Here is a 57,671-nt window from a genome sequence, read left to right on the forward strand (position 1 = left end):
GTCACCATCCGCACCGGAGGTGGCGGCGCGGTGAAGCGGCCGACGCCCCACGCGCACCCACGATCGGGATCCGGCCGGCGTCCGCCTCGGCGGTCAGCTTCTGCACCGTCCGGGCCCGGTCGGTGTGGTCGACCTCGATCACCACCGGCGGGCCGTCCGGGCGGGCACACGCCACGTCCAGGACGGAGTGCCGCTGCTGCATCGGCGGCGGCAGCGGCACCACGCTTGGCGCGCGCCGGTAGACCCGCCAGCCCCGCGCCTGCCCCCACCGGGCCACCGCGTCGATGATCCGCGCGGTCACGTCGTCGGTGTCCAGGTCGACGAAGGTCACCTCGGCCAGCCACCGGCCCAGGTCGGCGGCCAGCCGCTCACCCTGCGCCGCAACGTCCACCGGCGCAGGATAACGCCTCAGCCGAGGGCGGCCACCGTCACTGCGAGGTGCCGGGAGAGCCAGGCGGTGGTGGCCGTACGCGCCGTCTCGGCGTTGTCGCGGGCCAGGAAGTCGTGCCCCTCGCCGGTGAGCACGAGGTGCCCGTGCGGGACGTCCCGCGCGGCCAGGGCCTGCGCCACCTGGGCCGACTCACCGGCCGGCACGTTCGTGTCGTTGGCGCCGTGGATCAGCAGCACCGGCACGTCGAGCTGGTCGATGCGGGTCATCGGCGACAGGTCCCGCAGCAGGTCGGCGTCGCGCACCGGGTCGCCGTACTTGCTGACGGCGGCGGCGGCGATCCACGGCTCGGTGTTGGCGTAGAACGTGCGGAAGTCGGAGATGCCGCACTCGGCCACCCCCGCGGCGAACAGGCCGGGGAAGTTCACCAGCACCGCGAGGACCAGGTAGCCGCCGTAGGAGCGGCCCAGACAGCCGAGCCGGCCCGGAATCGCGACACCGGTGTCGACCAGGTGGTCGGCGCACGCCGCCACGTCCGCGATGGCCCCGTACCGGCCGGCGAGGTTGTCGGCGGCGACGAAGGTGCGGCCGAAGCCGGACGAACCGCGCACGTTTGGCGCGAACACCGCGACGCCCTGCGCCACGAGGGCCTGGAACAGCGGGTTGTAGCCGGGACGCTCCTGCGCCTCGGGGCCGCCGTGCAGGCTGATCGCCGTCGGCCAGGGGCCCGGACCGGGCGGGCGGTAGAGCCAGCCGGACAGCGGCAACCCGTCGCGGGCGCGCAGGTCGACGAGCTGCGGGGCGACACCGCTGTCGCCCGTACGCGCGGCGCCGGTGTCCGGCCGCAGCGGCCGGGGCGTCCCGGTCGCCGGATCGACAAGCCAGACCTCCCGGGGCTGCACGGGCCCCTGCGCGGTGAGGCAGAGCAGGTCGGCGTCGGCGGCGAAGACGGCGCCGTCGAGCACCTCCCCCGGTGCGGTTACGGCCCGCTGCACGCCACTGGCGAGGTCGAGCAGGCTCAGCTCGCTGCGCCCGCCGTAGGTGTTCCACAGCAGCGCGACGCGTCGCCGATCGACGCTGGGCGCGACGTGCTCCAGCTCGGCGTCCGGACGGCCGGCGAGGCGCGTCGGCGTCGGCATCGACGCCGGGCGCGTGAGGTCGACGCGTACCAGCGCGGCCAGCTCCGAGAACGCGTCGGTACGCGCCAGCACGCTCGTCCCGTCGGGGCCGAACCAGCCCTGGTCGGTGCTGCCCCGGCCGGTGTCCGGCAGCAGGCGTACCCGGTCGCCGGTGGCCACGTCCAGCAGCTCCAGCCAGCGGGCGTTGCGCGGACCGCGCCGCAGCAGGGCCGACCCGCCGTCCGGGCTGACGTCCAGGAGGGTGAGCAGGTCGCCCTCGGCGAGCACCCGCCGGTGCCCGGTGTCGGCGTCGACGAGCACGGCGGTGCCCCGCTCGGCGGTCTCGGTGACCGCCATCAGCGCGCCGCCGGGCAGCCAACCGGACAGGGCCGCGCTGCGCCGGCCGAACCCGGCGACCTGGCGGCGCTGCGTGCCGTCCGGGCGCAGCACCCACAGCTCGGTGCGGGGAGCGCCACCGGGCGCGACGACGCAGGCCAGCCACTGCCCGTCCGGGGACCAGCTCACCGCCAGCACCGGTTCGTCGCCGCTGGGCAGCGCGACGGCCTCGGCGGCGTCGACGTCGCGCACCCAGACGGCCGGGGTGCCGGCCCGGTCGGAGAGGTACGCCACCCGTCGGCCGTCCGGCGACGGCGCGGGCGCGAAGTCCTCGCCGGCCGGCAGCGGCGGCACCGGCCGGTGCGCGGTCAGGTGCGCCAGGAGGGTGGTGCGCGGCGCTTGCGTCCGTACGCTCATCTAAACCCCGATCCGCTGCAACCAGAGCTCCAGCAGCCCGAGCTGCCAGAGCGCGTTGGAGCCCAACGTGGTCCGCCGGGCGTTCGGCGCGTCCAGCAACTCCTCCAGGTAGTCCTTGCGGAACAGGCCGCGCTCGCGCGCCGGGCGCGCGGTCAGCGCGTCCCGCACGTCGTCGAGCAGCGGACCGGACAGGTGCCGGATGGCGGGCACCGGGAAGTAGCCCTTCGGCCTGTCGATCACCTCGTCGGGCACGATGCCCCGACTCGCGGCCTTCAGCACGCCCTTGCCGCCCTGGGCCAGCTTGAGCGCCGGTGGGCAGGCGGCGGCCAGCTCGACGACCTCGTGGTCGAGGAACGGCACCCGGGCCTCCAACCCCCACGCCATCGTCATGTTGTCGACCCGTTTGACCGGATCGTCGACGAGCATCACCAGGCTGTCCTGGCGCAGCGCCGCGTCGAGCGCGGTGTCCGCGCCCGGCGCGCCGAAGTGGGCGGTGACGAACTCCAGGCTCGCGTCGTGGTCGAGCATCCACTCGGGCGCCAGGTGCCCGGCGAGCGCGTCGTGCCGACGATCGAAGAACACCCGGGCGTACGCCTCGACGGCGTCCGCGCGTGCGACGTTCGCCATCGGCGGGTACCAGTCGTAGCCGGCGAAGATCTCGTCGGCGCCCTGGCCGGACTGCACCACGGTGATGCGCTGCGACACCTCCTCGGAGAGCAGGTGGAACGCGACGCAGTCGTGGCTGACCATCGGCTCGCTCATCGCCGCGATGGCCTCGTGCACCGCCGGCACGAACCGGGCCGCGCCGATGCGGATCTGGTGGTGGTCGGTGCCGTACTCGCGGGCCACCAGGTCGGAGTAGTGGAACTCGTCGCCGCTCTCCCCCGCCGCCGCCTCGAAGCCGATGCTGAAGGTGGCCAGCCCGGTCTGACCCTGCTCGGCGAGCAGGGCGACGATCAGGCTGGAGTCGAGCCCCCCGGAGAGCAGCACGCCCACCGGCACGTCGGCGACCATCCGGCGGCGTACGGCGGTCCGCAGCGCCGCCATGATCCGTTCCTGCCACTCGTCGGCGGACATGGCCGGCGCGGCGGCGCGGGTGAACTCCGGCCGCCAGTACACGGTGTCGGTGCTGCGGCCGTCGGCGGTGACGACCCGCACGGTGGCCGGGGGCAGCTTGCGGACGCCCGCCAGGATGGTGCGCGGCGGCGGCACCACCGAGTGGAAGCTCATGTAGTGGTGCAGCGCCACCGGGTCGAGGTCGGTGTCCACGTCACCGGCGGCGAGCAGCGCCGGGAGGGTCGACGCGAAGCGGATCCGGCCCGGCGTCTCGGCCAGGTAGAGCGGCTTGATGCCGAGCCGGTCGCGCGCCAGCACCAGCGTGTGCGTGGCCAGCTCCACCAGGGCGAACGCGAACATCCCGTAGAAGCGCTCGACGCAGGCGGTCCCCCACCTGTGGTACGCCTTGAGGATCACCTCCGTGTCGGAGGTGGACCGGAAGGAGTAACCGGCGGCGGTCAGCTCGTCGCGCAGCTCCCGGTAGTTGTAGATGCAGCCGTTGAAGACCAGGGCGAGGCCCAGCTCGGGATCGACCATCGGCTGCGCGCCGGTGTCGGACAGGTCGATGATGCGCAGCCGGCGGTGCACAAGCGCCGCCGGGCCGTGCTGCCAGCTCCCCTCACCGTCCGGGCCACGGGAGGACAGGACGGGGAGCATCCGCTCCAACGCCGCCAGGTCCGGTGGCGCCCCGTCGAGGCGGAACTCGCCTCCGATACCGCACATGGCACACACCTCTCATCGGCTCGGTCCGCTCGGGCCGCTGACCGGTCCAGGCTTGGCGGACCGGGTTGCGTCCCGATGACATCTGCGTCAAGCGTGAGTTACACCGGGGGCTGACCGGCTCCACCGAGCAGCCAGGTGTCCTTCGACCCACCGCCCCGCGACGAGTTGACGATCATGCTGCCGGCCGGCGCGACCCGGGTCAGCGCCACCGGCGCCACCTCCGCAGTCTCGCCGAGGAACACGAACGCCCGCAGGTCAACGTGGCGCGGCGCGAGGGCCGTACCGTCGAAGACCGGGTGGGTGGTCAGCGCGACCACCTCCTGGGCGATCCACCGGTGCGGCGCGGCGAGGATCTGCTCCCGGACGGCGTCCAACTCCTCCGCCTCGGCGCGCGGGCCGATCACCACCCGGTCCCCGCCGTACCCGTCGACCGGCTTGAGCACCAGCTCGTCGAGCCGGCCCAGCACCTCGGCGCGGTGCTCGGGCAGCCCGCACAGGTACGTCGGCACGTCGCCGAGCAGCGCCTTCTCCCCCAGGTAGTACTCGATGAGCCGGGGCACGTACGCGTACAGCGCCTTGTCGTCGCCCACGCCGTTGCCCAGCGCGTTGGCAAGCGTGAGCCGCCCGGCGTGCACCGCCGCCAGCAGCGGCCAGCCCAGCGGCACGCCGTCGGCCCCCGGGGCGTGCAGCAACGCATCCTCGTCCATCCGCAGGTAGAGCACGTCGACCTGGCTGCGGCGTCCCTCCCGGACCAGGTGGACGCGCCCGTCGGACACCAGCAGGTCGCCGCTCTCGGTGAGCGGCACGCCCATCTCGTCGGCGAGCAGCCGGTGCTCGAACCAGGCCGGGTCGCCCGGGCCGCTGCTGAGCACCACCACCGCGGGGTCGTCGGCGGCGGCGGGCGCGGCGGCGAGCAGCGCCCGGTGCAGCATCGCGGGTGTCTCGTCGGCGGGCAGCAGGTCGTCGGGCACCGGCAGCTCGGGCAGCACCGCCCGGGTGAGCCGGTGGTTCTGCACGGCATAGCCGATGCCCGAGGGCACCCGCAGGTTGTCCTCCAGCACGTACCAGCCGCCGTCCGGGTCGCGGACGAGATCGGTTCCGGACACCTGTGCGCGTGTGCCGCGCCGGCCCATCAGCGCTCCGGTGGGGCGCAGCCCCGGCGAGGACTCCACCACCCAGGCCGGCACGACCCCGTCGGCCACGACCGCCCGGTCGGCGTACACGTCACGCAGGAACGCGTCGAGCGCGCGGGCGCGCTGCACCAGGCCGGTCCGCAGCGCCCGCCAGTCGTCGGCAGGCACGACCCGGGGCACCAGGTCGACCGGGAAGAGCCGGGTGCTTGCCTCACCGGCCACGCTGAAGGTCACGCCCCGGGCGCGCTGCTCCTCGTCCCGGTCGTGCTCGCGTTGGCGCAGGCCCGCGGCGCCGAGGGTGCGCAGGGCGGCGAGCAGCGGACGGAACGCCGGCTCCGGCCCCTCCGGGCCGAAGACCTCGTCGCCGGCGTCGGCGTACGTGGACAGCGCGGGCGGCGGCGACGTACCGGGCAGAGGCGTACGCACCCGGCCCCGGGTCTCGTCGAGCAGCAGGTCGACCACGTCGGCCAGCCGGCCCCGCCGCTCGTACGCCCGCCGCTGCCGTGCCGCGGAGCTGCCGCGTTCCAGCGCGTACCGGGTCAGCTCGCGGACCTGTTCCCAGTCACCTGTCGCCTCCAACTGCGGGCGCAGGTCGGTCACCAGGCGGCGCACCGCCTCGGCGGCCGGCACCGGCCGGGCCGAGCGGGGCAGGTCGAGCAGGTCGCCCTCCAGCCCGGAGCGGGCGGCCCGCCACACTGCGGCGCGCAGCACCGGCGGCCGGACGGCGGTGCGCTCGACGCCGGCCCGCAGGGCCGCGACCTCCCGGCGCACCAGCGCCCGGAACAGCCCGGTGAGCAGGACGATGGTCTCCACGTCGGCGTTGGCGTCGGTGACGCGCAGCTCCACGGTGGGGACGTGCGCCGACGGCCGGACATCGAAGTAGATCATGGCAGGATCGGTGATGGTCTCCGAGGAGATCAGCTCGGCGACCAGCGCCTCATGGTCGGCGGCGCTCGTCACCTCGCCCGGGTCACCGGCCGTGGGCCAGCGCTGCCAGACCAGCGACCGGACGCTGGCGTAGCCGCTGTCCTGACCCATCCAGTACGGCGAGCTGGTGGACAGGGCGAGCAGCACCGGCAGCCACGGCTGGACCCGCCTGGTCACGGCCACCGCCAGGTCCCGGTCGGAGACGCCGACGTGCACCTGCGCGCCGCAGATCAACTGCTCCCGGGCGAGCATCTGGTACTCGTCGAGCATCCGACGGTAGCGCGAGGTGGGCGTGACGCTCGGGTCGCCGTCGGCGCGCAGCGGCACCGTGCCGGCCGCCACGATGCCCAGCCCGGCCCGGTCGGCGACCTGGACCGCCGACTGGCGCAACCGGGTCAGCTCGGCGCGGATCTCGTCCAGGGTGCGGCAGACCGCGGTGTTGGTCTCCACCACGCTGCGGTGCAGCTCGGCGGTGAACGAGGTGGCCGGCAGCCGGTCGAGCAGCTCCCCGGCCCGGGGCACCAGCTCCCGGGTGTGCAGGTCGACGACGTGGAACTCCTCCTCCACGCCGATGGTGGCGAGGTCTGCCGGATCGTCGTGCAGCGCCGTCGCCAGGGCGGGACGGGGCGTGGGCGCCGCCCGGCCGTTGCCGGAACGGTCCACCGGCCCGTCGAACGTCGCCGCGTTCGTGGTGTTGTCGACCATGGTCACCCCGGTTCGCGTGTCGGTGGTCTCGACTGTCCGACGAGCGTTCCCAGGCTTAGTACCGGGGGTGTTTCCGGCGCGTTAAGGTGACGCACCGTTCTGTCCCGGCATCGCCCAGCGACGATCGGCACCGCTGATCCCCTTCGGACACCGGTATCCCGACCGAGGCAGAATCGACGGACCTGATCGAGACGATCATCGGAGAGATGCGGCATGACCGATCTGAGTGATGTGACCCAGGGGCCGATCGGCGACCAGGACGTCCGGATCGTGCCCGCCAACGAGGCGTCCCGGGAAGATCTCCAGGACGTTTTCGGCACGGCCGACGCGGGCCGCTGCCAGTGTCAGTGGTTCAAGGTCCGAGGCTGGCTGTGGCAGGCGTCCACACAGGAGGAGCGGACCGCCGCATCCCGCGAGCAGACCCGCTGTGGTGAGCCGGACGCCACGGACACCAGCGGACTGGTCGCGTACCTCGACGACCAGCCGGTGGGGTGGGTGGCGGTCGAGCCGCGCACGGCGTACCCCAAGCTGCGCAACCAGCGGGTGCCCTGGCTCGGCCGCGACGAGGACAAGGACGACGACGCCGTCTGGGCGGTAACCTGCCTGGTGGTCCGCAAGGGCTACCGGGGCCGCGGGCTGACCTACCCCCTGGCCCGCGCCGCGGTGGGCTTCGCGCGGGCGCGTGGCGCCCGGGCGCTGGAGGCGTACCCGATGCTCGCCGAGGGCGGCAAGCAGATCACCTGGGGCGAGGCGCACGTCGGGGTTCGGCAGGTCTTCGAGGAGGCCGGGTTCACCGAGGTCAGCCACCCCACGCTGCGTCGGGTGGTCATGCGGATCGACTTCGCGGCCGACACGTCCCGGCCGCCCGTGCCGAGGTCACGCTGACCGGACCCGGCTACCGGCTCGGGGTTTGTGCGTACTCGATGGTCGCGGCGACCGGTGCTCGGTGCGGGTGGCGACGAGGTGCGGGCTACTCTGCCGTTTCCTGGCTCAGCTGGCTCAAGGCCGACGGTCCCCACCTTGTCGGGTCGTCGCCGGGCGGCACCATCGCCAGGGCCTGCCAGAGCAGGAGGATGGTCAACCAGCCCGCCTCGGCCGGGGTCAGCGGACGCTCGGACTGGTAGCTGGTGAGGAATTCCGCGCGAACGTCGGCCGACACCGGCCCCCAGTTGTGGTAGCGGGTGCCGAGCAGGACCGCCGCGCGGGCCAGCTCGACGATTCGGTGATCATGCTGGGCCTCCTCGAAGTCGAGGATCGCGGCGACCTCGCCGCGGGCCCACAGGATGTTGGCGGAGCGGAAATCGAAATGGACGAGTTGGCGGGGAAGCCGGTCGGGCGGCGCGCTGGCGACCAACCCGCGCAGTGTGTCACGAGCGGCCATCGGCAGATGGTCGGCGCGGGAGTCGAGCCAGTCGGTGACCCGGGCCGTCAACGGCGTCAACGCGACGGCGGGGGCGAGAAGCTGATCGGCGTCCGGGTATGCGGCCAGCGCGTCCTGCAATCGGGCGAGTATGACTCCGGCCGCCCGCACCTGGTTGAGATCAGCGGTGTCGAGGAGGTCGCCCACGATCTCGCGCTGCAGGCCCATCGAGACACCGCCGACCTCGACCTGAAGGCCGCCTTCTCGTGTGGGAACCGGTGGCGAAACCGGCAGCCCTCGGCCGTGGAGCCAGCTCGTGAGACGCGCCGTCTCCATCAGACGCGGAAAACGCTCGAGCACTACCGACCATTTCGCGAGCAGTCGGCCGGACGGCGTGCCGACCCAAGCTATCGCGTTGCCCCCGCTCATGACGATTCGCTCGCAGGTGTCGATGCGAACGCCCCAGTGCTCCTTCAGCATCGCGGCGACCCAGCGGCCGGCCGACTCCGCATCGCCAAAGCCGAACCGATCGTCGAGCGCGTGACGTGGGTCGTCCGGCTCCCACAGCATCTCTAACATCGGCGCCCGCGATTCGACCATTGTCGTATCCCATCACAGGGCCAGCGGATGCCGCTCCGAGGACCGCGCCTGGGTGGTCGAAACGGGATCGGCGACATCGGGGTGTCCGGGCCAGCGGGACACCCCGACATCGGCGATCTGGAGTTGATCAAGCGCGGCCGGGTTACCTCATGTTCGCGACCACGAACGGCGCGTGGCCGTGCAGGTAGTTGTTCCACCCGCCGGTCACCGGCGCGCCAGGGTTGAGCAGGTTCGTGGTGTCGGTGCCGACGTCGAGCTTCCAGGCGGTCCAGGAGATGCCGTTCGCCCTCATCCAGTCGATCCAGGACTGCGCCTCCGGCAGACAGGCCCGGCCGTCGAGGCCGCCGTCGGCGTTGCTGGCGCCCCACTCGGTGACGAACAGCGCCAGGCCGGCCCGGATCGCCGCGTCACCCTTGGCGCGCAGGGACGCGCCGTGGGTGCACGAGTAGAAGTGCAGCGTGTACATGAGGTTGGTGCCGGAGACGGGGCTGGCCGCCGCGACGTCCACGTCCTGCGACCACGTCGGCGTCCCGAGCACGACGATGTTGTCCGGGTCGACGGCGCGGATCGCGGACACGACCGCCTGGTGGTACGGCTTGATGACGCCGGTCCAGCTGAACTGCAACGGCTCGTTCCACGTCTCCCAGATGACGTTGGGCAGGTGACCGTAGCGGCGTGCCAGGTCACCGAAGAACGCCACCGCCTGGGACTGGTTGTTCTGCGCCTCGTGCGCGTGCCAGTCGACGATCACGTACACCCCGGCGGTGACCGCGTTGTTGATGATGGTCTCCACCTGCGCCCGCGCCCTGCCCGGGTCACTCAGGTACGCCCCGGCGGGCTCCACGCCCATCGCCGCGCGGATCACCTGGAGGTTCCAGTTGTCGCGCATCCAGGTCAGCGCGGACAGGTTCTCGGCGTAGGGAGCGGTCTCCCAGTTGAGCCACATGCTGCTGACGCCGCGCAGCTGCACCCGCGCGCCGGACCTGTCGCACATCGTCGTGCCGCAGACCCGTAGCTGCCCGTACCGCTGCACAGGCGTGCCGGTCGTCGGCGGCGGAGTCGTGGGGGGCGGCGTCGTCGGCGGCGGGGTCGTGGGCGGCGGGGTCGTGGGCGTCGTGCCGCCGGTGCAGGACACGCCGGCGCCGTTGACTGTGCAGTTCACCGGAGTGCCGGAGCCGTTGACCAGGAAGCCGAACGACGTCGACGCGCCGGCGCCGAGTGCGCCGTTCCACGACACGTTGCTGAACGTGTAGTGGCTGCCGGAGGTCACCTGCTGGGCGTTCCACGACTGGCTGATGCTCGTGCCGGCCGGCAGGTCGAACTCGACCCGCCAACCGTTGATCGGCGCGGAGGTGTCGTTGGTGACCGTGACCTGGCCCTGATAGCCACTGCCCCAGCTGTTCGTCACGGAGAACGCGGCAGTTGCCGCGCTGGCCGGCGTGGCGATCATCGCCACCGTGCCGGCGAGCAGGCCGGCGACGGCCAGCGACGTGACAAGTCTCAGTGTGCGCATGCGGAACCCGCTTCGGATCGACGGTGATGGTCTGCGGCGGGGCGGCGCCTGCACGCACAGTATCGATCAACGACGATGCCATGCAAGCCGGAGCGGGCGGATGCGCGCCGGTCGGCAGGTCACCCCCGCCGCCGGCCCCAACGGCGCGAACCGGTCGCGCCCCCCGACCCACCCTTCGCCCGGGCCAGCATCTCGGCCGCCACCCGCAGCTTCTGGGCGGGCTCCTCGGCGGCCGGGCCCAGCGTCTCCACGAAGCGGTTGCCCATGCCCAGGACCATGGCCGCCCGGTCGAGGTCGCCGATCAGGATCAGGCACTGGGCGTACACCCCGTAGGTGTTGGCCATCTCCCAGAAGGTCAGCGGACGCGCCAGGTCGAGCAGCCCCTGCCGCAGCTCGCAGGCCCGCGACGCCGCCAGCGCCGCCTCCTGGGCGCCGTCGCCCGACGACGGCCGGGTGAGGTGCCGGTGCAGCAGCGCCGTCGCCTGGTTGTGGTAGGCCGTGCCCATCGCCTCCCGGGTGCGGGGCCCGGCGGACGGCGGATTCCCGGCGGAGGTCAGGCCCATCGTCACGGCCCGTTCCAGCAGGTCCCGCCGCGTGGCGGGCTGACCGGCGGCGAACGAGACCTCGGCCAGGTCCACCAGGGCGGTGATCAGCTCGGCGAGGGCGTCGTCCCGGGGCGAGGCCGCCACGTTCCCGCCCTGGGCCGCCACGGCGTCGTACACCCGCTCGAAGACGACCACCGCCTCACCGCCGGGAGCCGTCCCGTCGGCGGCCCTGCCCATCGCGGACAGGAGCATGCTGTGCCGCCACAGCGCCCGGGCCAACTGCTGCTGATCCTGCAGGGCCGCACCCGGACCCCGCACGGCCTCCCGGTACGCCTCGATCACCCGGACCCACAACCGGTCGGCCTCCGCCCAGGTGCCCTGTCGCGTCGCGCGCTCCCGCGCCTGCTCGAACAACCGTCGCCGCTCGTCCGGTCCCATCGTCCGCACCGCCCTTCGTGGTAGCCCCCAGCGACGCCACCGCACCAGGCAGCGAACATCGTCGATTCTAGGCCCGCCCGATGGTCACCACTCGCGCCCAGGCCGGCGGCGTTTGCGGCACCTCGTCCACTTCCTCGTTCCAGGACGTGCGGCGTCGGGGAAACAGGCCGACGACCGTCCGGGAGGCCGGACGGGCGGTCGGCCAGGGCGTCTGCCCGTCGGTCAGCGCCACGATGACGTCCGGGCAGGGCCGTGCCCGCAGCGCGCGGGCGAAGCCCGTGCGCAGATCCGTGCCGCCACCGCCGATCAGTGGGATCTCCCCCGCGCGGCACAGGGAGTGCACGATCTGGGGCGCCGCGTCGCACGGCAACACGCTCACCAGGTCGCGCCGCCCGCCGACGGCTCGGCAGATCGCCGCCACCTCGAGCAGCGCGCTGCCCAACTCGGCGTCGCTGACCGACCCGGACGTGTCGACGATGACGCAGACCGTCGGAGGTCGGCGCCGCAGGCTGGGCAGGATCACACCGGGCAGGCTCGCGGACCGCCGGGACGGCCGGCCGTAGGTGTGGTCCGCGCCGACCCCGGCGGCCACCGCCGCCGAGCGGATCGCCGCACCCAGCAGGTCCCGCCACGGTTGCGGGGGATGGAACGCCTCCTCCGCCCACCGCCGCCACCCCAGGGGTACGGACCCCGGGTGCCCGGTGATGCCCTCCGCCACCCGGAACCGGACCGCGTCGCGCTCCTGCTCGCTGAGGCCGTGCGCGCCGTCCGGTCCCAGGTCCCACTCCCGCGCCAGCCCGTCCGCGCCGCTGCCGCAGTCCAACCAGACCAGATCCTGGGTACGCGGGCCGAGCCCGAACTGACGCAGGTAGTCCTCCATCAGCTCTCCCGGGTTGAGGCCCAACGACGCCGGCTCGACGGCACCCTCGGGCGTCGCCAGCCCGTCACCGAAGATGTCGTCGTTGATCTCGCAGTCCGCGGCGATGTTCATCCGCAGGCGCTCCCCCGGGCCGCTCAGCCCTCGTTCCCGAGCGACCCGGTCGCCCCGTCCGTGGTGGTCGCGCAGCAGGTGCGACACCTCGTGCACCCACACCCCGGCCAGTTCCTCCACCGGGGTGCGGTCCACGAACGTCGGCGAGACGTAGCAACGCCAGTGCCGGTCCACGGCCATCGTCGGCACCTGCCGGGACGCCACCGGATGCAGGGCGAACAACGCCGTCGCCAGGTAGGGCCGGACGCGGGCGGCGTGCAGTCGGGCCGCGTACAGCTTGTCGGCGTCCAGTGTCGTCGCGTTCGGGGCGTTCACCGTCGCACCCCGGCGGCGGCCGCGACGCGGGCCGTCGCCTGGTCGGCCCGCCGGGACAGCGACACCGCCCCGCCGAGGCGCTCGATCGTGTCGGGGACGTCCCAGTCCTCCCGGCGCAGGGTGGCGAGGTTGGTCGCGGGAACCACGACCAGATCCGGCGCTCCGGTGTCCACGGCCCGGGCCAGCAGAGCCCATGCCGCGTCCCACCGCGACCGCTCCGGGCGGTTGCGGACCGCCGCCACGACGGCGTCCAGCACCGCCTGGCGCAGATCGCCCCGTTCGGGCAGGACGGCCGTCGCCGGGTCGGCCAGCAGGTCCTCCGGGTCGGGCAGGTCCATCCGGTCCATGCTGGCCAGCAGCTCCAGCCCTGGGCCGTCGCCCACGGTGCCCCGCACCAGCGTGGACAGCACCTCGCGGGAGACGCCGGCCGCGGTCGCGAAGGCGGTCAACCGCAGTGCCATCTCCCAGCTACGGGGCGACGGCCACGGCCCGCCCCGGGCGGCATCGGTGGTGGGCAGCCGGTGCACGAGATCCGGGCGGACCGCCAGCAGGCCGCAAACCGCGCGGCGGGCGAAGGCGACGGCCTCCGGCAACAGCTCCGGGTCGAGGCGGGGCAGCGCCGCCCGAGGCCACGTGCCGCCCAGTCCACGGACGACGACCTCGTGATCGTGGATCCACCGAAGGTGGACGAAGCGGTTGGCCAGCGGCGGGCTCAGCTCCCAGCCGTCGGCCGCCGACGACCGGGGATTGGCGGCGGCGACGATCCGTACGCCGGGCGGCAGCCGCAGGGCACCGACGCGCCGCTCCAGCACGAGGCGCAACAGGGCAGCCTGAACGGCCGGCGGGGCGGTGGACAACTCGTCGAGGAACAGCAGCCCTCGACCGGCCCGGACCAGGCGCACGGCCCAGTCCGGTGGGGCCATCGGGACGCCCTGGTTCGCGGGGTCGGCGCCGATGATCGGCAGCCCCGAGAAGTCGGACGGTTCATGGACGCTGGCGACGACTGTGGTCAGTGGCAGGTCCAGGGTGGTGGCCAGGTGGGTCAGGGCGGCCGTCTTGCCGATGCCGGGCTCACCCCAGAGGAGTACGGGCAGGTCGGCCGCCACGGTCAGGGTCAGGGCTGCCAGCTGGGTGTCGGGGCGCGGTTCGGTGGTGGTCGCGCCGAGCAGAGCGAGCAGGTCGCCGGCGACGTCGAGCTGAGGACTGGTTGCAGGCATGGTCATCACCGTTGGGTTCGTGGCGGGTGAAGTGGGGGGTCCGCGATCAGCGGTTTGTCGCGTGCCGCGAGCGCTGGCGTCGCGCACCTGAGCGGCGAGGTTCCGGCGCGGTGGGGCCCCGCTCGGCCCCGATCAGGCCGGCCCGGAACAGGCCGTGGGTTATCCGCCGCTGCGCGGCGGTTTCGAGTTCGTCACGCAGGGACCCGTCGCGCAGAAGCGCTTTGGGGCCGAGCAACGCCTCGACGGTGGCCAGCGCGCCGGCGGCGTCCCCGTGGTCCAGGCGGGCCCGCACGTCGGGCAGGCAATCGGGCTGTCGATGCGCCTCGTCGATCGCCCGCAGACAGGGCAGCGGGGTCCCGGTGAGCGCGGCCAGCAATTCCTCCCGGCGGATCTCGGCCGGGTCGTGGTCCAGTGCGGCGAGCACGCCCCCGACCAGGCCGATGCGATGAAGGGCGCCTCGGCACGGCACCAGGCGCGGCAGTTCGGCGCGCTTCGGTGCGGTGGGGCCGGTCGACACCGGATGCTCAGGCACGAGCGCCGACGCGACCAGCGGGTGCAGCCGGTCGGCCTCGACCAGCCCGGCCCGCAGCAGCGCCAGATCGGGCAGCACCCAGGTCGCCGCGTCGGGCAGCACCGGCAACCCTGGCCCGCCCGATTGGGAGACACGTGCCGAAGGCGACTCGTCGTGCCCGGCCGGGGCCACCTCAAGGACCAGCCGACGTCCGCCGCCGAGTCGCACGGTGACAGCTCCGCCGGTACGCCCTTCGGCACGGAGCAGAAGCGCCGCCTCAGCCACCCATCGGTCCGTCGCGTGCCCGGACGCCCGCGCCGCCCCTCCCCACTCGTCGGGGACGACCGAGGCTGGGGTGTCCCACGGCAGCCGGTCCGCACCGGATCGAGTCCGCAGCTCACCGGCCCGACGCGCGTCCCACAGGTGACGATGCAGGTCGAGCCGGAATCGCCGGTCGGGGTGAGGATGCGCGCCGGACCCGCGGCGCGACCCGTCCCACAACCCGAGGCTGATCCGCTGCCCGGCGTCGGCCCAGGCCGGCGGAGTCCGGGCAACCAGGTGCACCGGGCCGCCGCCGGGCCGCTCCGGGTCGTACCGGGAGAGCGAGACGATCAGGCCCGGACGCAGCAGACCGTCGGGAGCGACCCTCGGCAGATGCCAGCGCAGCAGGTCCGGGGCCAGCTGACGGAGGTCGGCGCGGACCCGTGCCGCCAGCTCCCGACCGTGGCGGCCGGCGAGCGCGCGCAGGTTGATGTCGGCATCGACACGCGCTGCGGCGCACGCCCCGGCCCAGTCACCGACCCGGCGGCGAGCGGTCGCGCGCTCGATCATGGACGGCGGAACGGCGAACTCGCGCACGCTCTGCCAGAAGGACAGTCGAGAATCCGCATTCGCGGCCCGGGAGTGCATCAGCACTCACCGTTCGCGGATCGGACCCCCAATCTGAAAAGAGAGGAAGTGATCATCGCGGCGGAGCATACCGCCGGGACGCCGGCTCCGCCAGAGCCTTCGCGCCGTCTCAGCGGTGGGACCTGTCGGGACGAGGCGCGCAGGCGGGCGAAGTCGTCCGCGAGACAGTCGAGATATCGCGAGTACTCCATGCCGGACAGCTCAGCACACCGCACCGACAACCACCCGGTCCCGCGCCCACGCCGGTCTCCGCCGCGTACGGCCGGGGCCGGACCGTGCGGGCCGGCCCCCGAGGCGTTCAGGCCGCCGGGCGTACGCGGTAGGCAAGGTGCGTGACGCCGTCGCCCTCGACGACGCGGAACGGGCCGTCGAGCTGCAGTGGCGCGATCGTCAGGCCGGCGAAGAACGGAATGCCGGCGCCGAGCACGACCGGGACGAGGTCGACGTGCACCTCGTCGAGCAGGCCGGCCTCGGCGACCTGGGCCGCGATGGTGCCACCGTTGACGCCGACCTCCTTGTCACCGGCGAGCGCCTTCGCCCGGTCGATGGCGCTGGCGATGCCGTCGGTGACGAAGACGAAGGAGTCGCTCTCCGGCTCCCAGCCCTCCGGCACGGTGTGCGTGACGACCACGACGGGCACGTCCATCGGGTGCCGGCCGCCCCAACCGTTGGTCATGTCGAACAGCCGCCGGCCGACGACAAGCGCCCCGGTGCGCGCGTTGAGGTCCCGCAGGTGCTGCGCGCTCGCTGCGGACGTCCGGAACGTCATCTCGGGGTTGGCCGTCGGCGTCTCGACATCGCCGCTGCCGTACCACCGGAAGAGGTGCTCGAAGCCGCCGTGGGAGGCGTCCGCGATGTAGCCGTCCAACGACATCGTCGCCCCGGTCGTCACCTTCGTCATCGGTCCACTCCTTGGTGTGTCGGTGTCAGCCTGCCGGTGGGGCCGGTCGTGCCCGGCCCTCACCCCACGGTCGAAGCAGGCAATGCCGTCCTCGACACGGCCGCCGAACTTTTTTCGGCCACGTCCGGACCGCCGCCGGTCAGCCCCGGTCGAGCTGCACGCCTCGGTGGATGTGGTCACCCTCCGGTGCGGTGACGACTGTTCAACGGATCTGGGCGGCGACGGCGACGGCGGCGACTGTCGCCCCGGTGTCGTTGAGGTGCAGGGAGTCGACGTCGGCGTACGCCAGTCGCAGGGCGTCCCGGTCGGTGGGATCGGCGAGGATCCGGTCGAGGTCGACCACGGCGTCGTACTCGCCGCTGGTGCGGATCCAGCGGTTCACCTCGTCGCGTACCGCCTCTTTCTCCTGGGTGTAGCCGTACGAGCCCTTGAAGGGCGGCAGCGTGGCGCCGACGACGGTGACCCGGTGGGCCCGGGCGGCGCGGATCAGCGCCCGGTGGCCGTCGATGAGCTGTCCGGCGGTCACCACCGGCGAGGCCCCGCAGCCGAAGTCGGGGTAGCCGCCACCGTCGATGTCGTTGATGCCGATCAGAACGACCACCGACCGGACGCCCGGCTGCCCGAGCACATCGTGGTGGAACCGGCCGACGCCTCGCTCGCCGAAGCACTGTGAGTCGGCAAGCAGTTTGTTGCCGCCGATGCCGGCGTTGGCGACCGCCAGGGGGCGGCCGGTGGCGACCAGCCGCTCGGCCAACTGGTCGGGGTAGCGGTTGTCGGCGCCGGGGGTGGAGCCGTAGCCGTCGGTGTGCGAGTCGCCGAACGTCACCACCGTGCCCAGGGTGTGCGGTGATCCGGCGACGTCCACGCCGGCCAGGTGGTACCGGGACTGGCTGGTCTCGCCGGCGAACGCCGCCGCGCGGTGGTCGAAGCGGTGATCGCCCGCCGCGCGGTACGAGGTGGTGAGCCCGTCCTGGTGGTAGGTCGCCGGGCCGGTGGGGCCGGCGAAGTACAGCGTGACGGTCAACGACTCCAATGCCCGGACCGGCAGGAACACCGGGTCGGAGGTGGTCTCGGCGCCGATGGGCACGCTCGTCGAGCGCCGCTGGTCGAAGGTGACCGGTCGCAGGGTGCCGGGCCGCACCGCCGCGCCGACGGAGCTGCGGCCCACGGTGGCGCCGGTCAGCCGCAACGGTTGGCTGCCGTAGCGGTTGGACACCCGGATCCGGATGCGGGAGCCGGCCGCGGTGACCCGGACGACCTGCCGGACCGACTCGTCGGCGAAGCCGGGGACGGACCAGTTCGGGCCGAGCCAGTCGCTGCTCGGCACGGGGTGGTGGTGGGCGACCGACCAGGCCGCCGACCAGCCGCCCGGCCCGTCGGGTCCGGTGGGCGCGGCGCTCGCCGGGGTGGCCGACGCCAGCAGGAACAGGGCGGTGAGGACGGGAAGGAGGCGACCTGTCGACATCGACACGGGACTGTCCTTTCGGGAACGGGTGGGTGGACCCTCGGGGCCGTCCGCGACGGCCGACCGATGTGGTTCACCCTGCGCCGACCGCCTTACCGTTTCTTTACGGCCGGCCGGCCGGCCGACCCACCGCCACCGTCGGGGCCTCGTGCGGCAGGTCAGGGGCCGTATCCTGGCCGCCATGCGGTTCGGGGTGCTGGGTCCGTTGACGGTGTGGACCACGCACGGCGCCGTGGTCGCCGTCCCGGGGTTGAAGGTCCGGACCCTGCTCGCCTCGTTGCTGCTGCACGAGGGGCAACCGGTGCCGGCGGATCGGCTGATCGACCACCTGTGGGGTGACGCCCCGCCGACGAATGCCGCCGGCGCGCTGTCGGCCAAGGTGTCCCAGCTGCGCCGGGTGCTGGCCGAGGCCGAGCCCGGCGGTCGGGAGCTGGTGCGGTCACCGCCGCCCGGCTACCGGATCCTGGTCGGCCCCGACGAGGTGGACGCCTGCCACTTCCAGCGCCTGGTGTCGGATGCACGCGGTGTTCAGGACGTACGCGCGCGCGTCGCGCTCTTCTCGGCGGCGCTGACGCTGTGGCGGGGGCCCGCGTTCGCCGACTTCCGCGACGAACCGTTCGCCGCCGCCGCGGTCGCCGGTCTGGAGGAGCAACGGCTCTCCGCCCTGGAGGACTGTCTCGACGACCGGCTGGCGCTGGGCGAGCACGCGAGCGTCGTCGGTGACCTCGGCGACCTGCTGGTCCGGGAGCCGCTGCGCGAACGTGCGCGTGGACTGCACATGCGCGCCCTGTACCGGGCCGGACGACAGTCCGAGGCGTTGCGCAGCTACGACGAGCTGCGCGTCCGACTCCGGGACGAGTTGGGGCTCGATCCCGGCCCCGACCTGGTCGCGCTGCACCGGGCCGTCCTCGCCCACGATCCGACGCTCGCCGTACCCCCGGCGGCGACGGTCGGTCCGCCCCGCGGCGCGGCGGACGGGGTCGCCTCCGCGCGGCCGAACCTGCCGACCCCGTTGACCGAGCTGATCGGTCGTGACTCGGCGGTCGCCGAACTGGTCGCGGAGCTGGGGCACAACCGGCTGGTCACACTCGTCGGCATCGGCGGGGTCGGCAAGACACGGCTCGCTGTGGAGGTGGCTCGCGCGGGGACGTCCGCATACGCCGACGGGGTGGCGCTGGTCGAGCTGGCGGGCGTCGACCGGTCCGACGCGCCCGAGACGGTGGACGCGTTGGCGGGGCTGGTGCTGGCGGCGCTCGACGTACGGGACGCGACAGAGGCGGGCAGGGCCGTCGCGCCGGTGGACCGGCTCACCCGGCTGCTGGGCGACAGGCGACTCCTGCTCGTGCTGGACAACTGCGAGCACCTCGTGGACCCGGTGGCGGACCTGGCCGCCGCTCTGCTGGGCGCGTCACCCGGGGTGCACGTGCTGGCGACCAGCCGCGAGCCGCTCGGGCTGGCCGGTGAGGTCGTGTGGGCCGTGCCGCCGCTGCCGGTGCCCGACCCGGCCGACGGGACGGACCTGGCCACGCTGGCACGCTCCGACTCGGTGCGACTCTTCGTCGCCCGGGCCGCCGCCGCGGATCGCGGTTTCACGCTGCGTGTGGAGAACGCGGTGGCGGTCGCCACCGTGTGTCGCCGGCTCGACGGTATCCCGCTCGCGCTGGAGTTGGCTGCCACACAGGTGCGCGGGCTGGGTGTGCGAGGGCTGGTCGCCGGGCTCGACGACAGGTTCCGGTTGCTGGGCGCCCGGCATCGGGGCGTACCGCCTCGGCAGCGGACGTTGCTGGCGATGCTCGACTGGAGCTGGCAACTGCTCACCGAGCCGGAACGGGTGGTGTTGCGGCGGCTGGCCGCGTACGCCGACGGCTGTGACGTCGACGCGGTGCGGGCGGTCTGCGCGCCCGACGTCGTGCCCGCCGCGAGCGTCGCGGATCTGTTGGCCCGCCTCGTCGACCGCTCGTTGGTCGTCGTCGCGCCCCGCGAGGGCACACCGCGCTACCGGCTGCTGGAATCCGTCGCCGCCTTCGGCCTGGACCAGCTGCGCGCCGCCGGAGAGCTGCACGACGTTCGCTCCCGGGCCCATCGCTACCAGGTGGAGCTTGCCGAGCGGGCACACGAGCGTCTGCACGGTTCGGAGCAGCGCCGATGGCTGCGGCGGCTCGACGCCGAGGCCGTCAACCTGCGCGCCGCGCTGGACGCGGCGGTACGCCAGCGTGACGCGGACCTCGCGCTGCGCCTGGCCAACGCGCTGAGCTGGTACTGGTTCCTGCGGGGCCGGTTCGCCGAGGCGCGACGGTGGCTCGCGGCGGCGCTCGACTGCCGGCCGGGAGGCGGGGCCGCCGCCGGCGCCCGTGCCGCCGCGTGGCACCTGGGGTTCGCCCTCCTGTCCGGCGACGTCGCGGACTGGGCGACGCGCCACCGCGCGGTCCTGCGGCGCTACGCCGACGTCGACGATCCGCACGGCCGGCTCCGGGCGCGGTGGTTCCTCGCCTACGCGGAGGTCGACCTCGGTGACGTGACGGCCACCGGCGACCTGCTCGACGAGGTGCTGGTCGAGGCACGCGCACTGGCCGACGAGTGGGTCGTGGCCGCCACCCTGAGCCTGCGCGCCAAGCACGCGCACGTCCGGGGGGACGCGGCCGCGGTGGCGCGCGACGGCGCCGAGAGCGCCGCGCTGTTCCGTCGGCTCGGTGATCGGTGGGGGGTGTTGCAGGCCACCGAGTGGCTCGGCGCCCAGGCGGGCATGGCCGGTGACCACGAGCAGGCCAACCGACTGTACGAGGAGGGGTTGCGCGTCGCGGAGGACCTGGGTCTGCGGTTCGAGATGTCCGGCCAGCTCTGCTGGCTGGGCTGGGTGGCGTTGCAGCGCGGCGACTACCCCCGGGCGCGGCAGCTCAGCGGACGGGGGTTGCGGCTGGCCACCGAGCAGGGTTCTCCGCTCGGCATCGTGTTCGCGGAGCTGTGCCTCGCCGCCGCCGCGCGCCGGGAGGGCAGCCTCGACACGGCGGAGGCGCACCTGCGGAACCTGCTCGACGCCGCCGCGCGCCAGCAGGACGGGCCGGGGCGGCCGCTCTACCTGACCGGGGTCCTGGGCGAGCTGGGGTACGTCGCCGAGCTGCGGGGCGACCCGAGGGCGGCCCTGGACTGGCACCTGCGGGCCGCCGAGGTCGCCGCGGAACTCGGCGCCGAACAGGTCCCCTGGCAGGTCCTGGTCGGTGTGGCCGCCACCGGTGGTCGTCCACCGGATGCGGCCCGTCTGCTCGGCGCGGCGGCGGCGAGCCGGGAGGCGACGGGGCTCCCGCTGGCCCTCGCCGACCGGCCGGACGTCGAACGGGCGACCGCCCTGGCCGTGGCGGCGCTGGGCGACGAGGACTTCGCCACGGCCCACGAGCAGGGGCGGCGGCTGTCGCCCGACGAGATCCGGCAGGCCGTACGCGCATTCACGGGCGGGAACGCACACCGGCTCGCGGCGGTGTCCAGCAGCGGTCGCGGATGCGCAGCACCAGGCCGGTCGTAGCGTGGAGCCCATGAGAACCACCACTCTGGGCAGTGCAGGGCCCGAGGTCGGCGTCATCGGTCTCGGGTGCATGGGCATGAGCCACGGATACGACATCAGCGGCCCCCGCGACGACGACACCTCGATCTCCGTGATCCGGCAGGCGCTGGACCTGGGCGCCACGCTCGTCGACACGTCCGACGTGTACGGGCCGTACACCAACGAGGAGCTGGTCGGCCGGGCGCTGGCCGACGGCCACCGGGAGCGGGCCGTCCTGGCGACCAAGGTCGGGCTGGTGGCCACGTCCCCGACCGGAGGCCCCGGCAACTCACCGAAGATCGGCAACAACGGCCGGCCGGAGCACATCCGCGCGGCGATCGACGACAGTCTGCGCCGCCTCGGTACCGACCACGTCGACCTCTACCAACTGCACCGCGTCGACCCCGAGGTGCCCATCGAGGAGTCCTGGGGCGCGATGGCGGAGGTCGTCGCGGCGGGCAAGGCGCGGCAGATCGGCCTGTCCGAGGTGTCGGTGGACCAGATCGCGCGGGCGCAGGCCGTGCACCCGGTGGCGTCGGTGCAGTCCGAGCTGTCGCTGTGGACCCGGGACCCGCTGGCCGAGGTGCTGCCCTACTGTGTCGCGCACGGCATCGCCTTCCTGCCGTTCTCCCCGCTGGGCCGAGGTTTCCTGACCGGCCGGTTCACGTCGTTCGACGACCTGCCGGCCGACGACTTCCGTCGCGGCCTGCCGCGCTTCCAGCAGGACGCGCTGCGGGCCAACCTGGCCATCGTCGCCCGGGTCCGGGAGGTCGCCGACCGGGCGGGCGTCACACCCGCGCAGGTCGCGCTCGCGTGGGTGGTCGCCCAGGGCGAGCGGGTCATCCCGATCCCCGGCACCAAGACGCCGAAGTACCTGGTGGACAACTGCGCGGCCGGCGACGTGCGGCTCGGCGCCGACGACCTGGCCGACCTCGACGCGCTGCCCACCCCCGAGGGCGGTCGCTACTGACCGATCCGGCGGCCCGGCGCTCAGCCGGGCCGCCGGGCCGGCACCGGTGCGCCGAACCGGACCCCGACGCCGGGCGAGTAGAGCACGCTGACCGGCGGCCCGACCGGCGCCGGTAGCCCGGCGGCGACGACCAGTTCGTCGTCCAGGTGCAGCAGCTCGGCCCGGTGCAGCGGCCAGCGGGGGTGCCAGTTCGGCAGGTGCAGCGTGCGCCCGTACGCCCGGGTGTGCAGCCCCCACCGGGCGGTGACGAAGTGTTCCAGGGGGGTGGGGTCGGCGATCGGCTCCCCCACCCGGACCGCCAGCCGGCTCGTCGTACCCGCCGGGCCGGGCCACCGACGCCGGCACCGGTAGGTGAGGCGGTCGCCGTCGCGGTCCAACCGCATCCGCGACCAGAGGTACGGCAGACGCAGCGTCGCCCGCGCCACCAGCACCGGCACCAGGCGGGACGCGTCGAGCGAGCGGAACACGACGGCCCGTCGGCCGGTGTCGTCGACCGAGTAGAGCCGGACGTTCGTCTCGGCGAAGGTGCCGAAGTACGGCACACCGGGACCGCGGCCGAAGCCCAGGCCGACCATCCGGAAGCCGATCAGGCCGACGTAGCTGACATCGTCCAGCGTGTCCGGGTGGGTGCCGGCGGGCAGCAGCGGCGCGACGGTCTCCGGGTCGACGGCCCAGTGCAGGAAGGTGAGGTCCTCCCAGCGCTGCCGCAGGAGCGCCCAGGGGAACGCCTGCCGGGGCGCGTGGTCGACCGGTTCGATGTCCACACCCTCATCCTGAACCAGGGCCGGTCATCGTAGGCTCCGGAAGAAGGCCCTGATGTCCGCCGCGTGCGCCAGCGGCTCGTCCATCGCCACGAAGTGGCTGCCCGGATTGCCCTGGGGCCAGTGGACGATGGTGTTGTCCCGTTCGGCGAGGCGGCGCATCAGCGGGGTTCCGCCGCCGTAGACGCCCGACGGCACCCGCCGCTGCCCCTGGGGCCAGGCGAAACCGCCGTCGTCGGCGATGGTGAGCCGCTCGTACATGGGCCACGAGGAGGTTCCCGAGGTGCCGGTGAACCAGTAGAGGCTCACGTTGGTGAGCAGCTGGTCCCGGTCGATGGCCTGCTCCGGTGTCGGTACCGTCACGGTGAACTCCTTGAACTTCTGCATCATCCAGGCCAGCAGCCCGACCGGCGAGTCCGTCCAGGCGTACGCGAAGGTCTGTGGCGCGGCCCGCAGCAGCGCGTGATGGTCCACGCCGCCGCTCATCCACCGCTGCATCTGTTCCCACTCGGCGCGTTCCGCCTCGCTCAGGTCCGCGACGTCGGCGGCGGTCGGAAAGCCGAAACCACCGTCGATGTGCACGCCCACCACCTGCTGCGGAGCCACCCTCGCCACCGCGGGCGCGACGTACGCGCCGAGGTCGCCGCCCTGGGTGCCGTAGCGGTGGTAGCCGAGGCGGCCCATCAGCTCGGCCCACATGCGAGCGAGCCGGTCGATCGTGAACCCGGCCGGTGGCGCCTGCGAGAAACCGAAGCCGGGCACCGACGGCGCCACCACGTGGAACGCCTGCGCGGGATCCCCGCCGTGGGCACGCGGGTCGGTCAGCGGGCCGATCAGCTCGGTGAACTCGACCACGGAGTTCGGCCAGCCGTGCGTCAGCAGCAACGGCAGCGCGTCGGGTTCCGGCGAGCGGACGTGCAGCAGGTGCACCTCCAGGCCGTCGATCTCGGTGACGAGCTGGGGAAAGTTGTTCAGGCGTGCCTCGTGCGCCCGCCAGTCGTAACCGTGCGCCCAGTGCTCGGTCAGCTCGCGCAGGTAGTCCACCGGCACCCCCCGGTCCCAGCCGGTGCCGGGCAGCGAGCGGGGCCACCGGGTGCGAGTGAGCCGGTCCCGCAGGTCGTCGAGGTCCGACTGGGGGATGTCGATGCGAAATGGCGTCATGCCGGAAACGCTAGGGCCGATGTAGGTCAGGAACTGGCACACATCGCTGGCATTGTGGAGCCATGTCCGACACCCCCGCCCGACTGCTGGGCCTGCTGTCGCTGTTGCAGACCCCCCGGGAGTGGCCTGGTAGTGAGCTGGCCACCCGGCTCGGCGTCAGCCTGCGCACCGTCCGCCGCGACGTGCAGCGGCTGCGCGACCTCGGCTACCCGGTGCAGGCGACGATGGGCGTGATCGGCGGGTACCGCCTGGTCGCGGGCAAGGCGATGCCGCCGCTGTTGCTCGACGACGAGGAGGCGGTCGCGATCGCTGTCGGTCTGCGTACCGCCGCCGGTCACGCGGTGGCCGGCATCGAGGAGGCCTCGGTACGGGCGCTGGCGAAGCTCGAGCAGGTGCTGCCGTCCCGGCTGCGTCAGCGCGTCGGCGCACTGGGGGCGGCCACCGAACCGCTGCTCACCTGGGGTCGGCCGACGGTCGACCCCGAGCACCTGAGCGCCCTGGCCGCCGCCGTCAACAGCCGCGCGCAACTGCGGTTCACCTACCGCCGTCGCGACGGCCTGGACGGCGAACGGCTCGTCGAGCCGTACAAGCTGGTGTCGGCGGGCCGGCGCTGGTATCTGGTGGGCTACGACAACGACCGCGACGACTGGCGGATCTTCCGGGTGGACCGGATCACCGACCAGCGGCCCACCCGGACCCGGGTCGCCGCCCGGCAACTGCCCGCCTCCGACGCTGCGTCCTTCATGGCGGAGAAGCTGCTCGAGCTGACGCCTGTCTACCGGGCGGTGGTGACGCTGCACGCGCCGGTCGAGCGGATGGCCGGCCCGCTGGGCGGCGCCGGGGCCGACCTGGAGCGGATCGACGACACGTCGTGCCGGTTGCGCAGCGACGCCGACACCCTGGAGTGGCTGGCGTGGCGCCTGCTGACCCTCGGTTGCGACGTCGAGGTGCACGAGCCGCCGGAGTTGATCGCATACCTGCGGCAGATCGGCGCCCGAGCCACCCGGGCGGCCGGCCCGCAGGCTGCGGAGAAGGGCCGCCCCACCCTCGGCGAGGGCACGCCAGCTCGCCGTACGCTTGAGTGAGCAGAAGCGTTCAGAACAGGCGGTTCGGGGAGGAACTGGGCGTGACGCAGGGTGACGCGGGGCTGGTGGCACTCGCGCAGGCGGGCGACGCGGGGGCGCTCGGTGTGCTGCTGACCCGACACGAGGCCGGGATGCGGGCCGTCGCGCTGAGCATGCTCGGTTACGGACCGGACGCCGAGGACGCGGTGCAGGACGCCCTGGTGACGGCGCTACGGCGCATCGGCGAGGTCCGCGATCCGGCCGCCGTCGGCCCGTGGCTGCGCACGATCGTCCGCAACAACGCGCGGATGGCCCTGCGCGGGCCGCGCCCCGTTCCGGTCGCCGAGCCGGACTGGTTCGCCCAGCCCGCCACCAGCCCCACCCCCGAGGAGGCCCTGGACTCCGCCGCGATGCGCGACTGGGTGTGGCACGCCCTCGGGGAGCTGTCCGAGCCCGACCGGCTGGTCACCCTGCTGCGCTACTTCAGCGACGCCTCGTCGTACGAGCAGATCGCGGCCGTGTGCGGCGTGCCGGTCGGCACCGTCCGCAGCCGCCTCAGCCACGCCCGCCGGGCCCTCGCCGGTGGTCTGCGGACGGCGGCGACCGCCGCGCACGCCGACGTCCGCGCGGCCGGCGACGCCCGCTGGCGCGAGGGCCGCGACATGATCGACACGGCGATGCGGGGCGACTTCGACCGGGTCGTGCGGGAGAGCTGGTGGCCGGACGCCGAGATGGTGGTGCCGGGCGGGCGACGCGGTGGCCGCGACCTGGCGATCCGCGGCATGACCAGCGACCTGGAGGCCGGGATACGCCAGCGGCTGCGCAACGTGGTCGCCAGCGGCGACGTGCTGATCTGGGAGACCGACCTGATCAGCCCGCCGGACGATCCGGAGCACTGCCCGCCGGCGGCGCTGTGGCTGCAGCAGCTGCACGAGGGGCGGGTACGCCGGTTCACCCTCTTCCACCCCGTCGCGGCGCCGCTCTGAGAAAACGTCGCCGACCCAGCGAACTTTCCCCTCGACCCGTGCATCTGGTTCGTGCCAGTCACCAGCCGCGCGGCGGACACCCGCCGCACGGGTCACGAATCGGGAGATAACTCATGGGTTCCACCAGCCACGACGTCGACGCCCTCGCACCGGGTACGCACACCTTCACCGTTGACGGCGTCGAGCAGGTCTACCACGTCGCCGGCTCCGGCCCGGTGTGCGTGGCGCACTCCGGCGGCCCCGGCATCGAATGGGCCTACCTGCGGGCGCCCGGCCTCGAGGAGCACTTCACGATGGTCTACGTGGAGCCGGTCGGCACGGGCGCGTCGGGGCGACTCGACAACGCCGACTACTACCGCCTCGTCACGTATGTCCGGTTCCTCGACGCCGTCGTCGCGCACCTCGGCGAGCCCCGGGTGTACCTCCTCGGCCACTCGTACGGCGGCTTCGTCATTCAGCGGTACGCCCTGGACCACCCGGACCGGGTCGCCGGCCTCGCCCTGTACGACACGTCACCCGTCACCGGCGCCGACTTCTGGGCCGAGGCGATGGCCAACCTCGCCGCGTACCCGCAGCGGCACCCGGACCGGCCGGAGGCGGCGGAGATCCCGGCCGCCTTCGCGCAGATCGGCGCCGCCACCGACGACGAGTCCCTGGGCACCGCCCTGCGCGCCGCCCTTCCGGTGTACTTCGCGGACTTCTGGTCCCGGCAGGCCGAGTTCGCCCCGTTCCAGGCGGCCGTGCGGATCTCGGCGGCGCCGGCCGGCGCGCAGGATCCGACGCCCTTCGACGTGCGCGACCGGCTCGGTGAGATCACCGTGCCGGCCGTGGTGATCGTCGGCGCGTACGACTTCATCTGCGGCCCCCGCTACGCCGAGGAGCTGCACGCCGGCCTCAAGGACTCGCGCCTGGTGGTGCTCAAGGACAGCGGGCACTTCGCGCACATCGAGCAGCCGGCGGAGTTCACCGAGGCCGTGGTGGAGCTGCTGAAGCGGTGACGCTCGCGCCGCCCCCGAGGTCCGTTCGTCACAGCGGGCAGGCCTCGGGGGGCGGCGGCGTTGCACAGTCCTAGGCTTGGCACTTCGCTGCGCCGTGACGAAGGAGAAACAGCCGTGAGCCAGACGGATTCCGTCGACGAGTGGAACGTGGCCGAGGACGACGGCGTGCTGGACGCCTCCGACACCCTCGACGACGACCGCGTCGGCGACCCCCTCGACACCGGCATCGTCGCCGCGGACCACTGGACGGCGGCGAACCGGTTCGGCACCACCCCCGCCGAGGAGCGGGCGGGTGAGTCGTTGGACCAGTACCTCGCCCAGGAGGAGCCGGACGTCGACCCGTACGCCGAGGGCGGCGACGACGAGGACGAGCTGACCCGCCGAGGGTACGAGACCGAGGCGCGCGCGGGCCGTCTCGTCGAGTACGACGAGGGCGTCCGCGAGGACGACGAGGCCGAGTCGGTGGCGTGGGACGCCGGGATCGACGCGGGCGCCGCCAGCGCCGAGGAGGCGGCGGTCCACGTGATCGAGGACCCCGACGGCCCGGGTGACGGTCCGCTGCGCTGACCGACGCACCGCCGCGCTCGACACCACGAGGGGCGTCGAGCGCGGCGGGTGATCGAGCGTGTCGGTCAGTGGATGACGACGGGCGTCCTGGCCTGCGCGGACTCGTCGTCGCCGAGCGGCTGCGCGGGCGTGCGCCGGCGCGGCAGCAGGGCGGCCGGGATGAACGTGGCCAGCACCAGTGCGAACGCCACCCAGAACGTGTGGGCGAACGACCTCGCGGCGAAGTCGAGGCCGCGCTCGATGATCGACGGGTCCACCGGCATCTGCTGGAGGATTTCCGGCCGCTGCTGGGCGGCGATGGCCAGCCCGGCCTCGGTGATCGGCTTGCCGCTCGGGTCCACCGCGCCGGGGATCGGCCGGGAGCCGTTCAGCTCGTTGGTGAGGATCACCGACATCACGGCGGCGCCGATCGAGCCGCCGATCTGCTGGAGGATGTTGACGAGCGTCGAGCCACGCGCCACCTCCTGCGCCTGCAACGTCCGCAGCGCCGACGTCATGATCGGCATCATCGTGCCGCCCATGCCCAGGCCCATCACGAACAGCGAGCCTTCCAGCAGCCAGTACGAGGTCTGCGGGTCGACCTGGGTGAAGCCGAAGAACCCGACGACGATCAGCGCCAGCGCGAACGGAACGGTACGACCGATCGGCACCCGGTCGGCCAGAATGCCGGCGATCGGCATGGTGATGACCGCGCCGATGCCCTGGGGCGCCATGAGCAGACCGGCGGCCAGCGTGGTCTCGCCGCGCACCTGCAGGAAGTAGCTCGGGAACAGCAGGCCGGCACCCATGAACGCGATGATGAACACGAACAGCGTCACCGAGGCGATGGTCAGGCTGCGGTTGCGGAACAGCCGCAGGTCGAGCAGCGGGTGCCGGGGCTTGAACGAGTAGAGCACGAACGCCACCACCAGCGCGCCACCGACAAGCATCGGGGCCCACACCTTGGCCGCGGAGAAGGTGCCCGCCTCCGGCAGCGACGAGACGCCGTAGAGGAAGAGCGCGAGACCCGGGGACAGCATCAGCATGCCGAGGAAGTCGAAGGACTCCGACGGCTCGGGGGCGTCCTTCGGGAGCGCCATCTGCGCGTAGATGAGGGCGACGACACCGATCGGCAGGTTGATCAGGAAGATCCAGTGCCAGCTCGCGGTGTCGATCAGCCAGCCGCCGAGGATCGGGCCGCCGATCGGGCCGAGCAGCATCGGGATGCCGAGGACGGCCATCAGCCGGCCGATCCGGTGCGGCCCGGCCGCCCGCGTCATGATCGTCATGCCCAGCGGCATGAGCATGCCGCCACCGAGGCCCTGCAGGACGCGGTAGCCGATCAGCTCGCCGATCGAGTCGGCGGTGGCGCAGAGCCCGGACCCGATCGTGAACAGGGCGAGCGCCACCATGTAGAGGCGTTTGGTGCCGAACCGGTCGGCCGCCCACCCGCTGAGGGGGATCACCGTGGCCAGGGCGAGCGTGTAGCCCGTCATCGTCCAGGCCACGCGGGCGTAGGACGCGTCGAACTCGGTCTGGAACGTGGGCAGCGCGACGCTGACCACCGTCACGTCGAGGATCGACATGATCGCGCCAAGGACGACGACACCCGCCACCTTGAGCACCGCGGCGTCGAGCTTGTCCGATGTCGCGACGGATTGCTGTGTCACAAACTCTCCTGAGGTCGGTTGATCCGGCGGATGGTGGGCGGTGGCGTATGCCGCGCCGACCAGGCGCGGGACGCGACGTGCCGGGGCGGCGACGCGCGGAGGCAGACTATCCGTGGACTGTGACGGTCTGCCGCCGGATTTCGTGACGACCGCGTGGCGGAACCGATCGGCCCCCCGACGGGAACCGGTCGTCGGGGTGTCGATCAGCCGACGGACCGACTCGGCGCGCGCACCCGCGCCGACCGCCGCCGCCGGCCCCGGCGACGGCCCCCGGAACAACGCGGCCGGGGCCGGCTGTTGCACTCGAGGTGCCGATCCACCTGCGGGTGGGAGGAGGAGTCACAGTGAACCGCCCACAGCTCGCCAGCTTCCTCCGCACCCGACGCGAGGCGCTCCAACCCGAGGACGTGGGTCTGCCCCGAGGTCAGCGCCGACGCACCGGTGGTCTCCGGCGCGAGGAGGTCGCCGCGTTGAGTGGTATGTCCACCGACTACTACAGCCGGCTGGAGCAGCAGCGCGGGCCGCACCCCTCCGAGCAGATGCTTGCCGCCCTCGCCCGCGGCCTGCGGCTGTCGCTCGCCGAACGGGACCACCTGTTCCGACTCGCCGGTCACGCCGTCCCGCACCGCGCCGTCCGCGCCGACCACGTCAACCCGGGGATGATGCGCATCCTGGACCGGATGCACGACACCCCCGCCCAGGTGGTGAACCACCTCGGGGAGACCCTGGCGCAGACCGCACCGGCCATCGCCCTGCTCGGCGACGAGACCCGGCACACCGGACTGGCGCGCAGCGCGCACCACCGCTGGTTCACCGACCCGGCAGCGCGACAGCTGCACCCCGGCGAGGACCACGAGACGCAGAGTCGACTTCTCGTGGCGCACCTGCACGAGTCGTACACCCGCGACGGCCGGGGCTCGCGGGCCGCGACGCTCGTCGACGACCTGCTGGCCCGCAGCCCGGAGTTCAGCCGCCTGTGGCAGGAGCACCCGGTGCCCGGCGGCTACTGCCCCGTGAAGCGCTTCCTGCACCCCGAGGTGGGGGCGCTGGAGCTGCACTGCCAGACGCTCGTGGATCCCGACGCCTCCCAGACGCTGTTGGTCTTCACCGCCGCGCCGGGGTCGGAGAGCGACGAGAAGCTGCGCCTGCTGTCCGTCATCGGCGGCCAGCTCGTGCGCCCCTGAGCGCATCCGGCGCGGCGAAGACATTGATATCGATGGGTGCGACTGTAATGATTAACACACTTTACAGTTGTCTTCGCCGCCCGGAAGGACCCCGACATGGCGCGACGATTGGCCGGGCCCACGCCCCGCCGCCCCCGTATCAGGTTGGCCGCCACGCTCGCCGCGGCCCTGCTCGCCGTGCCGACCGGCCTGTTCGTCGGCGCCTCCGCCGCGACGGCCGCCGCCACCGGCGCCATCACGGGGTACGGGGGCAAGTGCGTCGACGTGGCCGCCGCGAACCCGGCCAACTCCACCCCGGTGCAGCTCTACACCTGCAACGGGTCCACCGCCCAGCAGTGGACGGTGGCCGACGACGGCACCATCCGAGCCCTGGGCAAGTGCCTCGACATCGCCGCCGCCAGCACCACAAACGGCGCCCGGGCGCAGATCTACGACTGCAACGGCACCGCCGCGCAGCAGTGGTCGTCCAGCGCCGGGCAGGTGGCCAACCCGACCTCGGGCAAGTGCCTCGACGCGACCGGCCCCAGCTCCGCCGACGGCACGCCCTTGCAGATCTGGAGCTGCACCGGCAGCGCCAACCAGCTCTGGACCCTGCCCAGCGGTGGCACCACTCCCCCGCCGTCGACCGGCTTCACCCACCCCGGGGTGCTGGTCAGCCGCGGCCAGCTCGACTTCGTCCGGGGACGGGTGCAGGCGGGCGCGCAGACCTGGGCAGCGGCGTACAGCCAGATGATGAGCAGCCGGTACGCGTCGCTGTCGCGCACCCCGGCGCCCCGTGCCGTCGTCGAGTGCGGCTCCTACTCCAACCCGAACAACGGCTGCACCGACGAGCGCGAGGACGCGATCGCGGCGTACACCGACGCGCTCGCCTGGTACCTCACCGGTGACTCCCGGTACGCGCAGAAGGCGATCCAGATCATGGACGCCTGGTCGGCGACGATCACCTCGCACACCGGCAGCAACGGGCCCCTGCAGACGGGCTGGGCGGCCTCGACCTGGCCCCGTGCCGCCGAGATCATCAAGTACACCTACGGGAGCTGGCCCAACGCCAACCGGTTCGCCACCATGCTGCGCAACGTCTACCTCCCGGTGGTCCGCAACGGCTCGAACAGCAACGGCAACTGGGAACTGACAATGATGGAGGCCGCCGTCGGCATCGCCGTCTTCCTGGAGGACCGCACCGCCTACGACGCGGCGGTCACCCGCTTCCTCAACCGCGCCCGCGCCTTCGTCTACCTGCCCAGCGACGGCGCGCTGCCGTACACGGTGCCCGGCAGCGGCCTGGACACCAGCTCGGAGATCATCGGCTACTGGCAGGGCCAGTCCACCTTCGTCGCCGGCCTCGCCCAGGAGACCTGCCGGGACTTCGTCCACACCGGGTACGGGATCTCCGCCATCTCGCACGTCGCGGAGACCTCCCGCATCCAGGGCCGCGACCTGTACCCGCAGGTCGGCGAGCGGCTGCGGCAGGCCCTCGGCTTCCACTCGCGCTACCAGCTCGGCGAGGCGGCACCGTCCTGGCTCTGCGGCGGCACCCTCACCCGGGGCCTCGGCCCGATCACCGAGGTCGGCTTCAACGCGATGGCCAACCGGCTGGGAAACGTCATGACCAACACGCAGACCCTCACGCTGCAACAGCGACCCGCCGGCACCAACAACCTCTTCGTCGCCTGGGAGACGCTCACCCACGCCAGCAACCCCAACTGACCGCGCCGGCCCGGCGACCCGCCTGCGTGGGTCGCCGGGCCGGGCGGTGGTCAGCCCTCGATCCCCAACGCCACCACCGGGCTGACCCGCGACGCCCGCCGCGCCGGCAGCACGCCGGCCAGCGCGGTCAGCCCGACAAGCGCCGCGAAGAGCCCGACCAGTTGCAGCACCGGCAGCGACAGCGGCGCGTTGAGCCCGAGCGCCCGCACCACCAACCAGGAGTACGGGACGCCGAGCAGCAGACCGAAGCTCGCACCGATCACCCCGTACAGGCCGGACTCGACGGTGAGCATCGCCCGCAGACCCGCCCGGGACAGGCCGACGGCGCGCAGCAGCCCGGACTCGCGTACCCGCTCGACCACCGACAGCGCGGTCGTGGAGCCCACGCCGACCACCGCGATCAGCACGGTCAGGCTGACCAGGCCGGCGGTGATCCCGACCAGGGCGTTCAGCATCGCGTCGTTGCGATCCCGCTCGTCGGCGAGCACCCCGATGCCGAGCCCGGCGCCGTTCCCGATCGCCTGCCGCAGCGCCCGCAACCCGGCGGTGCGACCGTCCTCGCCCGCGACGGCCGCGTCCGCCAGCAGACCGGTGTACGCCGTCGGCCCGCCGATCCGGTCCAGGTCTGCCCGGTCGACGAGGATGCCCGCGTACAGGGGGCCACGGTCGGGCAGGACCGCCGCCACCCGTACGTCGACCGTCCGGCCGTCCCGGGCGAGGGTGACGGTGTCGCCGGCGTGCAGCCCGGCGTTGCGGGCGGCCCAGTCGCCGAGCACGATCCGGCCGGGTCCACGGTCGGCGAGGTCGCCCTGCGCCACGTCCAGATCGGCGATCCTCGGCAGCGCCGACATGTCGAGGTCGGTCGTCGAATACCCGGACTCGGCGTCGCCGAGCCGTTCGGCGCCCCGCATCAGCACTACGTCGTAGACCATCCGGTACGGCACCACCCGGGTCAGCGCGCCGTGCGCCGCCCGCGCCCGCGTCACGACGGCCACCGGCACGGTCGCGCCCTCGCTGCCGGACACCTCGAAGTCGGCAGGCGCGGAGAGGGCCATGTCGCGATCGGCGACGACCCGCATCGACGCGCCGCCGATGAGCACGCCGGAGATCAGGGTCACGCCGAGCGCGACCACGACGGAGACGGCGGCGGCCCGCCGCGGCGTCCCACCGATTCCGCCGACCGCCAACCGCCCCAGCGGGCCGACCTGGCGCAACGGCCAACCGGCCACGGCCAGCACCGGGCGCACCAACAGCGGCCCGAGGGCGACCAGGGCGAAGAACGCAAGCGCTCCCGAGGTGACAAGCAGCAGCAGCGCCGCGCTCGGGTCGTAGGACTCCTGATCCGGCGTCGGCAACCGCCGCACCGCCGCGACGCCGGCCAGCAGCGCGCCGAGCACCAGCAGCGCTCCGGACACCAGACGCGGGACCCCGATGCCGCGCCGTCCGGCGGTGACGCTTGCCGCTCGCAGCGCCTCCAGGGGCGAGACCCGGGCGGCGGAGAACGCCGGCGCCAGGACCGCCACCACTGTGACGACGACCGCGCCGAGCACCACCGCTACCGCCGCCCCCGGCGACAGGCCCGGCGACGAGACCGCCAGGCCCGAGGCGCGTAGGGCCATGGGGAGGAGCTGGCCGACGGCCAGGGCGCCGGCGACTCCCACCACGCCCGCGACCAGCCCGGTCAGGGCACCCTCGGCGGTCAGCGCGCCCACCAGCGCGCCGCGGCCCGCGCCCACCGCCCGCAGCAGCGCGAGGTGCTGCATCCGCTGGGCGAAGACGATGCGGAACGTGGAGGTGAGCACCAGCGCCGCGGCTACCACCGCGACCGCGACGAACATGCCGACAAGCGCGAACAGCCGTCCCACCTGCTCGGCCGCCGCGTTGGCCTCGGCGTCGCGCACCTGCGCGCCGGAGCGGATCGGCTGATCGGCCGGGACCGCCGCGGTCACCCGCCGGCGAACCGTCTCCGCCGCGCCGGCGGCCGTCCGCACGTCGATCCGCTCGACGGTGCTCACCTGACCCCACGCGGCCACGACGTCGTCCGGGGCGTACGCGTCGTAGCCACCGTCGTCCGGGGTGTCGACCACGCCGGTCACGGTCAGCGGCGCCCCGGTGGTGCGCTCGCCGCCCGTCCCGGTGGTCAGGGTGCCGACAGCCAGCCCCAGCCGCTCGACGGTACGCCGAGTCACCGCGATCTCGCCGGGCTGGTCCGGGTAGCTGCCCTGGACCAGTCGGACGGTCGCCAGCGGGCCGGCACCCGGGTCGGCCCGCAGGTTGAGGTAGCCCTCCGCGAGGGAGACACCGACGGTCATCCGGCCCACCGCCTCGGTGACGCCGGGCAGGGCGCGGACGTCACGCAGGGCCGCCACGGTGGGCGGCGGCTGCTCCGGGTCACCGATGACGAGGTCGGTGGCGGCAGGGGTGCCGCTGAGGTTGTCCCGCGCGGTCCGTTCGGTGACGTCCTGCGCCAGGACGGTGCCGAAGACGACGAACGACGCGACGAGGATCGCCAGGCCGGTCAGGATCAGGCGGCCCGGGCGTCGGGCCGCGGCGATCACCTGGGTACGCAGCACCGTCGCCCTCATGCGGGGACCGCCAACTCGCGCAGCGCGTCGGTGACCGAGCCCTGGTTCGGCGCGTCGATCTCGCCGGCGACCCGGCCGTCGGCGAGCAGCACCACGCGGTCGGCGTACGCGGCCGCGATCGGATCGTGGGTGACCATGACGACCGTCTGGCCCAGGTCGCGTACCGAGTCGCGCAGGATGGCGAGGACCTCGGCCCCGGAGCGGGAGTCGAGGTTGCCGGTCGGCTCGTCGGCGAAGACGACCTCGGGCCGCGACACCAGGGCCCGGGCCAGCGCCACCCGCTGTTGCTGGCCGCCGGAGAGTTCGCTGGGCCGGTGCCCGAGCCGCTGCCCGAGGCCCAGCACGTCGACGAGGTGCGCGAGCAGGTCACGGTCGGGTTCCCGGCCGGCGAGGTCCAGCGGCAGCGTGATGTTCTGCGCGGCGGTGAGCTGCGGCAGCAGGTTGAACGCCTGGAAGACGAAGCCGATCCGGTCGCGGCGTGCGCGGGTCAGGGTGCGGTCGGACTGACCGGTCAGCTCCGTGCCGCCGAGCAGCACCCGGCCGGAGGTGGCCGTGTCCAGACCGGCCAGGCAGTGCATGAGCGTCGACTTGCCGGACCCGGACGAGCCCATGATCGCGGTGAACTCGGCCCGGCCGAAGCCGACCGAGACGCCGTCCAGGGCACGCACCGCGGTGTCGCCGCTGCCGTACACCTTCACCAGGTCGACCGCGGCGACGGCGGCCTGCCCGATCGGCGGCGGGGCGTGGGGTGTCATGGGTTCCTCCAGTGGCTGCGATGTGACCCGGGAAGCCTCGCCCGCGTCGGGCCGGCGCCACATCGGCCCGCGGTCGGGGAATGTGGGTGCCGGGTCTGTCTTTCGGCCGATCTGCCCGCGCCGCCCGCGTGGCTACGCTGGGTCACGATGAACGCGCCGGGATTCTCGACATGGTGGGTACGCCTGGGTCAGCTCGCCGGTCTGGCGGCGCTGGCCCTGCTCGGTGCCTTCGATCTGCGCTATGGCCTCTACACCGGGGCGAGCGCGTTCGAAGCCCTGCGCGCGCTGGGGCAGGTGGTGTTGGCGGTGCTGACCGCGGTGGTCTGGCTGCCCGTGCACCGGCAGGGGTCCCGGTCGTTGCCGCTCGCGGCGTTCGTGCTCGGCGCGATCTCACTCGCCGTCACCTTCGGCTTCGTGGTGCTCAGCGCGAGCGGACGTTATCTGTTCGGCGGCAGCTGGGGGCTGGCCGAGTCCGCCGGGATGATCGCGGTGGTGTTCGTGGTGACCCGGTGGGGCGCGGCGCGGCTCGCTCCGTGGGCGGCGGTGCTCGCCGCGCTCGCCGCCGCCGCGTTGCCGCTGCGCGCCGGCACCGAGTACGTCTACGTGATCTTCGGGCTGCTTCAGGCGCTGGCCGCGGTCGGCGCCGCCGCCATCGGGATCTACCTGCGCGTCGTCGCCGCCGGGCGGGAGCGGGCCATCGCGCTGGTACGGGCCGAGCAGCGCGCCGAGTTCGCGCGCGACCTGCACGACTTCATCGCCCACCACGTGACAGGCATCGTGGTGCAGGCGCAGGGCGCCCGGTTCGTCGCCGAGCAGGACCCGCAACGGGTGATCGTCGCGCTGGAGCAGATCGAGCGAGCCGGCGCGGAGACGATGGCCTCGATGCGGCGGATGGTCGGCGTTCTGCGCAATCCGGACGCCCCTCCGGACGCCCCGCTGGCCCCGCTGGCCGGCGTGGCCGATCTCGCGCCGCTGCTGGAGGGCCACAACGGCACCACGACCACACCGGCCCGGCTGTACGTCGACGGCCCGCTCGACGGGCTGCCGGTGGAGGTGTCGACGTCGGCGTACCGGGTGGTGATGGAGGGGCTGACCAACGCCCGCCAGCACGCCCCGGACGCCCGGTCGGTGGCCGTGTCCGTGCGTCGTACGCCGGACTGGCTCCTGGTCCGGGTCGCCGACGACGGCGCGACCCCGCGGTCCGCTCCGGCCCGGGGGCACGGCTTCGGTCTGCTCGGCCTCACCGAGCGGGTACGCGCCCTCGGCGGCACGATCACCGCCGGGCCGGGCATCTCCGGCGGCTGGGTGCTCGACGCCGCGTTCCCGCTGCGGACGGCGGTGGCCCGATGATCCGGGTGCTGATCGCCGACGACCAGGCGATGGTCCGGACCGGCTTCAGCATGATCATCGGCGCGCAGCCGGACATGGCGGTGGTCGGCGAGGCCGCCGACGGGGTCGCCGCCGTCGAGATGGCCCGGCGACTGCGCCCGGACGTGGTGCTGCTGGACATCCGCATGCCCCGCCTCGACGGCCTGGAGGCGCTGCGGCTGCTCGCCGGGCCGGGCGTCGCCGACCCGGTGCGGGTGGTCGTGGTCACGACCTTCGACCTCGACGAGTACGTGCACACGGCGCTGGCCAACGGTGCCTGCGGCTTCCTCCTGAAGGACTCCGGCCCGGCGCTGCTCGTCGAGGCGGTCCGCGCGGCCGTCTCCGGCGACGCGCTGATCAGCCCGTCCATCACCGTACGGCTGCTGGAGCACCTCAGCCCACCCACCGCGCCGCGGGACGACGCCGGCCTGTCCCCGCGCGAACTCGACGTCGTGAAGCTCGTCGCGCGGGGCCTGACCAACGCCGAGATCGCCGGTCAGCTCTTCATCGCTGTCGGCACCGTCAAGACCCACCTCGCCAGCGTGCAGACGAAGCTCCCGGCCCGCAACCGCGTCGAGATCGCCGCCTGGGCCTGGGAACGCCGCCTCGTCGGCTAGACCACAGCACACCCTGCAACGGCCCGCGCCAGGGCAGCACGCACCAGGGCAGCACGCGCCAGGGCGGCACGCGCCAGGGCGGCACGGCAGCGACCCGGCGGTGGCCCGGCATGGCCGGGTCGCCCGGCAGCGACGCGTCGGCGGCCGCAGGAGGAGGTGGCAGGTGTGGTTCGGAGCCTTTGGAGCTGATGCCGTGAACGAATCAGCGGCACACCGTCGCCGCGAGCAAGCCGAGCCGTCCCGACCGCACGCGCCCCGGCCCCGCCCGCCCGTCCGCCTGTCCGTCCGTCTGTCCGCCTGTCCGCCTGTCCGCCTGTCCGCCTGTCCGTCCGTCTGTCCGCCTGTCCGGCCGTCTGTCCGCCTGTCCGCCTGTCCGTCCGTCTGTCGGTCCGTCCGTCCGCACGATCCACCCGCGCCCACCGCCCGTCCGCTGGCGATGTCGTGAAACGAATCAGCTCGAAAGGGAGTGACGACACCTCGCCCGCCGGCGCGAGCGGCAGCCGGGAAGCCACGCGACCGGGCGCCCACGGCGACGGGGCGTCCTTCCGCTCGCCGGTGGCCTAGCATCGACGGCAGTGAATCACGGGGCCCGCTGCGGACAACCGGAGGCGAGGGATTCATCGTGCGCGATCATCCAATCCGAAGTAGGCGCCGGCCGAGGGCTGTCGCCGTACTCGCCGTCGCCGCACTGATGGCCGCGCTGGGCACGGTGGGCGCGATCGGCGGGCCGGGCGCGAGCCCGGCGTACGCCGCAGCGGACGACACCGAGTCGCCCACCGCCCCCGGCCCGATCGCGGTCGTGGCCAGCGGCACCACCTGGCTTGAGCTGACCTGGGCCGCGTCGACCGACAACGTGGGCGTGGTCGGTTACGCGGTCTCGGCGCGGTTCGAGGACAACGGCCGGACGTGGTCGACCGACACCACCAGCATCCGCATCACCGACCTGGGGCCGTCGCGCACCTACATCTTCAGCGTCGCCGGGCTGGACGCGGCGGGAAACCGCTCGCCGTCGAGCCCGACGCTGCGGTTGACCATGGCACCGGGCGACGACCAGGCGCCGAGCGCACCGGGCCAGCCGGTCGCGTACGACGTCGCCGCCACCCTGGTGTGGCTACGCTGGGCCCCCTCGGTCGAGAACGTCGTGCTCGACCGGTACGAGGTGTACCGGGTCGACGCCGGCGGTCAGCTGACCCTCGTCAGGGAGCTGTACCAGTTCCCGCCCCGTCCCACCGACACCCAGGTCAGCGGGTTGTCGCCGAGCACTACGTACACCTTCGTGGTCCGTGCCCGCGACGAGGCGGGCAACTGGTCGGCGCTGTCGCCGCCGGTCACCGTGACCACCCTGCCGCCCCCGCCGAGCTGCGCGGTCCGCACCGTCGTCCGACAGAGGTCGGGCGGCTTCGTGGCGTACGTCTCCGTCAGCAACACCGGCACGACGGCGGTGAACGGCTGGACGATGACCTGGCGGTTCTGGGCCAGTCAGGAGTTGCGGGCCCTCTGGGGCGCGCAGGTCATCGACCGACCGAACAACGGTTACCTGCGGGTTCGCAACACCGGCCACAACGCGGTGATCAGGCCCGGCGGCACCGTGTCACTGGGCGTCGTCGCCACCGGTACGCAACTGCCCGAGGAGGTGACGCTGAACGGCGGCACCTGCGTGGTGGCAGACGAGTAACGCTCGCGTCCGGGGTCTGGCGTCGACGGCGACAACTTGCGACGCTAACGCTCGTGTATGACTACGACCTGTTGGTGCTGGGCTCCGGACCCAGCGGTCAGAAGGCCGCGATCGCCGCCGCGAAGCTCGGCAGGCGGGTCGGCATCGTGGACCGCCGCGACATGATCGGTGGGGTGTGCATCAACACCGGCACCGTCCCGTCCAAGACGCTGCGCGAGGCGGTGCTCTATCTGACCGGCCTGAGCCAGCGCGACCTGTACGGCAGCAGCTACCGGGTCAAGGAGGACATCACGGTCAGCGACCTGGCCGCCCGTACGCAGCACGTGATCACCCGACAGACCGACGTCATCCGCAACCAACTCGCCCGCAACCGGGTCGCGATGATCACCGGGACCGGACGCTTCGCGGACGCGCACTCCATCTGGGTCGACGCCGGCTCCGGGCGCGAGTCGAAGGTGACGTTCGACAAGGCGGTGATCGCGGCCGGCACCCGCCCGGCCCGCCCGGACAGCGTCGACTTCGACGACCGGACCATCGTGGACTCCGACGGCGTCATCAACCTCCAGGCCGTCCCCCGCAGCATGGTCGTGGTCGGCGCCGGCGTGATCGGCATGGAGTACGCGTCGATGTTCGCCGCCCTCGGCACCAAGGTGACAGTCGTGGAGCGCCGCGAGCGGATGCTCGAGTTCTGCGACGACGAGATCGTGGAGTCGCTGAAGTACCACCTGCGCGACCTGTCGGTGGCGTTCCGCTTCGGCGAGGAGGTCGCCGCGGTGGAGAAGCACCAGACGGCGGCGCTGTGCATCCTCAAGAGCGGCAAGAAGATCGTCGCGGACACCGTCATGTACTCGGCCGGCCGGCAGGGCCAGACCGACGACCTGGCGTTGGAGGCGGCCGGCCTGGAGGCGGACCGGCGCGGCCGGATCGCCGTCGACGCCAACTACCGCACCCCGGTCGACAACATCTACGCGGTGGGCGACGTGATCGGCTTCCCGGCGTTGGCGTCCACGTCGATGGAGCAGGGCCGGCTGGCCGCGCAGCACGCCTGCGGCGAGCCGATCCGGGAGATGCACGGCCTGCAACCGATCGGCATCTACACCATCCCGGAGATCAGTTTCGTCGGTCAGACCGAGGCCGAGCTGACCGACGCGTCGACACCCTTCGAGGTGGGCATCGCGCGCTACCGCGAGTTGGCCCGTGGCCAGATCGTGGGCGACTCGTACGGGATGTTGAAGCTGCTCGTCTCCCCCGAGGACGGGCGGTTGCTGGGGGTGCACGTCTTCGGCACCGCGGCCACCGAGATCGTCCACATCGGGCAGGCGGTGATCGGCTGCGGTGGCACGATCGACTACCTGGTCGACGCCGTGTTCAACTATCCGACCCTGGCCGAGGCGTACAAGGTCGCCGCGTTGGACGCCTCCAACAAGATTCGCAACATCACCCGCATCGACGGCTGAGCAACCGTTCCCTCCACGCGGCTGTCGGTGGCCTCCGTTACGGTGCCGGCACTGTTGACGTGCGGGAGGAAGAGGCAGTCGTGGGTGCATCCGCGTGGAGTTACTTCGTCGCGTACCAGCCAGACCTGGACGAGGCGTTGGACGCCCTGCGGGACAAGGTCTTCGCCGAGGGCGACTACTGGTGGGCCCATGGCGCCATCCCCAGTTCGGCGAGCGACTACCCCAACCGTCCCGCCACCTTGGCGGAACTCTTCAACGACGAGTTGGTACAGGAGTCCGGCACCCACTCGATCCTCGACGTCTACCGGGTGTTGGACGAGGGCGAACGGCCCGACTTCGGCACGGTTCAGCCGGTGAACGCCGCCGAGGCACTGCGCCATGCGGGCACCGAACGGCTGACCCGTGAGCATGTGGACGCGATCGAAGGGCTGGCCGAGCGGAACTGGTTCGGCCGTTGCGCCGTCCTGCACGACGCGCAGGGCAAGCCGGAGGAGATCTACTTCTGGGGCTTCTCCGGCGACTGACGCCCGGGCCGGCCGGTGCGGAGGGTCCGGGCCACCCTCCGCACCGGTCGGGGTTACGTCAGCCCGCCGCGCAGGTCGGGCTGAGGCTTCCTGCGGTGCCGGTGCCCTGGAAGCCGAACTCGGTGGACTGCCCCGCGCCGACCTGGCCGTTGTAGGAGACGTTCGTCCACGTCGTCGTGCCGGTGCTCCCCCTGTTGGTGGCGCTCCAGGCGTTGGTGACTGTCGCGCCGGACGGCAACGCGATCGTCACGGTCCAACCGTTGAGAGCCGACGAGCCGGCAGTCACCCGAACGTTCGCCACGAAGCCGCCGGTCCACTGGTTGACCGTCACCGTCGCGGCGCAGTCACCCGACCCCGGAGGCGGGGTCGTGGGCGGAGGAGTGGTGGGCGGTGGGGTGGTGGGCGGAGGCGTCGTCGGCGGAGGCGTCGTCGGGGGCGGCGTCGTCGGGGGCGGCGTCGTCGGCGGGGGCGTGGTCGGTGGCGGCGTCGTGCCGTCCAGCCCGAAGAAGCGGATCACCTGAGCCGCGTCGACAGGCAGGTTGTGCGTGACGCCCTGCATGCTGATCGCCTCGACCGGCGCCATCGGACCGCTGCTGCCGTAGCGGGTGCGGGTGTACCCGGACTGCGGGGAGTCGGTGTACGTCGGGGTCTGGCTGAGCCCGTGCACGTTGGTCCACTGCTTGATCTGCTCGCCGAAGTTCGGGTAGCGCAGGGTCTCGTCGCTGGTGCCGTGCCAGATCTGCATCCGCGGTCGCCGGCCGGTGTAGCCGGGGTACGCCCCACGGACCAGGTCCCCCCACTGCTGGGCGGTCTTGATGAGCTGACCGTTCGCGCACTCGCTGTTCCACTCCGAGGCGCCCCCGGTGGCGAAGCAGGCGAACGGCACCCCGGCGAAGGACGCGCCGGCCGCGAACACGTCGGGGTAGTCGCCGAGCATGACGTTTGTCATCATCGCGCCCGACGAGGTGCCGGTGGCGAAGACGCGGTCCGGGTCGGCGGAGTACCTCTGCTTCACGTAGTCGACCATCGACATGAGCCCGACCGGGTCGCTGCCGCCACCCCGGCGCAGCGCCTGCGGTGAGGCCACGTCCCAGCACTTGCTGCTGCGGGTCACCGACGGGTAGATGACGATGAACCCGTACCGGTCGGCGAGTGACGCGTACTGCGTGCCGGAGTGGAACGCGGGACCCGATCCGGTGCAGTAGTGCAGGGCGAGCAGGATCGCCGGCCGGGACGCCACCCGGTCCGGGACGTACAGGTGCATCTGGAGGTTTGTGGGGTTGGTGCCGAAGCCGGTCACCTGGGTGAGCGTCGCCGCGGACGCCGGCGTGGCGAATGCCAGCGCGGCGGCGGCCAGTGTCACGACCGCCGTGACGACGCCGACCATCCTTGTCTTCAGTGTCATGGTTCGCGATTCCTCGGGAGAATGACGCATGGAAGGGGGGTGAGTCGAGGACTGCCCTTCGCCCGACCGTGACCGCGGCTCGCGTGACCGATGTCAGCTTCGATCGAGCACAGTCGATTGTCAAGGTTTCCGGAAACCTTTCGGCGCAACGGATTGGGCGGCCACCTGCGCACGAGCACGGTCCGACGACACCGTTCACCATCGGTTGTCGGCGGGCTATTATCGGCACGTTCTCGATAAGCAAACCGTCCTCGCGTGACCCCCTGCGAACGTCCTCACCCGACTCCCGCAGGCACGAAGGAGATCGAGTGAAGATCGTCGACGCCCGGGTCATCGTGACCTGTCCGGGCCGCAACTTCGTCACCCTCAAGATCGTCACCGACGAGGGCGTCACAGGCGTCGGGGACGCCACCCTCAACGGGCGGGAGCTGGCCGTCGCGTCGTACCTGCGCGACCACGTGGCACCGCTGCTGATCGGCCGGGACCCCGCACGGATCGAGGACACCTGGCAGTACCTGTACCAGGGCGCGTACTGGCGGCGCGGGCCGGTCACGATGAGCGCGATCGCCGCGGTGGACACCGCGCTGTGGGACATCAAGGGCAAGGTCGCGGGCCTGCCGGTCTACCAGTTGCTGGGCGGGCGGTCCCGCGAGGGCGTCACGGTGTACGGCCACGCCAACGGCGAGACCGTCGAGGAGGTGCTGGTCGAGGTCGCCCGCTACGTCGACCTCGGCTACCGGGCGGTCCGGGTGCAGTGCGGTGTGCCGGGGCTGCCCAAGACGTACGGGGTCAGCGCCGACAAGCTCTTCTACGAGCCGGCCGACGCGGCGCTGCCCAGCGAGGCCACCTGGTCGACGCCGCGCTACCTGTCGCACGTGCCAGGCGTGTTCGCCCGGGTCCGCGACGAGTTCGGCCCCACCCTGCGGCTGCTGCACGACGTGCACCACCGGCTCACGCCCATCGAGGCGGCCCGGCTCGGCCAGAGTCTGGAGCCCTACGCGCTGACCTGGATGGAGGATCCGGTCCCCGCCGACCTCCAGGAGGGCTTCCGGCTGATCCGGCAGCACACGACCACCCCGATCGCCGTGGGCGAGGTCTTCAACAGCGTCTTCGACGCGGCGCAGCTCATCCGGGAGCAGCTCATCGACTACATCCGGGCCACCGTGGTGCACGCGGGCGGCATCACCCACCTGCGCCGCATCTTCGACCTCGCCGCGCTGCACCACGTCCGTAGCGGCTCACACGGCGCCACCGACCTGTCGCCCGTCTGCATGGCGGCCGCGCTCCAGCTCGACATCTCGATCCCCAACTTCGGGCTGCAGGAGTACATGCGGCACACCGCGCAGACCGACGAGGTGTTCCCGCACGGCTACCACTACGCCGACGGCTACCTGCATCCCGCCGAGACTCCCGGGCTGGGCGTCGACATCGACGAGGAGGCGGCGGCCCGCTACCCGTACGCGCCCGCGTACCTGCCGGTGAACCGGTTGGAGGACGGGACCGTACACCCCTGGTGAGTACGACGGCGGCGGTGTTCCGGCCGGCCCGGTCGGGCCGGCCGGATCAGTGGATGCGCCGCCCCCGCGCGTCGGGTATGCCGGACTTGCGGAAGAAGTACGTGTTGATCTGATCCCGCCACTCGGTGGCGCAGCGCACCTGCTCGTCGAGGCGTTCGGCCACCCGCTCGTAGACGGTCGGATCGATCATCCCGTTCAGGGTCTGCCACCGCCGCCGCATCACCGCCACCTCCTCGACGCCCGCGAAGTGGGTGTCGTAGATGTGCTGGATGACAGTGGACCCGCTGTGCAGGACGTGCGTGTACGGGACGTGGTGGAAGAAGAGCAGCAGCTCGTCGGGGCACGTCTGCGGCGACTCGTACACGTCGGCCCAGTAGGGCGGGTACTGGCCGGCGAAGCCGGTGCCCGAGGCGCGACTGCGGTCCACGCCGACGCCGTCGCGGTCGGCGAAGTGGTAGGTGCCCCACCGCGAGTACTCGTACCCGTCGACGTCGGGGCCGTAGTGGTCGCCGGGATGGACCATGAAGCCGACGCCCAGCGGGGCGGTGTACCGCTCGTACGTCCGCCAGGAGTCGTCCATGATCTCGTGCAGCGTCCGTCGCACCAGCTCCGGTTCGGCTGTCGCCGACGGCGGGAACGTCAACGTCATCCACTCGTCGAGGACCGCCGTCGCGTCGAGGCGCGGATCCCAGGCGAGCCTGCCGAACGTGTAGAGGTTGGCCTGCGCCAGCGGGTGCCCCGTCCAGAAGAGGTCGTCGCCGGTGTTGGCGACGGCCACCAGGCCGCCGCCCGTGCCGGCCTCCCCGGTGGCCACGTCGGCGATCGTCCGCCCGCCGGGCCCCCAGGGCGCGAAGCGCAGCACCTCGCTCCAGCACGGCCCGAGGTGGCAGACGTGCCGCTGCTGGCCCGTGTACTCCTGGGTGACCTGCAACTCGACAGCGATCCGGGTGGCCGGCATGGCGGCCAGCACCGGCGAGACCGGCTCACGCGTCTGGAAGTCCACCGGCCCGAACTTCACCTGGAGGACCACGTTGGTACGGAACCGCCCGTCGAGCGGAGCGAAGTGGTCGTACGCGGCCCGCGCCCGGTCGGTGGACCGGTCCCGCCAGTCCTGGTGGTGGTTGTAGACGAACGCCCGCCAGTGCACCACTCCCCCGTACGGGGCGAGGGCCTCGGCGAGCAGGTTCGCCCCGTCGGCGTGGTCGCGCCCGTACGTGAACGGGCCGGGTTGCCCCTCCGAGTCGGCCTTCACCAGGTAGCCGCCGAAGTCGTCGATGCGCTCGTACACCCGCCGGGTGGTGGCCGCCCACCAGGCGCGCACATCCTCGTCGAACGGGTCGGCGCTGGTCAGTCCACCGAGGACCACGGGCGCGGCGAACGTGACCGACAGGTGCACCCGGATGCCGTACGGGCGCAGCACGTCGGCGATCTCGGTTACGTCGCCGAGCCGGTCGGTGAGCAGCATCGCCTCGGCGCGACCCACGTTGACGTTGTTCACCGAGATCGCGTTGATCCCGCTGGCGGCCAGCAGCCGCCCGTACTCCCGGATCCGCGCCAGGTCCCCGCGCGGACGGCCCCCGGCCCAGAAGATCGAGCCGCCCGCGTACCCCCGTTCGACCTGACCCATCACCGGGTGAACCGCCACGTTGTCCCAGTGGTTCAGCATCCGCCGACGCAGCGCCGGCCGGTGCAGCTCGGGTGGACGGGCCGGGTCGAACGCCCCCGCGCAGAGCCGTACGACGTGGAACAGCCCGTACAGCAGACCGGCCGGCGCGTCGGCGAGCACCACCGTCAGCTCGCCGGCGCGGGCCAGCAGGAATCCCTCGTCGCCGAGCGTCGCACCGTCGGCGACGTCGACGAGCGCCGCCTCCGCCGCCGACCGCGCCGCCTCGACCGCGGAGTTGGGCAGCTCGTCGGCGTCGCGCAGGGTGAGCACCAGGTCGACCTCGACGTCCCAGGAGGGCGAATGCCAGACCCGCCCGCCGTAGCGGGTGCAGGCGCGTGTGACCTCGTCGAGGACGGTGTCGACGAGCAGCCCGTCGCCGTGCACGAGGACGCGGCGCGCGCCGAGGGCCCGGAACGCCTCCGGTGGGAGCCACGCGGGATGCACGCGCGGGTCCTCGACGCCCAGTGGCTCCGCCACGAACATCGACTCCTCCAGGTCCGTCGACTCGTGCGCGTTCACACGTCCTCCCGCTCGACGCGCACCTCGGCGGTCGCGGACAGGCTCATGCGGTGAACTCCTTCCGGATCAGGTGGATCATCGGGTCGCCGACGCGCAGGACCGCCAGGGCCACTACCGAGGCGAGCAGCGCCAGGACCGCCTCGGAGAAGACCGCGGTGACCCCGGCCGCCGCGGCGAGCAGCAGGGCGTTGCCGACGGTGACCCCGGGGGTACGGACGAGGAAGTGCACGGCCAGGCGCAGGACGTCGCGGGTGCGGAACTCGAACAGCGAGGTGATCACCAGCGCGTTCGCCGCGCAGACGGTCACACCCACCGCGATCAGGACCAGCGGCACCACCCACCACCTCGGGAGGCCGATCGCGCCGCGGTAGGCGAGGTTGAGCGCGAGCACTGTCAGCCACAGCACCGTCGGGGCCCAGACCCGCAGCGCGCCCCCGGCGTTGAGCCGGTAGCCCCGCCAGAACAGGGCGGCGGGCCGCAGGTCCGTCAGGTCGGGCGGTTGGTGGCGCAGGGCGTACAGGGCGGCGCAGACCGCCGGCCCCACCGGCAGCAGCAGGAGCGCGGCCAGCGGCAGGTTGCTGGGGTCGCGGCCGAGCAGCAGCAGCGGGAGCAGGCCGGGCAGCGTGGTGACGAGGAGCAGTACCTCGACCACGACCAGGATGTAGACGCGCGACGCGAACCGGGACAGGGGTCCGTCGCCGAACTGCCGCCAGGCGTGCGCGGTGCTACGCGTCATCTCGTCCTCTTCGTGCGGTGCGGTGCGCGGCTGACGGTGTTCGGCCGGTCCGGTGGTGGCGGGCACCACCGGACCGGTCGAGGGTCAGCCGTGGTCCTTCTGGTACCTGTCGTACGCCTTGTTGACCATGGTCAGGTAGGCGTCCATGTTCTTGCCCTTCAACTCGGCCACGTAGGCGTCCCACTGGGAGAAGTCGCGCTGGCCGAGCGCGAACTGCAGGGTCGCCTGGTAGACGGCGTCCTTCAGCGGCGTCTCCCACAGTGACGCCTGCTCCCGCTCCTCGTCGTTGAGCGGGTGCGGCGGGGGCACCGCGACCGGCGGACGGGCGTTGAGCACCTTCTGGAACTCCTGCTCCTCGGGAGCGAAGAAGCCCTGTACCAGCTCCGGCTTGCCGCCGTAGGCGAAGACGCCGTTGTAGAAGCCGAAGTCCTTCTGCAGATGCTTGGGCGCCTTCGGGTTCAGGCCGATGACGTTGACGTCGGGCGCCAGCTTGGGCTTGCCGGCGGCGTCCCGGACGAACGTCGTACCCTCGACGCCCCACTTGGCGAACTCCTGGCCGGCGTCCGAATACCAGAGCCAGTCGATGAACTGCATCATCGCCACGAAGTTCTTGCTCTCGCGAGCCTTCGAGGAGATCATCACGCCGTTCTCCAACCGGCTGGCCGGGTTGATCTCACCGGCCGGCCCGATCGGCAGCGGAATCTTGGAGATCTTCGCCTTGGGGTTGGTCTTGGCGAGGTCGGGCCGGTAGTCGTTCACGACGGCCTGCGCGTTGGCGCTGATCACGAAGGACTTGCCGTTGGCGAGCTTCTGCCGGGCCTGCTCATCGGTCTGGGTGAAGCTCTCCGGGTCGAGCAGCTTCTCCGACACCAGCTTGTTGAGGTACTGGAGCATCTGCTTGTACTGCTCCGTGGCGCCGGTGTAGACGAACTTCTTGGCGTTCGCGTCCCACGAGGTGTGCTGGAAGTTCCAGCCCGCGCCCTGCAGCCCGTACGACACGGCCAGGATGTTGAGCAGGTTGCCGGCCGGGTTGGGCTTGCTCCACCGGTCGGAGAACGGATACACGTCCGGGTACTTGGCCTTCATCGCCTTGAGCACCGTGTACAGCTCGTCCCAGGTCTTCGGGACCGCCAGGTTCAACTCGTCGAGGATGTCGGTCCGGATCGCCACCGAGTAGTCCTGCCAGGGCTTCTCGTGCAGCCCCGGCAGCAGGTAGAACTTGCCGTCCTCCTGGCGCCGCTGGTCGATCTCGGACTTGAGGTTCCACTTCGAGATCTTGTCCTGGAGGTTCGGCATCAGGTCGAGGTAGTCACTGACCGGCAGGATCGCCCCGGAGGAGACGTAGGCGTCCTCCTGGGCGGGGTACGTCTTCGGAATGATCAACGGAGCATCGCCGGCGCCGATCAGCAGGCTGCGCTTCTGCTCGTAGTCGCTCAGGGGCACGGCGACCGGCGTGAGCGTGACGTTGGCCCGCGACTTCAGCTCCTTCCAGAACAGCCAGTCGTCGCGCAGCGGGTAGTTCGGATGGTTGTTGTAGAGGATCGAGAAGGAGACCGGCTCGCTCGCCTTGAACTGCTTGCCGATGCCGTAGTCGGCCATCGCACCGGCCCGGTTCTCCGACAGGTCCTTGGCGTCGGACGGGTCATCGCTACAGGCGGCGATGCTGGTGGCCGCGAGCAGTGCGGCTACTGCCGCTGTCGCGGCGCGGCGCCACGATCGGTGGAGCATGGCGGTCCTTTCGGGTTCGCTGGAGGGAAATGGTGGACGTGCCGGTCAGCCCTTGACGGCGCCGAGCATCACGCCGCGGACGAAGTACCGCTGGACGAAGGGGTAGACGAGGAGGATGGGCAGGGTCGTGAGCACGATCGTCACCGACTTGAGCGTCGCGTCGGCCTGCACCTCGTCGGCCTCGGCGATCGCGCCGATGTTCTCCGCGCCGGTGGCCCCCGCGATCAGGTTGCGCAGGTAGACGGTCACCGGCCACAGCTCCTGCTGGTCCATGTAGAGGAAGGCGGCGAACCAGGAGTTCCAGAACGCGACGGCGTAGAACAGCACCATCGTGGCGACGATCGCCTTCGACAGCGGCAGCACGATGCGCAGCAGGATCCCGTACGTGTTGAGCCCGTCGACGGCCGCGGCCTCCTCCAGGTCGGTGGGCAGGCTCTCGAAGAACGCCTTCATCACCAGCAGGTTGAACACGTTTATCGCGTTTGGCACCGCGATGGCCCAGACGGTGTTCTTCATGCCCAGGCTCGTGACCAGCACGTAGTTGGGGATCAGGCCGCCGGTGAAGAACATGGTGAAGACCGCGATACCGACAAGCGCCGTACGGCCCCGCAGGTGCTTCTTGGACAGCACGTACGCGTAGCAGGTGGTCAGCACGATCGAGATGGCCGTGGCGACGACCGTGTAGAAGAGGGTGTTGCGGTAGTTCGTCCAGAACAGCGAGTCGTTGAGCACGAGCCGGTAGGTGTCCAGGTTGAACCCGAGCGGCACGAGGTTTACCTGGCCGCCGAGGATGTACCGCTCGTCGCTGAGCGAGCGGGCCACGACGTTGACGAACGGGTACAGCGTCACCACCACGACGATGGTGAGCACTATCGCGTTGCAGGCCTGGAAGACGCGGTAGCCCCGGCTCGGGCGGATGCCGCGCGGCCGCGCGGGGGCCGGCAGGCCGCTCGCGGTGGCGGTGTCGGTGGCGTCGACGGTCACCACAGGCTCGTCCCCACGGTGCGGCGGGCGATCAGGTTCGCCGTCAGGACCAGCGTGAGCCCGATGACCGCCTCGAACAGCCCGATGGCGGCGGCGTAGCTGAAGTTGCTGGACCCGAAGCCCATCCGGAACAGGTACGTGGAGAGCACGTCGGCGGTCGGATAGGTAAGCGGGTTGTAGAGCAGCAGGATCTTCTCGAACCCGACCGCCATGAAGTTGCCGATGTTGAGGATCAGCAACGTCACCATGGTCGGACGGATGCCCGGGAGCGTGACGTGCCAGGTCTGCCGCCACCGGTTGGCGCCGTCGATCCGCGCCGCCTCGTACAGGTCGTCGTCGACTGTGGTGAGCGCGGCGAGGTAGAGGATGGTGCCCCAGCCGACCGTCTGCCAGACCTCGGACGACACGTAGATGGTCCGGAACCACTCGGCGCGTTGCAGGAACGGCACCGGGTCGCCGCCGGTGGCCTGCACGATCTGGTTGACGGTGCCGTCGACCGAGGTGAGCTGCATGACCATGGCCGCCACGATCACGATCGACAGGAAGTGCGGCAGGTAGGACACCGACTGGACGAACCGCCGGAGCCGGCGGGCACGCACCTCGTTGAGCAGCAGCGCCAGGACGATCGGCAGCGGGAAGCAGAACAGCAGGGTCAGCGTCCCGAGCACAAGCGTGTTGGTGAAGACGTCCCAGAACGTCGGGTCGGTGAGGAACATCCGGAAGTACCGCAGCCCCACCCAGTACTCGCCGAAGATGCTTCCGCCCGGCTTGAACCGGCGGAAGGCGATGACGTTGCCGATCATCGGGAGATAGCGGAAGACCAGGAAGAACAGCAGCGGTAGGACGGCCAGCGAGTAGAGCTGCCAGTCCCGGCGCACCGCCTGCCGCCAGGTGCGGCGCCGACGCGGCGCCCGCGGGGCGGGGACGGTGGCCTCCGCCGGAGCACCGGGCGGCGCCGGTGGCGGTGGCCGTAACGTCTCGGATGTCATCCTCGGCCCTCCTGTGCGGAGTGCGCAACGGCCACGAGGGGCTCGATCCGCACCGACGTGAGTAGTTCTCGCTGGTGGCCGACCTGGCGCTCGGCCCCGGTCAGCCGCAGCGGCAGGGCCGCCGCCATCTCCCCGCTCGACCGCCCGAACCGCAGCTCCACCGCGCCGGGTTCGACGATGCGCCGACCGGACCGACCGGTGAACGACGCGACGTCGGCCGGTACGCCGAACGTCACGTGCGCCGCCGCGCCGGGCTCCAGCGGCACCCGGGTGTAGCCGACGAGCCGGATCACCGGGCGGGTGGTCTGTGCCACCGGGTCGTGCAGGTAGAGCTGCACCACCTCGGTGCCGGCCCGGTCACCCGTGTTCGAGACGGTGATCCGCACCCGCACCTCGCCGTCGACGGGCCACGCCGCCGCCTCGGCCCGCGTCCCACCCGCCGGCTCCACGACCGTGGCGTCGGACCACTCGAAGGTGGTGTAGCTCAGGCCGTGGCCGAACGGGTACGCCGGCGTCGGGTCGATCGAGGACACCTTGCTGCGGTGCCCGAGCGGCGGCGACAGGTAGGTGCCCGGCAGTCCACCGGCGTCGCGGGGGACGCTGACCGGCAACCGCCCGGACGGGTTCACCGCGCCGGTGAGCACCTCGGCGAGCGCCTGCCCGCCGAGCTGGCCCAGGAAGAACGCCTGCACGACGGCCGCCGCGGCGTCGAACTCCGGGCCGAGCGCGTACGGCCGGCCGGTCATCAGCACCAGCACGACCGGGGTGCCGGTGGCGAGGACGGCCCGGACCAGGTCGGCCTGCACGCCGGGCAGCCGCAGGTCGGCGGCGTCGCAGCCCTCACCGGAGGTGCCCCGGCCGAACATTCCCGCCCGGTCGCCGACGGCGAGCACGCACACGTCGGCGGCGGTGGCCGCGGCGACCGCGGCCGGGATACCCGAGGTGTCGTCGCCGGTGATGGTGCAGCCCGGCTCGTGGGTGAGCAGGGGGACGCGGCGGGCCAGTTCCTCGCGCAGCGAGGCGATGTCCAGGCCGAGGCCGTGGTCGCTGTGGTTGACGCCGACATGGTTCGGAAAGGAGTAGCAGCCGAGCATGGCCATCGGATCGTCGGCGACCGGACCCACCAGGGCGACGCGGCTCGCTACGGTCAGCGGCAGGGCGCCGCCGTTGCGCAGCAGGACGACGGACTCGCGGGCCAGGCGTACGGCGACGTCCCGGCTGGCCTCGTCGTCGAGGCGCAGGTCCGCCACGTCGTCGGGCACCGCGCGCCAGTCCTCGTCGAGCAGGCCGAGCTCGATCTTCTGGATCAGCACCCGACGCAGCGCCCGGTCGATGAGCGCCTCGTCGATCTCGCCGGCGCGGACCGCCGCCACCAACGGGTCACCGAAGGCGTCCACGGTGGGCAGCTCGACGTCGATCCCGGCGCGCAGGGCGAGGTGGGCGGCGTCGGCGGAGCGTTCGGCGACACCGTGCAGGGTCTGCAGGAACCGGACGGCGAAGTAGTCGGCGACCACGGTGCCGGTGAAGCCCCACTCGTCGCGCAGCAGCCCGGTCAGCAGCTGCTCGTCGGCGGCGGCCGGCATGCCGTCGATCTCGGCGTACGAGTTCATCACCGAGCGCGCCCCGCCGAGGCGCAGGGCCATCTCGAACGGCGGCAGGATGACGTCGGCCAGCTCGCGGCGCCCCATCGACACCGGGGCCAGGTTGCGGCCACCCCGGGAGGCGGAGTAGCCGGCGAAGTGCTTGAGGGTGGCCACCACGCCGGCGTTCTCCAGGCCCCGCACGTAGGCCGCGCCTGTCGTCCCCACCAGGTACGGGTCCTCCCCGATCGTCTCCTCGGTGCGGCCCCAGCGGTAGTCGCGGGTGACGTCGACGACGGGCGCGAGCCCCTGGTGTACGCCGGCGGCGCGCATCGACCGGCCGATCCGGCCGGCCATCTCCTCGACCAGGGCGGGGTCGAACGACGCGCCCCATCCCAGCGGGGTCGGGTAGACGGTGGCCCGCCAGGCGGCGAATCCGGTGAGGCACTCCTCGTGCACCTGGGCGGGGATGCCGAACCGGCTGGCGGCGACGATCTGCGCCTGGGAGGCGGCAAGCGACCGGGCGCCGAGCACCGGGTCGACGGGCGCGGTGCCGAACGGGCGGGTGAGCTGGCCCAGCCCGTACGCGATGACGCTGTCCCAGGCCGGTGTCTCGGCGACCATGTCGGACTGGTGGGGGGCGACGCCCTCGCCGGAGGCGTCGGCGCCGACCCAGACGCCGACGAGCTGGGCGATCTTCTCCTGCACCGACATCAGCGGGAGCAGCGCCTCGGCCCGCTCGGCCGGTGACAGCCGCGCGTCGCGCCACGGTGTGGCGTCGCGGGACACCGGTTCGCCGTCGGCGGGCACCTGACTTCTCATGCCGAGACCCCTTAGCTCCGGCCACGTTCCCGCACCCTCGTGGGACCGGTCCGTGGCGGACGGTGTGCGATCCGAAACTTTCCGGAAACCCAAGCAACCTTTTCGGCAACCTAAGTCCACCGCCCGGATGTAGTCAAGAGGCTCGATCGGTCGCGGGACCGCTCCCTCGTACGGCCAGTGGCAGCGGCCATTGCGCTCAGTCATGAACGAGCCCGGGAACCGCCCGGACCGCGCCCGATCCACTACCGCATCGACGGTCATGACCGGCTGATCGTGTTAAGGTCTCCCGAAAATTTCGACGCTGCATGAGGCTGCGATGACAGAGCACCGCCCGCTCGGCCCACCCGCCTCCACCACCATCGCGACGATCGCCCACGACGTCGGCGTGTCGGTCGCCACGGTGTCCAAGGTCCTCAACGGCCACGAGGATGTCGCCCCCGGCACGAGGGCGCGGATCGAGGAGAGTCTCGACCGTCACCAGTACCAGCGCCGTGCGCGGCGGTCGCCCGGCGCGGGGCGGATCGATCTCGTGTTCCACGAGTTCGACACCGGCTGGGCGATGGAGGTCCTGCGCGGCGCGGAGGCGGTGACGAGCGTCGCCGGTATCGGCCTCGCGGTCTCCCAACTCGACGGTGCGCACCGCCCACCGCAACGGTGGCTCGACACGCTGCTCAGCCAGCGCCCGTCGGGTGTCCTGCTCGTCCTCTGCCACCTGGCCGAGACGCAGCAACAGCAGCTGCGACGCCAGGGCGTCCCGTTCGTCGTGATCGACACCGACAGCGCGACCTCGGCCTCCGTGCCCACGGTCGGGTCGAACAACTGGAACGGCGGCCTGCTCGCCGCCCGGCACCTGCTGGAGCTGGGCCACCGGCGAAACGCCGTCATCTCCGGGCCGCCCGACGTGCTGTGCAGCCGGGCCCGGGCGGCGGGCTTCCAGCACGCGCACGAGGAGATCGGCTTGACGGTCGACCCCGAGCTGGTTCGCTACGGCAGCTTCTCCGCCGGTGCCGGGCACGCCCACGGCCTCCAGTTGCTGAACCGGCCGGACCGGCCCACGGCGATCTTCGCGGGGTCGGACACGCAGGCCATGGGGGTGCTCCGGGCCGCCCGCCAGTGCGGCCTGCGGGTCCCCGAGGACCTCTCGGTGATCGGGTACGACAACCTGCCGGTCGCCACCTGGACCGATCCGGCTCTCACCACCATCAACCAGCCGCTGCGGGACATGGCGGGCATCGCCACCCAGATGCTGCTCGACCTGGTCGGCGGCAACGGCCCGGCGACCAGCCGGATCGACCTGGTGACCGAGTTGGTCGTCCGGGAGAGCACCGCACCACCCCCCGCCCAGCCGCTCTGACCCTGCGAGGAACCGTGCCGCACTCCGACCCCGCCCTCGACGAGCTTGAGCGATACGTGCCGGCCGTCGCCGAGCCCGAGGACTTCGACCAGTTCTGGCGTTCCACCCTGGCCGAGGCCGCCACCCGTCCGGTGCTCGTGGACGTCCGTCCCGAACCCACCGACCTGCGCCTGCTCGACTCCTGGGACGTCACGTTCGCCGGCTTCGGCGGTGACCCGGTGCGGGCCTGGTACACCCGCCCGGCGGGTGTATCGGGACCGCTGCCCGCCGTGGTGGAGTACGCCGGCTACGGGCGCGGGCGCGGGCTGCCGCACGAGCGGCTGACCTGGCCGGTCGCCGGGTACGCGCACCTGTTGATGGACAACCGGGGCCAGGCCGGGCTGTACGGCGCCGGTGACACCGCGGACCCGCACGGCAGGCTCGGCGGCCCCTGGCCGGCCACCTGGGGAATCCTCGACCCGCACCACTACCACTACCGGCGTCTGATCACCGACGCGGTCCGGGCCGTCGAGGTGGTTCGCGCCCTGCCCGGGGTCGACGCGGGCCGGGTCGCCGTGCTCGGCAACAGTCAGGGCGGCGGTATCGCCCTGGCGGTGGCCGGCCTCGTCGACGACCTCGCGGCGGTGTTGGTGACGGCACCGTTCCTCTGCGACGTCCAGCGCGCCGTCACGCTCAGCGACGTGTCACCGTACGGCGAGATCGGCAGGTACCTGGCGGTGCACCGGGAGGCCGAGGGTGCGGTCCGACGCACACTGTCCTACGTCGACGGGGTGACCTTCGCCCGGCGGGCGACCGCGCCGGCGCACTTCGGCATCGGCCTGCGCGACACCGTCTGCCCGCCGAGCACCGGCTTCGCCGCCTACAACCAGTACGGCGCGGCGACCGGACGGCCCGTCCCGCCGCCGCGGGAGATGCACGTCTACCCGTTCAACGGCCACGAGGGCGGCGAGGCCGTGCACGTCCGGCGGCAGTTGCGCTGGCTCGCCGCGAGGCTCGGCCCGACTGACACGGCGAGCAGGGGCTGACCCCCTCGATTTACCACCGGCCATAGTCGGTGTTCGATCCATTGCCGGTGTTAGCGATAACAAGCTATGGTGCGTCCAGGCGGGGTGCAGGGCACATCCCGGCCGCGGCTCATCGATCCGTCGACTCCGACCGTCGATGACCAGAGCGTTCGACCAGCGGTGATGACGTCCGGGTTCCTGGTCCTCGCGCAGCTCACTCTCGCGTACCGTGCGGTTCCGCCTCGGCGGGCCGCCGTTGTCGTGCCCCCACCACCCGAGGAAGCCCCATGAGCAGACCGATTCCTGGCAACACCGTCCCCCCAGCGCCCGTCACCACCGCGACGACGACGCGGCCCCGCCGGGCCCGACTGTGGTGGGCGGCCCTGGCCGCCGTCGCGGCCATGACCGCCGCCGTCCCGGTGGCGACCGCGCCCGCGAGCGCCGAGTCCAACGGCGGGGTACGTGTCATGCCCCTCGGCGACTCGATCACCGACGGCTTCAACGTCGCCGGTGGCTACCGGATCGAACTCTGGCAGCGGTTCGCCTCCGGCGGCTACCGGATCGACTTCGTCGGTTCCGGGTTCAACGGCCCGGCCAGCCTCGGTGACCACGACCACGAGGGCCACTCCGGGTGGACCATCGCGCAGATCGACGCCAACGTGGTCAACTGGCTGCGCGCCACCAACCCGCGCACCGTACTGCTGCACATCGGCACCAACGACATGTACGGGGACACCTCCGGGGCTCCGGCGCGTCTGGCCACCCTGGTCGATCGCATCACCAACACCGCACCGAACGCGGACGTGTTCGTCGCGACGATCATTCCGAAGTCCGGCGCGGACACCCAGGTTCGCGGCTACAACGCGGCGATCCCCGGGATCGTGCAGACCAGGGCCGCCGCCGGCAAGCGCGTCCACCTGGTCGACATGTACCGCGCGCTGACGCTCAGCGACCTGGCCGACGGCGTCCACCCCAACGCCACCGGTTACCGCAAGATGGCCGTCGCCTGGTACGACGCCCTGCGCACGGTGCCCGGCAGCATCGGGGGCGACACGCCACCCACCACCGCGCCTCCGACCACGCCACCGCCCACCACCGCGCCTCCGACGACAGCGCCGCCCACCACCGCGCCCCCGACCACGGCACCGCCGACCACGCCGCCGCCGTCGGAGGGCTGCCGCGTCACGTACACGGTCAACGCCTGGAACAACGGGCTCACCGCGTCCATCTCGGTCGCCAACACAAGTAGCAGCGCGGTCAACGGCTGGGCCCTGGCGTTCACACTTCCGGGCGGCCAGAGCATCACCGGCGGCTGGAACGCCAGCTACTCACCGACCAGCGGGGCGGTGACCGCGCGCAACGTCTCCTACAACGGCACCATCGCCCCGAACACGTCTGTCGACATCGGCTTCCAGGCCACCCACACCGGCAATGCGGGTAAGCCGTCCGCCTTCACGCTCAACGGAGCCGCCTGCACGGTCGCCTGACCCTCAGATCGACCGCATGACCCCGCGGGGCGGGCGCACCTCCCCCACATCCTTTGCTCTGCTTCAATCCACGCAACACAAACGGTCTCTGACTGATGCGCCGGTTGAAGCAGAGCAAAGGGCCCGCGGACGGCCCTTGACCCTGCGCCGGTAACGCCAACCCGCCAGCCAACCAGCCGACGCAGCGCCGTGTGAGGCCGAACAGACGACGGGCAGCGGGGGCGACGACGGACCGCAGGGGGCGGCGACAGGCCGCAGGGGGCGGCGACGGATGTCGGTTCCTGTGGCGGGGTGACCGCGACCACGACGTCCGGCGGGGACGGTCAGCCGCCCGCCTTGCCATAGAGGCGGCTGACCGTCTCGGCGACGCACACGGGCTTGCCGCCGCCGTCGCTCTCCACGGTCACCGCCGTGACCATCTGCACCCCACCGCTGACCGGTGACACCTCCGCGATGACTGCAGTCGCCCGCACGGCGGCGCCGACCCGCAGCGGCGCGGGGAAGCGCACCCGGTTCAGCCCGTAATTGACTCCCATCGCGACCCCCTCGACGCGGTAGAGCTGACCGGCCAGCGCCGGCAACAGCGACAGGGTCAGGTAGCCGTGCGCGATCGTGGCGCCGAACGGTCCGGCCGCCGCACGGACCGGGTCGATGTGGATCCACTGGTGGTCGTCGGTGGCGTCGGCGAAGAGGTTCACGCGGTCCTGCTCGATCCGCTGCCAGGGGCCGGGCCCGAGGGTCTCGCCGAC

The 57,671-nt window shown here is 72.5% G+C and carries 43 protein-coding genes (1 of these 43 cut by a window edge); 18 read left to right on the plus strand and 25 right to left on the minus strand.

The genetic code is table 11. The features are described from left to right. Nucleotide 1: 1 nt before the first annotated feature. The 4 genes from MILUP08_RS20930 to MILUP08_RS20945 all read right to left on the minus strand — a co-directional run bounded on the left by MILUP08_RS20930 (nucleotide 2) and on the right by MILUP08_RS20945 (nucleotide 6,803). Nucleotides 2–391 carry a hypothetical protein gene (locus MILUP08_RS20930; RefSeq protein ID WP_007461272.1) on the minus strand — a complete coding sequence of 130 codons (390 nt, stop codon included), beginning with the start codon at nucleotides 389–391 and terminating at the stop codon, nucleotides 2–4. A 17-nt stretch (nucleotides 392–408) separates the two neighbouring features. Next, complete coding sequence (locus MILUP08_RS20935; protein ID WP_007461274.1) at nucleotides 409–2,259, minus strand: S9 family peptidase; 1,851 nt, start codon at nucleotides 2,257–2,259, stop codon at nucleotides 409–411. Then, a complete protein-coding gene (locus MILUP08_RS20940) occupies nucleotides 2,260–4,038 on the minus strand; it encodes an N-acetylglutaminylglutamine amidotransferase (protein ID WP_007461276.1) in 1,779 nt (592 codons plus the stop codon). A gap of 98 nt (nucleotides 4,039–4,136) precedes the next feature. After that, nucleotides 4,137–6,803: a carboxylate--amine ligase/circularly permuted type 2 ATP-grasp protein gene (locus MILUP08_RS20945; protein ID WP_007461278.1), complete on the minus strand. Its 2,667-nt coding sequence runs from the start codon at nucleotides 6,801–6,803 to the stop codon at nucleotides 4,137–4,139. A 213-nt stretch (nucleotides 6,804–7,016) separates the two neighbouring features. Between MILUP08_RS20945 and MILUP08_RS20950 the strand changes: the two genes are divergently transcribed. Then, complete coding sequence (locus MILUP08_RS20950) at nucleotides 7,017–7,688, plus strand: GNAT family N-acetyltransferase (protein ID WP_007461280.1); 672 nt, start codon at nucleotides 7,017–7,019, stop codon at nucleotides 7,686–7,688. Nucleotides 7,689–7,773: 85 nt separating this feature from the next. Here MILUP08_RS20950 and MILUP08_RS20955 read toward each other — a convergent pair whose 3' ends face one another. From MILUP08_RS20955 to MILUP08_RS20990, 8 genes are all read right to left on the minus strand, one after another. After that, entirely contained in the window at nucleotides 7,774–8,763 is a 990-nt protein-coding gene (locus MILUP08_RS20955; RefSeq protein WP_007461283.1) for a phosphotransferase, read from the minus strand. Between the two features lie 142 nt (nucleotides 8,764–8,905). After that, nucleotides 8,906–10,276 carry a cellulase family glycosylhydrolase gene (locus MILUP08_RS20960; RefSeq protein WP_007461285.1) on the minus strand — a complete coding sequence of 457 codons (1,371 nt, stop codon included), beginning with the start codon at nucleotides 10,274–10,276 and terminating at the stop codon, nucleotides 8,906–8,908. 119 nt (nucleotides 10,277–10,395) lie between these two features. After that, nucleotides 10,396–11,259, minus strand: a complete 864-nt coding sequence (locus tag MILUP08_RS20965; RefSeq protein ID WP_007461287.1) for a hypothetical protein — start codon at nucleotides 11,257–11,259, stop codon at nucleotides 10,396–10,398. 67 nt (nucleotides 11,260–11,326) lie between these two features. Further along, the gene (locus tag MILUP08_RS20970) at nucleotides 11,327–12,565 is read right to left on the minus strand and encodes a vWA domain-containing protein (RefSeq protein ID WP_007461289.1); all 1,239 of its coding nucleotides are present in this window, start codon (nucleotides 12,563–12,565) and stop codon (nucleotides 11,327–11,329) included. Then, a complete protein-coding gene (locus tag MILUP08_RS20975; RefSeq protein WP_007461290.1) occupies nucleotides 12,562–13,788 on the minus strand; it encodes an AAA family ATPase in 1,227 nt (408 codons plus the stop codon). The genes MILUP08_RS20970 and MILUP08_RS20975 overlap by 4 nt, the downstream gene beginning before the upstream one ends. Before the next feature lie 40 nt (nucleotides 13,789–13,828). Continuing rightward, nucleotides 13,829–15,202 carry a hypothetical protein gene (locus tag MILUP08_RS20980; protein WP_007461293.1) on the minus strand — a complete coding sequence of 458 codons (1,374 nt, stop codon included), beginning with the start codon at nucleotides 15,200–15,202 and terminating at the stop codon, nucleotides 13,829–13,831. Between the two features lie 298 nt (nucleotides 15,203–15,500). Then, nucleotides 15,501–16,103, minus strand: a complete 603-nt coding sequence (locus MILUP08_RS20985) for a dihydrofolate reductase family protein (RefSeq protein ID WP_007461297.1) — start codon at nucleotides 16,101–16,103, stop codon at nucleotides 15,501–15,503. 202 nt (nucleotides 16,104–16,305) lie between these two features. Continuing rightward, nucleotides 16,306–17,568 (minus strand): SGNH/GDSL hydrolase family protein, encoded by a 1,263-nt coding sequence (locus MILUP08_RS20990; RefSeq protein WP_039906369.1) that lies wholly within the window; start codon nucleotides 17,566–17,568, stop codon nucleotides 16,306–16,308. Between the two features lie 181 nt (nucleotides 17,569–17,749). Between MILUP08_RS20990 and MILUP08_RS20995 the strand changes: the two genes are divergently transcribed. Both MILUP08_RS20995 and MILUP08_RS21000 read left to right on the plus strand, forming a co-directional pair. Further along, nucleotides 17,750–21,085: an AfsR/SARP family transcriptional regulator gene (locus tag MILUP08_RS20995; protein ID WP_007461301.1), complete on the plus strand. Its 3,336-nt coding sequence runs from the start codon at nucleotides 17,750–17,752 to the stop codon at nucleotides 21,083–21,085. Between the two features lie 10 nt (nucleotides 21,086–21,095). Next, the gene (locus MILUP08_RS21000; RefSeq protein WP_007461303.1) at nucleotides 21,096–22,073 is read left to right on the plus strand and encodes an aldo/keto reductase; all 978 of its coding nucleotides are present in this window, start codon (nucleotides 21,096–21,098) and stop codon (nucleotides 22,071–22,073) included. A gap of 20 nt (nucleotides 22,074–22,093) precedes the next feature. On the opposite strand, the gene MILUP08_RS21005 is transcribed toward MILUP08_RS21000, so the two are convergent. Next, complete coding sequence (locus tag MILUP08_RS21005; protein WP_007461305.1) at nucleotides 22,094–22,837, minus strand: YqjF family protein; 744 nt, start codon at nucleotides 22,835–22,837, stop codon at nucleotides 22,094–22,096. Nucleotides 22,838–22,861: 24 nt separating this feature from the next. After that, nucleotides 22,862–23,995: an epoxide hydrolase family protein gene (locus MILUP08_RS21010; protein WP_039906372.1), complete on the minus strand. Its 1,134-nt coding sequence runs from the start codon at nucleotides 23,993–23,995 to the stop codon at nucleotides 22,862–22,864. A gap of 62 nt (nucleotides 23,996–24,057) precedes the next feature. On the opposite strand from MILUP08_RS21010, the gene MILUP08_RS21015 reads away from it, so the two are divergent. From MILUP08_RS21015 to MILUP08_RS21030, 4 genes are all read left to right on the plus strand, one after another. Beyond that, nucleotides 24,058–25,080, plus strand: a complete 1,023-nt coding sequence (locus MILUP08_RS21015; RefSeq protein ID WP_007461309.1) for a helix-turn-helix transcriptional regulator — start codon at nucleotides 24,058–24,060, stop codon at nucleotides 25,078–25,080. Further along, nucleotides 25,077–26,045, plus strand: a complete 969-nt coding sequence (locus MILUP08_RS21020; RefSeq protein WP_051065769.1) for an RNA polymerase sigma factor — start codon at nucleotides 25,077–25,079, stop codon at nucleotides 26,043–26,045. The genes MILUP08_RS21015 and MILUP08_RS21020 overlap by 4 nt, the downstream gene beginning before the upstream one ends. A 113-nt stretch (nucleotides 26,046–26,158) precedes the next feature. Next, entirely contained in the window at nucleotides 26,159–27,043 is an 885-nt protein-coding gene (locus MILUP08_RS21025) for an alpha/beta fold hydrolase (RefSeq protein ID WP_007461313.1), read from the plus strand. A 114-nt stretch (nucleotides 27,044–27,157) separates the two neighbouring features. After that, nucleotides 27,158–27,610 carry a DUF5709 domain-containing protein gene (locus MILUP08_RS21030; RefSeq protein ID WP_007461315.1) on the plus strand — a complete coding sequence of 151 codons (453 nt, stop codon included), beginning with the start codon at nucleotides 27,158–27,160 and terminating at the stop codon, nucleotides 27,608–27,610. Nucleotides 27,611–27,675: 65 nt separating this feature from the next. On the opposite strand, the gene MILUP08_RS21035 is transcribed toward MILUP08_RS21030, so the two are convergent. After that, nucleotides 27,676–29,259, minus strand: coding sequence for a DHA2 family efflux MFS transporter permease subunit (locus MILUP08_RS21035; RefSeq protein ID WP_007461318.1), 1,584 nt, complete (start codon nucleotides 29,257–29,259; stop codon nucleotides 27,676–27,678). A 344-nt stretch (nucleotides 29,260–29,603) separates the two neighbouring features. Between MILUP08_RS21035 and MILUP08_RS21040 the strand changes: the two genes are divergently transcribed. Together MILUP08_RS21040 and MILUP08_RS21045 are read left to right on the plus strand one after the other, a co-directional pair. Further along, nucleotides 29,604–30,443 (plus strand): helix-turn-helix transcriptional regulator, encoded by an 840-nt coding sequence (locus MILUP08_RS21040; RefSeq protein ID WP_007461319.1) that lies wholly within the window; start codon nucleotides 29,604–29,606, stop codon nucleotides 30,441–30,443. A gap of 96 nt (nucleotides 30,444–30,539) precedes the next feature. Further along, nucleotides 30,540–32,150 carry a ricin-type beta-trefoil lectin domain protein gene (locus MILUP08_RS21045; RefSeq protein WP_007461321.1) on the plus strand — a complete coding sequence of 537 codons (1,611 nt, stop codon included), beginning with the start codon at nucleotides 30,540–30,542 and terminating at the stop codon, nucleotides 32,148–32,150. A gap of 50 nt (nucleotides 32,151–32,200) precedes the next feature. Here the strand turns inward: MILUP08_RS21045 and MILUP08_RS21050 are convergent, their stop codons facing one another. Beyond that, the gene (locus tag MILUP08_RS21050; protein ID WP_007461323.1) at nucleotides 32,201–34,735 is read right to left on the minus strand and encodes an FtsX-like permease family protein; all 2,535 of its coding nucleotides are present in this window, start codon (nucleotides 34,733–34,735) and stop codon (nucleotides 32,201–32,203) included. Continuing rightward, the gene (locus MILUP08_RS21055) at nucleotides 34,732–35,490 is read right to left on the minus strand and encodes an ABC transporter ATP-binding protein (protein ID WP_007461325.1); all 759 of its coding nucleotides are present in this window, start codon (nucleotides 35,488–35,490) and stop codon (nucleotides 34,732–34,734) included. The genes MILUP08_RS21050 and MILUP08_RS21055 overlap by 4 nt, the downstream gene beginning before the upstream one ends. A gap of 147 nt (nucleotides 35,491–35,637) precedes the next feature. Between MILUP08_RS21055 and MILUP08_RS21060 the strand changes: the two genes are divergently transcribed. The 5 genes from MILUP08_RS21060 to MILUP08_RS21080 all read left to right on the plus strand — a co-directional run bounded on the left by MILUP08_RS21060 (nucleotide 35,638) and on the right by MILUP08_RS21080 (nucleotide 41,131). Then, nucleotides 35,638–36,840, plus strand: a complete 1,203-nt coding sequence (locus MILUP08_RS21060) for a sensor histidine kinase (protein WP_007461327.1) — start codon at nucleotides 35,638–35,640, stop codon at nucleotides 36,838–36,840. Next, a complete protein-coding gene (locus MILUP08_RS21065; protein ID WP_007461329.1) occupies nucleotides 36,837–37,475 on the plus strand; it encodes a response regulator in 639 nt (212 codons plus the stop codon). The genes MILUP08_RS21060 and MILUP08_RS21065 overlap by 4 nt, the downstream gene beginning before the upstream one ends. Before the next feature lie 622 nt (nucleotides 37,476–38,097). Further along, a complete protein-coding gene (locus MILUP08_RS21070) occupies nucleotides 38,098–39,150 on the plus strand; it encodes a fibronectin type III domain-containing protein (protein ID WP_007461333.1) in 1,053 nt (350 codons plus the stop codon). Nucleotides 39,151–39,203: 53 nt separating this feature from the next. Beyond that, nucleotides 39,204–40,607 (plus strand): Si-specific NAD(P)(+) transhydrogenase, encoded by a 1,404-nt coding sequence (gene sthA, locus MILUP08_RS21075; RefSeq protein WP_007461335.1) that lies wholly within the window; start codon nucleotides 39,204–39,206, stop codon nucleotides 40,605–40,607. An 80-nt stretch (nucleotides 40,608–40,687) separates the two neighbouring features. Beyond that, the gene (locus tag MILUP08_RS21080; protein ID WP_007461338.1) at nucleotides 40,688–41,131 is read left to right on the plus strand and encodes a hypothetical protein; all 444 of its coding nucleotides are present in this window, start codon (nucleotides 40,688–40,690) and stop codon (nucleotides 41,129–41,131) included. 58 nt (nucleotides 41,132–41,189) lie between these two features. Here the strand turns inward: MILUP08_RS21080 and MILUP08_RS21085 are convergent, their stop codons facing one another. After that, entirely contained in the window at nucleotides 41,190–42,536 is a 1,347-nt protein-coding gene (locus tag MILUP08_RS21085) for an extracellular catalytic domain type 1 short-chain-length polyhydroxyalkanoate depolymerase (RefSeq protein ID WP_007461339.1), read from the minus strand. Nucleotides 42,537–42,844: 308 nt separating this feature from the next. Here MILUP08_RS21085 and manD point away from each other — a divergent pair, with 308 nt between their 5' ends. Beyond that, complete coding sequence (manD, locus tag MILUP08_RS21090; protein WP_007461341.1) at nucleotides 42,845–44,053, plus strand: D-mannonate dehydratase ManD; 1,209 nt, start codon at nucleotides 42,845–42,847, stop codon at nucleotides 44,051–44,053. A gap of 46 nt (nucleotides 44,054–44,099) precedes the next feature. Here the strand turns inward: manD and MILUP08_RS21095 are convergent, their stop codons facing one another. The 6 genes from MILUP08_RS21095 to MILUP08_RS21120 all read right to left on the minus strand — a co-directional run bounded on the left by MILUP08_RS21095 (nucleotide 44,100) and on the right by MILUP08_RS21120 (nucleotide 53,077). Beyond that, nucleotides 44,100–46,238 carry an alpha-glucuronidase gene (locus MILUP08_RS21095; RefSeq protein ID WP_007461343.1) on the minus strand — a complete coding sequence of 713 codons (2,139 nt, stop codon included), beginning with the start codon at nucleotides 46,236–46,238 and terminating at the stop codon, nucleotides 44,100–44,102. 43 nt (nucleotides 46,239–46,281) lie between these two features. Continuing rightward, complete coding sequence (locus MILUP08_RS21100; protein WP_007461345.1) at nucleotides 46,282–46,974, minus strand: YesL family protein; 693 nt, start codon at nucleotides 46,972–46,974, stop codon at nucleotides 46,282–46,284. 84 nt (nucleotides 46,975–47,058) lie between these two features. Then, nucleotides 47,059–48,702 (minus strand): ABC transporter substrate-binding protein, encoded by a 1,644-nt coding sequence (locus MILUP08_RS21105; RefSeq protein ID WP_007461347.1) that lies wholly within the window; start codon nucleotides 48,700–48,702, stop codon nucleotides 47,059–47,061. A gap of 45 nt (nucleotides 48,703–48,747) precedes the next feature. Beyond that, nucleotides 48,748–49,686 (minus strand): carbohydrate ABC transporter permease, encoded by a 939-nt coding sequence (locus MILUP08_RS21110; protein WP_237747148.1) that lies wholly within the window; start codon nucleotides 49,684–49,686, stop codon nucleotides 48,748–48,750. Then, the gene (locus tag MILUP08_RS21115; protein WP_007461350.1) at nucleotides 49,683–50,675 is read right to left on the minus strand and encodes an ABC transporter permease; all 993 of its coding nucleotides are present in this window, start codon (nucleotides 50,673–50,675) and stop codon (nucleotides 49,683–49,685) included. Before MILUP08_RS21115 ends, MILUP08_RS21110 begins: the two co-directional genes overlap by 4 nt. After that, entirely contained in the window at nucleotides 50,672–53,077 is a 2,406-nt protein-coding gene (locus MILUP08_RS21120) for a beta-xylosidase/alpha-l-arabinosidase (protein ID WP_007461353.1), read from the minus strand. Before MILUP08_RS21120 ends, MILUP08_RS21115 begins: the two co-directional genes overlap by 4 nt. 316 nt (nucleotides 53,078–53,393) lie before the next feature. Between MILUP08_RS21120 and MILUP08_RS21125 the strand changes: the two genes are divergently transcribed. The 3 genes from MILUP08_RS21125 (at nucleotide 53,394) to MILUP08_RS21135 (ending at nucleotide 56,922) form a co-directional block, all read left to right on the plus strand. Further along, a complete protein-coding gene (locus MILUP08_RS21125) occupies nucleotides 53,394–54,431 on the plus strand; it encodes a LacI family DNA-binding transcriptional regulator (RefSeq protein ID WP_007461355.1) in 1,038 nt (345 codons plus the stop codon). Nucleotides 54,432–54,445: 14 nt separating this feature from the next. Continuing rightward, nucleotides 54,446–55,456 carry an acetylxylan esterase gene (locus MILUP08_RS21130; RefSeq protein ID WP_007461357.1) on the plus strand — a complete coding sequence of 337 codons (1,011 nt, stop codon included), beginning with the start codon at nucleotides 54,446–54,448 and terminating at the stop codon, nucleotides 55,454–55,456. Between the two features lie 266 nt (nucleotides 55,457–55,722). Then, the gene (locus MILUP08_RS21135) at nucleotides 55,723–56,922 is read left to right on the plus strand and encodes a cellulose binding domain-containing protein (protein ID WP_007461359.1); all 1,200 of its coding nucleotides are present in this window, start codon (nucleotides 55,723–55,725) and stop codon (nucleotides 56,920–56,922) included. A gap of 323 nt (nucleotides 56,923–57,245) precedes the next feature. On the opposite strand, the gene MILUP08_RS21140 is transcribed toward MILUP08_RS21135, so the two are convergent. Then, a protein-coding gene (locus MILUP08_RS21140) for a MaoC family dehydratase (protein ID WP_007461362.1) crosses the window boundary here: on the minus strand, nucleotides 57,246–57,671 show its 3' portion. 39 nt of this gene lie beyond the right edge of the window; the window shows 426 of its 465 coding nt (coding positions 40–465); the start codon falls outside the window, past its right edge; the stop codon is at nucleotides 57,246–57,248.

This window comes from Micromonospora lupini str. Lupac 08 (assembly GCF_000297395.2).
Classification (GTDB): domain Bacteria; phylum Actinomycetota; class Actinomycetes; order Mycobacteriales; family Micromonosporaceae; genus Micromonospora; species Micromonospora lupini.

Excerpts from the sequence above, each read along its gene's own strand:
- MILUP08_RS20935 (WP_007461274.1), bottom strand. The coding sequence starts at position 2,259 with ATGAGCGTACGGACGCAAGCGCCGCGCACCACCCTCCTGGCGCACCTG.
- MILUP08_RS20940 (WP_007461276.1), bottom strand. The coding sequence starts at position 4,038 with ATGTGCGGTATCGGAGGCGAGTTCCGCCTCGACGGGGCGCCACCGGAC.
- MILUP08_RS20945 (WP_007461278.1), bottom strand. The coding sequence starts at position 6,803 with ATGGTCGACAACACCACGAACGCGGCGACGTTCGACGGGCCGGTGGAC.
- MILUP08_RS20950 (WP_007461280.1), top strand. The coding sequence starts at position 7,017 with ATGACCGATCTGAGTGATGTGACCCAGGGGCCGATCGGCGACCAGGAC.
- MILUP08_RS20955 (WP_007461283.1), bottom strand. The coding sequence starts at position 8,763 with ATGGTCGAATCGCGGGCGCCGATGTTAGAGATGCTGTGGGAGCCGGAC.
- MILUP08_RS20960 (WP_007461285.1), bottom strand. The coding sequence starts at position 10,276 with ATGCGCACACTGAGACTTGTCACGTCGCTGGCCGTCGCCGGCCTGCTC.
- MILUP08_RS20965 (WP_007461287.1), bottom strand. The coding sequence starts at position 11,259 with ATGGGACCGGACGAGCGGCGACGGTTGTTCGAGCAGGCGCGGGAGCGC.
- MILUP08_RS20975 (WP_007461290.1), bottom strand. The coding sequence starts at position 13,788 with ATGACCATGCCTGCAACCAGTCCTCAGCTCGACGTCGCCGGCGACCTG.
- MILUP08_RS20980 (WP_007461293.1), bottom strand. The coding sequence starts at position 15,202 with ATGCACTCCCGGGCCGCGAATGCGGATTCTCGACTGTCCTTCTGGCAG.
- MILUP08_RS20985 (WP_007461297.1), bottom strand. The coding sequence starts at position 16,103 with ATGACGAAGGTGACGACCGGGGCGACGATGTCGTTGGACGGCTACATC.
- MILUP08_RS20990 (WP_039906369.1), bottom strand. The coding sequence starts at position 17,568 with ATGTCGACAGGTCGCCTCCTTCCCGTCCTCACCGCCCTGTTCCTGCTG.
- MILUP08_RS20995 (WP_007461301.1), top strand. The coding sequence starts at position 17,750 with ATGCGGTTCGGGGTGCTGGGTCCGTTGACGGTGTGGACCACGCACGGC.
- MILUP08_RS21000 (WP_007461303.1), top strand. The coding sequence starts at position 21,096 with ATGAGAACCACCACTCTGGGCAGTGCAGGGCCCGAGGTCGGCGTCATC.
- MILUP08_RS21010 (WP_039906372.1), bottom strand. The coding sequence starts at position 23,995 with ATGACGCCATTTCGCATCGACATCCCCCAGTCGGACCTCGACGACCTG.
- MILUP08_RS21015 (WP_007461309.1), top strand. The coding sequence starts at position 24,058 with ATGTCCGACACCCCCGCCCGACTGCTGGGCCTGCTGTCGCTGTTGCAG.
- MILUP08_RS21025 (WP_007461313.1), top strand. The coding sequence starts at position 26,159 with ATGGGTTCCACCAGCCACGACGTCGACGCCCTCGCACCGGGTACGCAC.
- MILUP08_RS21045 (WP_007461321.1), top strand. The coding sequence starts at position 30,540 with ATGGCGCGACGATTGGCCGGGCCCACGCCCCGCCGCCCCCGTATCAGG.
- MILUP08_RS21050 (WP_007461323.1), bottom strand. The coding sequence starts at position 34,735 with ATGAGGGCGACGGTGCTGCGTACCCAGGTGATCGCCGCGGCCCGACGC.
- MILUP08_RS21055 (WP_007461325.1), bottom strand. The coding sequence starts at position 35,490 with ATGACACCCCACGCCCCGCCGCCGATCGGGCAGGCCGCCGTCGCCGCG.
- MILUP08_RS21060 (WP_007461327.1), top strand. The coding sequence starts at position 35,638 with ATGAACGCGCCGGGATTCTCGACATGGTGGGTACGCCTGGGTCAGCTC.
- MILUP08_RS21065 (WP_007461329.1), top strand. The coding sequence starts at position 36,837 with ATGATCCGGGTGCTGATCGCCGACGACCAGGCGATGGTCCGGACCGGC.
- MILUP08_RS21085 (WP_007461339.1), bottom strand. The coding sequence starts at position 42,536 with ATGACACTGAAGACAAGGATGGTCGGCGTCGTCACGGCGGTCGTGACA.
- MILUP08_RS21100 (WP_007461345.1), bottom strand. The coding sequence starts at position 46,974 with ATGACGCGTAGCACCGCGCACGCCTGGCGGCAGTTCGGCGACGGACCC.
- MILUP08_RS21105 (WP_007461347.1), bottom strand. The coding sequence starts at position 48,702 with ATGCTCCACCGATCGTGGCGCCGCGCCGCGACAGCGGCAGTAGCCGCA.
- MILUP08_RS21115 (WP_007461350.1), bottom strand. The coding sequence starts at position 50,675 with ATGACATCCGAGACGTTACGGCCACCGCCACCGGCGCCGCCCGGTGCT.
- MILUP08_RS21120 (WP_007461353.1), bottom strand. The coding sequence starts at position 53,077 with ATGAGAAGTCAGGTGCCCGCCGACGGCGAACCGGTGTCCCGCGACGCC.
- MILUP08_RS21125 (WP_007461355.1), top strand. The coding sequence starts at position 53,394 with ATGACAGAGCACCGCCCGCTCGGCCCACCCGCCTCCACCACCATCGCG.
- MILUP08_RS21135 (WP_007461359.1), top strand. The coding sequence starts at position 55,723 with ATGAGCAGACCGATTCCTGGCAACACCGTCCCCCCAGCGCCCGTCACC.